The 57506-nt window shown below is 71.5% G+C and carries 44 protein-coding genes and 2 pseudogenes (1 of these 46 only partly in view); 16 read left to right on the top strand and 30 right to left on the bottom strand.

Annotation, left to right across the window (positions count from 1 at the left end; genetic code table 11):
* Nucleotides 1–128 precede the first annotated feature (128 nt).
* The gene (locus ACZ4TR_RS47735) at nucleotides 129–2888 is read right to left on the bottom strand and encodes an AfsR/SARP family transcriptional regulator (RefSeq protein WP_465295672.1); all 2760 of its coding nucleotides are present in this window, start codon (nucleotides 2886–2888) and stop codon (nucleotides 129–131) included.
* 273 nt (nucleotides 2889–3161) lie between these two features.
* Between ACZ4TR_RS47735 and ACZ4TR_RS47740 the strand changes: the two genes are divergently transcribed.
* The 3 genes from ACZ4TR_RS47740 (at nucleotide 3162) to ACZ4TR_RS47750 (ending at nucleotide 5587) form a co-directional block, all read left to right on the top strand.
* A complete protein-coding gene (locus ACZ4TR_RS47740) occupies nucleotides 3162–3863 on the top strand; it encodes a S1 family peptidase (protein ID WP_465295674.1) in 702 nt (233 codons plus the stop codon).
* A 69-nt stretch (nucleotides 3864–3932) separates the two neighbouring features.
* Nucleotides 3933–4502 (top strand): TetR/AcrR family transcriptional regulator, encoded by a 570-nt coding sequence (locus tag ACZ4TR_RS47745; RefSeq protein WP_465295676.1) that lies wholly within the window; start codon nucleotides 3933–3935, stop codon nucleotides 4500–4502.
* A 74-nt stretch (nucleotides 4503–4576) separates the two neighbouring features.
* Nucleotides 4577–5587, top strand: a complete 1011-nt coding sequence (locus ACZ4TR_RS47750; RefSeq protein ID WP_465295678.1) for a medium chain dehydrogenase/reductase family protein — start codon at nucleotides 4577–4579, stop codon at nucleotides 5585–5587.
* Between the two features lie 76 nt (nucleotides 5588–5663).
* On the opposite strand, the gene argG is transcribed toward ACZ4TR_RS47750, so the two are convergent.
* On the bottom strand, nucleotides 5664–7112 hold the full coding sequence (argG, locus tag ACZ4TR_RS47755; protein ID WP_364518988.1) for an argininosuccinate synthase: 1449 nt from the start codon (nucleotides 7110–7112) through the stop codon (nucleotides 5664–5666).
* A 91-nt stretch (nucleotides 7113–7203) separates the two neighbouring features.
* Here argG and ACZ4TR_RS47760 point away from each other — a divergent pair, with 91 nt between their 5' ends.
* Complete coding sequence (locus tag ACZ4TR_RS47760) at nucleotides 7204–8082, top strand: aminoglycoside phosphotransferase family protein (protein WP_465295680.1); 879 nt, start codon at nucleotides 7204–7206, stop codon at nucleotides 8080–8082.
* A gap of 59 nt (nucleotides 8083–8141) precedes the next feature.
* Here the strand turns inward: ACZ4TR_RS47760 and glpD are convergent, their stop codons facing one another.
* From glpD to ACZ4TR_RS47775, 3 genes are read right to left on the bottom strand one after another with little or no spacing between them, the layout of a single operon-like run.
* Nucleotides 8142–9845: a glycerol-3-phosphate dehydrogenase gene (glpD, locus tag ACZ4TR_RS47765; protein ID WP_465295682.1), complete on the bottom strand. Its 1704-nt coding sequence runs from the start codon at nucleotides 9843–9845 to the stop codon at nucleotides 8142–8144.
* 2 nt (nucleotides 9846–9847) lie between these two features.
* Complete coding sequence (gene glpK / locus ACZ4TR_RS47770) at nucleotides 9848–11365, bottom strand: glycerol kinase GlpK (protein WP_465295684.1); 1518 nt, start codon at nucleotides 11363–11365, stop codon at nucleotides 9848–9850.
* A 14-nt stretch (nucleotides 11366–11379) separates the two neighbouring features.
* Complete coding sequence (locus ACZ4TR_RS47775; RefSeq protein ID WP_465295686.1) at nucleotides 11380–12201, bottom strand: MIP/aquaporin family protein; 822 nt, start codon at nucleotides 12199–12201, stop codon at nucleotides 11380–11382.
* 153 nt (nucleotides 12202–12354) lie between these two features.
* Here ACZ4TR_RS47775 and ACZ4TR_RS47780 point away from each other — a divergent pair, with 153 nt between their 5' ends.
* Both ACZ4TR_RS47780 and glpK (ACZ4TR_RS47785) read left to right on the top strand, forming a co-directional pair.
* Nucleotides 12355–13107 (top strand): IclR family transcriptional regulator, encoded by a 753-nt coding sequence (locus ACZ4TR_RS47780; RefSeq protein WP_465295688.1) that lies wholly within the window; start codon nucleotides 12355–12357, stop codon nucleotides 13105–13107.
* 256 nt (nucleotides 13108–13363) lie between these two features.
* Nucleotides 13364–15313 (top strand): glycerol kinase GlpK, encoded by a 1950-nt coding sequence (glpK, locus tag ACZ4TR_RS47785; RefSeq protein WP_465295690.1) that lies wholly within the window; start codon nucleotides 13364–13366, stop codon nucleotides 15311–15313.
* A gap of 25 nt (nucleotides 15314–15338) precedes the next feature.
* Here the strand turns inward: glpK (ACZ4TR_RS47785) and ACZ4TR_RS47790 are convergent, their stop codons facing one another.
* Nucleotides 15339–16160 carry a substrate-binding domain-containing protein gene (locus ACZ4TR_RS47790; RefSeq protein WP_465295691.1) on the bottom strand — a complete coding sequence of 274 codons (822 nt, stop codon included), beginning with the start codon at nucleotides 16158–16160 and terminating at the stop codon, nucleotides 15339–15341.
* A gap of 252 nt (nucleotides 16161–16412) precedes the next feature.
* Here ACZ4TR_RS47790 and ACZ4TR_RS47795 point away from each other — a divergent pair, with 252 nt between their 5' ends.
* A complete protein-coding gene (locus tag ACZ4TR_RS47795; protein WP_465295693.1) occupies nucleotides 16413–17852 on the top strand; it encodes a DUF1996 domain-containing protein in 1440 nt (479 codons plus the stop codon).
* 8 nt (nucleotides 17853–17860) lie between these two features.
* On the opposite strand, the gene ACZ4TR_RS47800 is transcribed toward ACZ4TR_RS47795, so the two are convergent.
* The 18 genes and pseudogenes from ACZ4TR_RS47800 to ACZ4TR_RS47885 form a co-directional block, all read right to left on the bottom strand.
* Nucleotides 17861–18553, bottom strand: a complete 693-nt coding sequence (locus tag ACZ4TR_RS47800; RefSeq protein ID WP_364518977.1) for a glycoside hydrolase family 12 protein — start codon at nucleotides 18551–18553, stop codon at nucleotides 17861–17863.
* A 134-nt stretch (nucleotides 18554–18687) separates the two neighbouring features.
* On the bottom strand, nucleotides 18688–19908 hold the full coding sequence (gene mmsB / locus ACZ4TR_RS47805; RefSeq protein WP_364518976.1) for a multiple monosaccharide ABC transporter permease: 1221 nt from the start codon (nucleotides 19906–19908) through the stop codon (nucleotides 18688–18690).
* Nucleotides 19905–21425 carry a multiple monosaccharide ABC transporter ATP-binding protein gene (mmsA, locus tag ACZ4TR_RS47810; RefSeq protein WP_465295695.1) on the bottom strand — a complete coding sequence of 507 codons (1521 nt, stop codon included), beginning with the start codon at nucleotides 21423–21425 and terminating at the stop codon, nucleotides 19905–19907. Before mmsA ends, mmsB begins: the two co-directional genes overlap by 4 nt.
* Entirely contained in the window at nucleotides 21422–22528 is a 1107-nt protein-coding gene (gene chvE, locus ACZ4TR_RS47815) for a multiple monosaccharide ABC transporter substrate-binding protein (RefSeq protein ID WP_364518974.1), read from the bottom strand. The genes mmsA and chvE overlap by 4 nt, the downstream gene beginning before the upstream one ends.
* A gap of 52 nt (nucleotides 22529–22580) precedes the next feature.
* Entirely contained in the window at nucleotides 22581–24080 is a 1500-nt protein-coding gene (araA, locus tag ACZ4TR_RS47820) for an L-arabinose isomerase (protein ID WP_364518973.1), read from the bottom strand.
* Between the two features lie 16 nt (nucleotides 24081–24096).
* Nucleotides 24097–24777 (bottom strand): L-ribulose-5-phosphate 4-epimerase, encoded by a 681-nt coding sequence (locus ACZ4TR_RS47825; RefSeq protein ID WP_364518972.1) that lies wholly within the window; start codon nucleotides 24775–24777, stop codon nucleotides 24097–24099.
* Nucleotides 24777–26414 carry a ribulokinase gene (gene araB / locus ACZ4TR_RS47830; protein ID WP_465295697.1) on the bottom strand — a complete coding sequence of 546 codons (1638 nt, stop codon included), beginning with the start codon at nucleotides 26412–26414 and terminating at the stop codon, nucleotides 24777–24779. The genes ACZ4TR_RS47825 and araB overlap by 1 nt, the downstream gene beginning before the upstream one ends.
* Nucleotides 26415–26487: 73 nt before the next feature.
* Nucleotides 26488–30297, bottom strand: coding sequence for a LamG-like jellyroll fold domain-containing protein (locus tag ACZ4TR_RS47835; protein WP_465295699.1), 3810 nt, complete (start codon nucleotides 30295–30297; stop codon nucleotides 26488–26490).
* Between the two features lie 58 nt (nucleotides 30298–30355).
* A complete protein-coding gene (gene yjfF / locus ACZ4TR_RS47840; RefSeq protein ID WP_364518967.1) occupies nucleotides 30356–31339 on the bottom strand; it encodes a galactofuranose ABC transporter, permease protein YjfF in 984 nt (327 codons plus the stop codon).
* Entirely contained in the window at nucleotides 31336–32391 is a 1056-nt protein-coding gene (locus tag ACZ4TR_RS47845) for an ABC transporter permease (RefSeq protein WP_465295701.1), read from the bottom strand. Before ACZ4TR_RS47845 ends, yjfF begins: the two co-directional genes overlap by 4 nt.
* Nucleotides 32388–33890, bottom strand: coding sequence for a sugar ABC transporter ATP-binding protein (locus ACZ4TR_RS47850; RefSeq protein WP_465295854.1), 1503 nt, complete (start codon nucleotides 33888–33890; stop codon nucleotides 32388–32390). Before ACZ4TR_RS47850 ends, ACZ4TR_RS47845 begins: the two co-directional genes overlap by 4 nt.
* A gap of 104 nt (nucleotides 33891–33994) precedes the next feature.
* Complete coding sequence (locus tag ACZ4TR_RS47855) at nucleotides 33995–34996, bottom strand: ABC transporter substrate-binding protein (RefSeq protein ID WP_465295703.1); 1002 nt, start codon at nucleotides 34994–34996, stop codon at nucleotides 33995–33997.
* Between the two features lie 56 nt (nucleotides 34997–35052).
* Nucleotides 35053–36096, bottom strand: a complete 1044-nt coding sequence (locus ACZ4TR_RS47860) for a LacI family DNA-binding transcriptional regulator (RefSeq protein ID WP_465295705.1) — start codon at nucleotides 36094–36096, stop codon at nucleotides 35053–35055.
* A gap of 308 nt (nucleotides 36097–36404) precedes the next feature.
* Nucleotides 36405–37352, bottom strand: coding sequence for an endonuclease/exonuclease/phosphatase family protein (locus ACZ4TR_RS47865; protein ID WP_465295856.1), 948 nt, complete (start codon nucleotides 37350–37352; stop codon nucleotides 36405–36407).
* 8 nt (nucleotides 37353–37360) lie between these two features.
* A complete protein-coding gene (locus ACZ4TR_RS47870) occupies nucleotides 37361–38284 on the bottom strand; it encodes a D-alanyl-D-alanine carboxypeptidase family protein (protein ID WP_465295707.1) in 924 nt (307 codons plus the stop codon).
* Nucleotides 38285–38698: 414 nt separating this feature from the next.
* Nucleotides 38699–39538, bottom strand: a pseudogene (locus ACZ4TR_RS47875) (glycoside hydrolase family 16 protein); the annotation flags it as partial.
* Nucleotides 39539–39708: 170 nt separating this feature from the next.
* Nucleotides 39709–39909, bottom strand: coding sequence for a hypothetical protein (locus tag ACZ4TR_RS47880; RefSeq protein ID WP_465295709.1), 201 nt, complete (start codon nucleotides 39907–39909; stop codon nucleotides 39709–39711).
* 1292 nt (nucleotides 39910–41201) lie between these two features.
* Nucleotides 41202–41285, bottom strand: a pseudogene (locus tag ACZ4TR_RS47885) (oxidoreductase); the annotation flags it as partial.
* Between the two features lie 219 nt (nucleotides 41286–41504).
* On the opposite strand from ACZ4TR_RS47885, the gene ACZ4TR_RS47890 reads away from it, so the two are divergent.
* Together ACZ4TR_RS47890 and ACZ4TR_RS47895 are read left to right on the top strand one after the other, a co-directional pair.
* Nucleotides 41505–42122: a LysE/ArgO family amino acid transporter gene (locus ACZ4TR_RS47890; RefSeq protein WP_364528359.1), complete on the top strand. Its 618-nt coding sequence runs from the start codon at nucleotides 41505–41507 to the stop codon at nucleotides 42120–42122.
* A 110-nt stretch (nucleotides 42123–42232) separates the two neighbouring features.
* A complete protein-coding gene (locus ACZ4TR_RS47895; protein ID WP_465295711.1) occupies nucleotides 42233–42940 on the top strand; it encodes a DUF6008 family protein in 708 nt (235 codons plus the stop codon).
* Here ACZ4TR_RS47895 and ACZ4TR_RS47900 read toward each other — a convergent pair.
* The 3 genes from ACZ4TR_RS47900 to ACZ4TR_RS47910 form a co-directional block, all read right to left on the bottom strand.
* On the bottom strand, nucleotides 42921–47000 hold the full coding sequence (locus tag ACZ4TR_RS47900; RefSeq protein WP_465295713.1) for a beta-galactosidase: 4080 nt from the start codon (nucleotides 46998–47000) through the stop codon (nucleotides 42921–42923). The genes ACZ4TR_RS47895 and ACZ4TR_RS47900 overlap by 20 nt on opposite strands.
* 186 nt (nucleotides 47001–47186) lie before the next feature.
* The gene (locus ACZ4TR_RS47905; protein WP_465295858.1) at nucleotides 47187–48230 is read right to left on the bottom strand and encodes a LacI family DNA-binding transcriptional regulator; all 1044 of its coding nucleotides are present in this window, start codon (nucleotides 48228–48230) and stop codon (nucleotides 47187–47189) included.
* Between the two features lie 83 nt (nucleotides 48231–48313).
* Nucleotides 48314–49192: a serine hydrolase gene (locus tag ACZ4TR_RS47910; protein ID WP_465295715.1), complete on the bottom strand. Its 879-nt coding sequence runs from the start codon at nucleotides 49190–49192 to the stop codon at nucleotides 48314–48316.
* Nucleotides 49193–49308: 116 nt separating this feature from the next.
* Here ACZ4TR_RS47910 and ACZ4TR_RS47915 point away from each other — a divergent pair, with 116 nt between their 5' ends.
* The 5 genes from ACZ4TR_RS47915 to ACZ4TR_RS47935 all read left to right on the top strand — a co-directional run bounded on the left by ACZ4TR_RS47915 (nucleotide 49309) and on the right by ACZ4TR_RS47935 (nucleotide 53789).
* Nucleotides 49309–49881 (top strand): RNA polymerase sigma factor, encoded by a 573-nt coding sequence (locus tag ACZ4TR_RS47915; RefSeq protein WP_364528348.1) that lies wholly within the window; start codon nucleotides 49309–49311, stop codon nucleotides 49879–49881.
* Nucleotides 49874–50995, top strand: a complete 1122-nt coding sequence (locus ACZ4TR_RS47920) for a CU044_5270 family protein (RefSeq protein WP_465295717.1) — start codon at nucleotides 49874–49876, stop codon at nucleotides 50993–50995. The genes ACZ4TR_RS47915 and ACZ4TR_RS47920 overlap by 8 nt, the downstream gene beginning before the upstream one ends.
* 305 nt (nucleotides 50996–51300) lie before the next feature.
* Nucleotides 51301–52044, top strand: coding sequence for a FadR/GntR family transcriptional regulator (locus ACZ4TR_RS47925; protein WP_465295719.1), 744 nt, complete (start codon nucleotides 51301–51303; stop codon nucleotides 52042–52044).
* Nucleotides 52038–52766, top strand: a complete 729-nt coding sequence (locus ACZ4TR_RS47930) for a sulfite exporter TauE/SafE family protein (RefSeq protein WP_465295720.1) — start codon at nucleotides 52038–52040, stop codon at nucleotides 52764–52766. Before ACZ4TR_RS47925 ends, ACZ4TR_RS47930 begins: the two co-directional genes overlap by 7 nt.
* Before the next feature lie 12 nt (nucleotides 52767–52778).
* Nucleotides 52779–53789, top strand: a complete 1011-nt coding sequence (locus ACZ4TR_RS47935; protein WP_465295722.1) for a 1-aminocyclopropane-1-carboxylate deaminase/D-cysteine desulfhydrase — start codon at nucleotides 52779–52781, stop codon at nucleotides 53787–53789.
* A 2-nt stretch (nucleotides 53790–53791) separates the two neighbouring features.
* On the opposite strand, the gene ACZ4TR_RS47940 is transcribed toward ACZ4TR_RS47935, so the two are convergent.
* On the bottom strand, nucleotides 53792–54448 hold the full coding sequence (locus ACZ4TR_RS47940) for a helix-turn-helix transcriptional regulator (RefSeq protein WP_465295724.1): 657 nt from the start codon (nucleotides 54446–54448) through the stop codon (nucleotides 53792–53794).
* Between the two features lie 86 nt (nucleotides 54449–54534).
* Between ACZ4TR_RS47940 and folE the strand changes: the two genes are divergently transcribed.
* Both folE and ACZ4TR_RS47950 read left to right on the top strand, forming a co-directional pair.
* Complete coding sequence (gene folE / locus ACZ4TR_RS47945) at nucleotides 54535–55155, top strand: GTP cyclohydrolase I FolE (protein WP_465295726.1); 621 nt, start codon at nucleotides 54535–54537, stop codon at nucleotides 55153–55155.
* A complete protein-coding gene (locus tag ACZ4TR_RS47950; RefSeq protein WP_465295728.1) occupies nucleotides 55155–56360 on the top strand; it encodes an NAD(P)/FAD-dependent oxidoreductase in 1206 nt (401 codons plus the stop codon). The genes folE and ACZ4TR_RS47950 overlap by 1 nt, the downstream gene beginning before the upstream one ends.
* 71 nt (nucleotides 56361–56431) lie before the next feature.
* Here the strand turns inward: ACZ4TR_RS47950 and ACZ4TR_RS47955 are convergent, their stop codons facing one another.
* On the bottom strand, nucleotides 56432–56866 hold the full coding sequence (locus ACZ4TR_RS47955) for a hypothetical protein (RefSeq protein ID WP_465295730.1): 435 nt from the start codon (nucleotides 56864–56866) through the stop codon (nucleotides 56432–56434).
* A gap of 109 nt (nucleotides 56867–56975) precedes the next feature.
* Nucleotides 56976–57506: the 3' portion of a response regulator transcription factor gene (locus tag ACZ4TR_RS47960; protein WP_364524032.1), read on the bottom strand. Its footprint extends 129 nt past the window's final position; 531 of the gene's 660 nt are visible here — the last part of the coding sequence; the start codon falls outside the window, past its right edge — the gene reads right to left on this strand; it ends in the stop codon at nucleotides 56976–56978.

The following is a 57506-nucleotide window of genomic DNA, read 5'->3' on the forward strand; positions in this document are numbered from 1 at the left end:
AGGGGGAGGAGGGGGGGGGGGGGGGGGGGGGGGGGGGGGGGGGAGGGAGGGAAGGGGGGGGAGGGTGGGTGAGCGGTGGGGGGTTCCCTCCCCCCCCCCCCCCCCCCCCCCCCCCCCCCCGCGCCGGCTCACCCCCGTCCGGCGGCCGACGGGGTCCGTCGCCGCTGGACCTGCTCCAGCAACTCCAGTCCCGTCGTCTCGCCCTGCCGGTTCCCGGTTTCGCGAAACACCCGCAACGCGCGATCGCACACCCCGCGCGCCTGGACCGGCTCGCCCGCCGCCAGCAACGTCTGCCCGATGCCCAGCAGCGCGTACGCGCTGCACCGCTCGTCGGCCAGCTCCTCGAGGATGGTCAACGCCGACCGCAGGCACGTCAACGACTCCGGCAGCGCTCCCGTGTCCCGGTGCAGCGTGCCCAGCTCGGTGAGGACCTTCGCCTCGCGGTGCGGGTCGTCGATCTCCCGGGCCAGCTCACGCGCCCGGCGCAGCCACGAATCCGCCTCCGCGAACGAGCCCAGCGTCGCATACGTCGTCCCCACGGAATTCCGCACCTGCGCGACGCCGCGGTGATCGCCGGCCCGTTCCAGACCCGCGAGGGCCCGGCGGTAGAAGCCGAGCGCCTCCCGCGGCCGGTCGCTGACCCGCGCCACCGTGCCCAGCCCGGCCACCGCGAGCGCCTCCCCGCGCACGTCCCCGAGCGAGGCGAACAGCGAAGCCGAACGCTCCATGTCCCGCACCGCCGCCGCGTACTCGTCGTGGTAGAGCCGGACCTGGCCGAGGCCCCGGTACAGGACCGCCGCTCCCGCGACGTTTCCTGCCGCTTCCACCGCGGCCAGCGCCGTCAGGTGGCCGCGTCGCCAGTCGTCGTAGGCGCCGCGCAGATCGTAGAACGGGACGGCTGTCGCGGTCAGCTGCCAGGCCAGCTCGTCGAAGCCGGCGTCCGCGGCCAGCTGGACCGCGGCCGCCAGCAGCTTGCGTTCCGCGGTGAACCAGCCCAGCGGGTCGGCGCCCGGCGCGGCCGTGGCCACCGGTGTCCCGACGGCCGGCCCGGTCATCGCGCCGAACGCCGGGGGCAGCCCCGCCGCGGCGGTCTTCGCCATGGCCAGCAACGCCGTCAGCACCCGGGCGAGGGTTTCGCGCCGCGAAGACGACGGCTCCGCGGCCAGCAGTTCCGCCGCGTAGCACCGCAGGAGATCGTGCAGCCGGTAGCGGGGATGGCCGCCGGAGTCCGGCCCCGCCGTGGCGACGAGGTTCGCGTCGACGAGCACGTCGAGCACCTCGTGCGTGCCGCCGCGGTCCAGCAGCGCGTCGACCACCCAGCTCGGGAAGTCCTGCGCGCCCAGCACCGCCGCCCGGCAGAACGCCGTCCGCGCGTCCTCCGGCAGCTGCCGCAGGCTCAGCTCGAAACTCGGCCGGACGCCGAGGTCGCCGACGCGCAGTTCGCTCAGCCGGCCGGCTTCGTCGGCCAGCCGGTCGTGCAGCGTGCGCAGGCTCCACGCCTGCCGCCCGGCCAGCCGCGCGCCCGCGATGCGGATCGCCAGCGGCAGGTACCCGCAGCAGCGGACGATCGCCGCCGCCTCGGCCGGTTCGCCGACCACCCGGTCGACGCCCGCGACGCCGGCCAGCAACCGCGAAGCCTCGTGCTCGCCGAACACCGTCAGCTCGACGTGCCTCGCGCCCGCCAGCTCCGGCAGCCGCCCGCGGGTCGTCACCAGCACCGCGCACCCGGCGTCGCCGGGCAGCAGCGGGCGGACCTGCGCGGCGGTCGCGGCGTCGTCGAGCACCAGCAGCACGCGCCGGCCGGCCAGCCGAGAACGGAACAACGCGGCTCGCCGGCCGAGCCCCGCCGGGACGGCGTTCCCGGTGATGCCCCAGGCGTGCAGGAAGTCGGCGAGCACCTCGGCCGGGTCGAGCGGCGCGCCCGTGCCGGCGAGGTCGACGTACAGCTGCCCGTCGGGGAACCGGTCCGCGACGCGGTGGGCGACGTGCATGGCCAGCGCCGTCTTGCCGGTCCCGGGCGCCCCGGTCAGGACGAGCGGCGCCGGGCCCAGCGCGGTTTCCAGCTCCCGGACGTACTCCGCGCGGCCGGTGAAGTCGGGCAGGTCCGCGGGCAGCTGCCGCGGCGGGGGCGGAACCACCGGCGGCGCCGCGACCGGTTCGCCCGCGAGGATCGCGGCCTGCACCGCCCGCAGCTCCGGGCCGGGTTCGACGCCCAGGTCCGTGACCAGGCGCTCCCGGGCCGTCGAGTACGCCTGCAACGCCTCGGCCCGCCGGCCCGCACCGGTGAGCGCGAGCAGGTACTGCTGCCAAAGCCGTTCCCGGTACGGGTGTTCGGCCAGCAGCACGGTGAGTTCGGCGATCGCCTCGTCGTGCCGGCCCAGCTGCACCTGCAGCGAAAGCCGCTCTTCGACGGCGGCCAGCCGGTTCTCCGCGAGCCGCCCGAGCTCGGCGTCCCAGGCGGGTGCGGTCGGCAGGTCCGCCAGGGGATCGCCGCGCCACAGCGACTCCGCCTCGGCGAGCAGCTTCAGCGCCGTCTCCGGGGCGGGGGCCCGCGCGGCGTCGGCGACGAGCCGGGTGAACCGGTGCGCGTCGACCGCGCCGGGGTCGACGGCGAGCGAGTAGCCCGGGCCGTGCGTGCGCAGGACGGGCCCGTCCGGCAGCAGCCGGCGCAGCCGCCACACGTAGGTCTGCAGGTTGGCGGTCGCGGACGTCGGCGGGCCGCCCGGCCAGATCGTGTCGAGCAGCTGCCCGGGCGCGACCGTCCGGTTGGCGTTGAGCAGCAGGTGGGCCAGCAGCACCCGCTGCTTCGCGCCGCCGAGCGGCACCGGCCTCCCGTCGACCGTCACGACCAGCGGTCCGAGCAGGTGGAACCGCACTTCAGGACCCATCGAGCACCCCGTTCCCGCGGCCGCCCCCAGGCGGAGCCGAGCAGCGGGACTGTAGCCGGGCGAAGCCGCGGCCCGTGAGCGAATCGCGCACATTCGGGACAGGGGGCCAGAACATGGCGCCGGATGGGCCGGACGGCCCACGACGAAAGTCGCGTTTTGGATCAACCGACTATCGGCGGGTTCCGGAGATTCACCCACAGTCGTGACGGTAGGTGCGTCCTTCACCACACGTCACCGCGAGACCTCGGTCCGCGGCGGGAGGTTGATCCTAAAGTGCGAATCGCGCGAACCGGCGTAGTCGTCTCCGGTGTTTTGCTCTCGGCACTGGCGGCCGCGGCGCCGTCCCTGGCCGCCCAGCCGGCCATCATCGACGGCAGCAATGCCGACTCACTCCACTCCGCGGCCCGGATGTTCGCCGGCGGCCAGGAGATCTGCTCGGCGACGATCATCGCGCCGGACTGGATCCTCACGGCCCGCCACTGCACGCAGGGCGCGGACGGCCGGCCGATCAGCTTCCACGTCGGCGACCTGGACCAGACCAAGGGCACCACCGTCACCGCGACCTCCGTGCACGAGGCGCCGGACTCGGACCTCGCGCTGGTGCAGATCGACCAGCAGGTGCAGACCGAGTACGCGCCGCTGGGCAGCGAGGGCGACGTCGAGGTGGGCGACCAGGCCGAGGTCTACGGCTGGGGCGCGACCTGCACCGACAAGCCCGAGATCGAGTGCCAGTCACAGCTGCTGAAGGTCGCGAAGGTGAGTGTCAGCTCGATCGACTGCCCGGACGGCGCGGCCGGCGTCTCGGTGTGCGCGAACCGCGGCGACGGCATCACCGCGGGCGGCGACTCCGGCGGCCCGATGTACACAGGAGGCAAGCAGGTCGGCGTCGCCTCGACGAGCGACCGCCAGTCGTACACGGCCTACATCAACATCACGAAGTACCGCGACTGGATCTCCGCCACCGCGGGCGTCTGAGCCCTCGCAAGCAGCCCCCGGCGCCCGGGGGCTTGCTTCGCCGGAGAGAGTGAGTGTACAGTCACTCACATGACGAAACGCGGTGCCACGCTCTCCACCTCCGACGCCCGGCGGGACGCCGTCGTCGACGCCGCCATCGCCGAGTTCGCCCAGGGCGGGTACCACAGCACGCCGATCAGCGCCGTGGCCGCGCGGGCCGACATCTCCCCCGCCTACGTCTTCAAGTTGTTCCCCGGCAAGGTTTCCCTCTTCGTCGCGGCGCTCGACCGGTGTTACGAGCTCGTCGCGCACGCGCTCTCGAACGGCGCTGCCCGCGCCGACGGCGAAGACCCCGGCAAGATCCTTTACGAGATGGGCGGCGCGTACGCCGAGCTCATCGCCGACCGGGACCTGCTCATGCTGCAGGTGCACGCCCAGTCGGCCGCCGACACGCCCGAGATCGCCGACGCCGTGCGGCGCGGCCTGGCGAAAGTCACCGAACTCGCCCGCGAGCGCTCCGGCGCCGGCGGCGAGCAGGTCCAGCGCTTCATCGCCTACGGCCAGCTCTGCCACCTCATCGCCACCCTCGACCTCGACGAGCGCGCCGGCGACTGGGCCGCCGTGCTCGCCGCCGGCATCCGCCACCCCGGCAAGAACTGAACCACCCCCGAAGTGCCCTTTTTCACGCCCGTCGAGTGATTGACCAGTCACTCACCCTCGGAAGGAAGTTCACCATGCCCACCACCACCGAAATCGTCCTCCCCGGCCTCGTCGAGCCGGACGGCCTGCGCGTGGAGCACCGCGAGCTGCCGCGGCCCGGCGCCGGCGAAGCCCTCGTCCGCGTCGAGGCGAGCGGGATCTCGTTCGCCGAGCAGCAGATGCGCCTGGGGAAGTACTACGACCAGCCGCCGTTCCCCTTCGTGCCCGGGTACGACGTCGTCGGCACCGTCCTCGAAGCCGGCGACCCGGCGCTGGTCGGGCAGCGGGTGGCCGCCATGACCAAGATCGGCGGCTGGAGCAGCCACCTCGTCGTGCCGGCCGCGGACCTGGTCCCGGTGCCGGCCGGGCTGGACGCCGCCGACGCCGAGACGTTCGTGGTCAACGGCATCACGGCTTATCAGATGCTGCACCGGATCGCGCGGGTGAAGGCCGGCGGCAGGATCCTCGTCCACGGCGCGAGCGGCGGCGTCGGCACCACGCTCGTCCAGCTCGCCCACGCGGCCGGGATCGAGGTGATCGGGACCGCCTCGGCCCGCAACCTCGCCGTCGTCACCGCGCTCGGCGCCACTGCCGTCGACTACCGCGGCGACGTCCCGGCGCGGGTGCGCGAGCTGGCGCCCGGCGGGGTCGACGCCGTGTTCGACCACGTCGGCGGCCCCGGCATCGTCGACTCGTTCCGGCTGCTCGCCCCCGGCGGGACGCTGGTCGCCTACGGCAGCGCGTCCACCAAGGACACCGCGGGCAACCCGAAGCCGGCCGTGCTGAAGCTGGTCGCCCGGCTGCTGTGGTGGAAAGCGCTGCCGAACCGGCGCCGGACGCACTTCTACAACGTGTGGGGCGGCAAGCGGAACCTCACCCGGTTCCGCGCGCGCCTCGCCGAGGACCTGACGGCCGTCTTCGACCTGGCGGTGCAGGGCCGGCTCGAGGCGCAGGTGGCGGCTCGCATCCCGCTGACCGAAGCCGCGAAGGCGTTGACCCTGGCCGAATCCGGGACGGTCACCGGCAAGGTCGTGCTCATCCCCTGACCCCCCGATGCCTCTGAAGGCCACCATGAGGGCACTGGATGCCCTCATGGTGGCCTTCAGAGGCTTTGACGCGGGGTCAGTCGGTGCCGAACTCCATCGCGGCGTTGTCGAGCAGCTCGACGTCGTCGGTCTTGCCGCGCGAAGCGATCACCTCGGCGCCGCCCTCGGGCATCGCGCCGATCAGTCCGGTCGAGGCCGCCTGGGCCGCGCCGATCAGCTTCGGGTGCGAGTTGCCGCCGACCATGCCGAGGCTCGCGTACTGCTCGAGCTTGGCCCGCGAGTCCGCGATGTCGAGGTTGCGCATGGTCAGCTGGCCGATCCGGTCGACCGGGCCGAACGCCGAGTCCTCGGTCCGCTCCATCGACAGCTTGTCCGGGTGGTAGCTGAACGCCGGGCCCGTGGTGTCCAGGATGGAGTAGTCCTCGCCGCGGCGCAGCCGCAGCGTGACCTCGCCGGTGATCGCGGTGCCGACCCAGCGCTGCAGCGACTCGCGCAGCATCATCGCCTGCGGGTCCAGCCAGCGGCCTTCGTACATCAGGCGGCCGAGCTGCCGCCCGTGGTTGTGGTAGCTGGCGAGGGTGTCCTCGTTGTGGATGGCGTTGACGAGCCGCTCGTAGGCCGCGTGCAGCAGCGCCATGCCCGGGGCCTCGTAGATACCGCGGCTCTTGGCCTCGATGATCCGGTTCTCGATCTGGTCGGACATGCCCAGGCCGTGGCGGCCGCCGATGGCGTTGGCCTCCAGCACCAGGTCGACGGCGGAGGCGAACTCCTTGCCGTTGATCGTCACCGGCCGGCCCTGCTCGAAGCCGACCGTCACGTCCTCGGCCGCGATCTCGACCTCGGGGTCCCAGAACGCCACGCCCATGATGGGCTTGACGATCTCGATGCCGGTGTCCAGGTGCTCCAGCGACTTGGCCTCGTGCGTGGCGCCCCAGATGTTGGCGTCGGTCGAGTAGGCCTTCTCGGTGCTGTCGCGGTAGGGCAGGTCGTGGGCCAGCAGCCACTCCGACATTTCCTTGCGGCCACCGAGTTCGGTGACGAAGTCCGCGTCGAGCCACGGCTTGTAGACGCGCAGGGAGGGGTTGGCCAGCAGGCCGTAGCGGTAGAACCGCTCGATGTCGTTGCCCTTGTAGGTGGAGCCGTCGCCCCAGATCTGGACGTCGTCCTCGAGCATGGCGCGCACCAGCAGCGTGCCGGTGACCGCGCGGCCGAGCGGCGTGGTGTTGAAGTAGCTGCGGCCGCCGGTGCGGATGTGGAACGCGCCGCACGTCAGCGCCGCGAGCCCCTCCTCGACGAGGGCTTCCTTGCAGTCGACCAGCCGCGCGATCTCGGCGCCGTACTGCCCGGCCCGCCCGGGCACCGAGTCGATGTCGGGCTCGTCGTACTGGCCGATGTCGGCGGTGTAGGTGCAGGGGACCGCGCCTTTGTCGCGCATCCACGCGACCGCTACGGAAGTGTCGAGGCCACCGGAGAAGGCGATACCGACACGCTCGCCGACGGGCAGGGAAGTGAGCACCTTGGACATGCGAATGATTATGCACGCCCATGCATCGTCGTGCAATCCGGGGTGCCCGGGGTCACGGAAACCCCGTTGACGTGCGTGGTTCGGTGATCACATGGGCCGGATGCACGCCGACGAGCACGCCATCGACACCGACCTCGCCGGGCGGCTGGTGCGCGGGCAGTTCCCGGCGTGGGCCGGCCTGCCGGTCACTCCCCTGGCCTCCGGCGGCACGGTCAACGCCGTGTACCGCCTGGGCGACGACCTGACGGTCCGGCTGCCCCTGACCGCGGGCGGTGCCGGTGACATCGCGAAGGAAGCGCGCGTCCTCACCGTGCTCGGCGGGTTGCCGGCGGCGGTCCCGGCCGTCGTCGCCGTGGGCGAACCGGCGGAGGGGTATCCGTGGCCGTGGGCGGTGCACGGCTGGCTGGACGGCGAACCGGCGCTCGAAGGCCGGGACGCACCGGCCCGGGACCTGGCGGAGTTCGTGCGTGCGCTGCGGGCGCGCCCGGCGGACGGTCCTCCGGCTTTCCGCGGACAGCCGCTGTCCACGGTGGACACGGCCACCCGCCGGGCGATCGAGGAGCTGAGCCGCACCGACGAGCCGTTCGACGCGGCGGCGGCCCTCGCCCGCTGGGCGGAGGCGCTCGATGCTCCACAGTGGACCGGGCCGCCGTGCTGGGTGCACGCGGACCTGATGCCGAGCAATCTCCTGCTGCGCGATGGCCGCCTGTGCGGTGTCCTCGACTGGGCCACCGCCGGGGTCGGCGATCCGGCGTGCGACCTGATCCCCGCCTGGAACCTGCTGTCCGGGACCGCGCAAGAGGTGTTCCGCGACCACATCGGCGCCGACGACGCGACGTGGGCGCGCGGCCGCGGCCGCGCGCTGTCGATGGCGGTGATCCAGCTGCCGTACTACCGGCACACGAACCCGGTCATCTCGGCCAACGCCCGCTACGTGCTCACCGAACTCGGCTGCCGCCCAAAGCCGTGAATGTCGCATTGAGGGACGTAGCGTCCCTCAATGCGACATTCACGGACCTTGCCGGGACCTCAGCTGGGCAGGAGAGCGGGCGCCGCGAGGCGGGTGGCGTTCGCCGCCTCGTCGTCCGGGGCTTCCTGTGCCGAGCGCTCCGCTTCCACCCGTGCGAGGTAGTTGGCCACCTCGCGCTCGACGCGGTGGGTGTCCCAGCCCAGCAGCGGGGCGATCAGCCCGGCGACCACCGGGGCCGCCGCCACGCCGCGGTCGCGTTCCTCGATCGAGATCCGCGTCCGCCGGGTCAGGACGTCCTCGAGGTGCAGCGCGCCCTCGTGCGAAACCGCGTAGACGGCTTCCACGCGAAGGTATTCCGACGTCTCCGTGATCGGCTCACCGAGTGCGGGCTGGTCCTCGATCAGGGAAACGAGGTTCCAGATCCGCGTGCCGTACCGCTGCAGCAGGTGCTCGACCCGCGGCAGCGGCAGCCCCGTCTTCGAAGCGACCGAACCGCGGTCGGCCCACAGTTCGTGGTACCCCTCGGCGCCCACGATCGGCAGCCGGTCGGTCCACGACGGCGGCGCGGGCCGGCCGAGCTCCTCGACCACGACGTCGACGGTGTCCGAGGCCATCACCCGGTACGTCGTGTACTTGCCGCCGGCCACGATCACCAGGCCCGGCACCGGGTGCGCCACCGCGTGCTCCCGCGACAGCTTCGTCGTCGCGGCCGCCTTCGCCGCCAGCAGCGGACGCAGTCCCGCGTAGACGCCCTCGATGTCGTCGTGCGTCACCGGCATCCGGAGCACGGCGTTGAGGTGCTCCAGCACGTAGTCGACGTCCGCGCGGCTCGCCGCCGGGTGCTCGCGGTCGAGGTCCCACTCGGTGTCGGTGGTGCCGACGAGCCAGTGCTTGCCCCACGGGATGACGAACAGCACGCTCTTCTCCGTGCGCAGGATCAGCCCGGTGTCGAGGTCGATCTTCTCCCGCGGCACCACCAGGTGGATGCCCTTGGACGCGCGCACGGTGAACGGCGCGGGGATCCCGGCCGCCTCCGCCATGTCATCGCTCCAGACGCCGGTCGCCGCCACCACGGTGCGAGCGCGCACCTCGATCTCGGCGCCGCTCTCGCGGTCGACGACCTTCGCCCCGACCACGCGCTCGCCGTCGCGGAGCAGCGACGTCACGCGGGCCCGCGTCAGCACCGAAGCGCCCTGTTCGGCGGCCGTCCGCGCGATGGTCATCGTGTGGCGGGCGTCGTCGACCTGGGCGTCGTAGTACTGGATCGCGCCGATGAGCGCGTCGTCCGCCAGGCCGGGCGCCACCTTGGCGGCGCCGCGCTTGGACAGGTGCCGGTGCCGCGGCAGCGCGCGGGCGCCGCCGAGCGTGTCGTACAGCGTGACGCCGGCGCCGATGTAGCCGCGCTCCCACACCCGGTGCTTCAGCGGTACGAGGAACTTCACCGGCCGCACCAGGTGCGGGGCCAGCTTCTGCAGCAGCAGCCCGCGTTCCTTGAGCGCTTCGCGCACCAGCTTGAAGTCCAGCTGCTCCAGGTAGCGCAGGCCGCCGTGGATCAGCTTGGACGACCGGCTCGACGTGCCGGCGGCGAAGTCGCGGGCCTCGACCAGCGCGACGGACAACCCGCGCGACGCCGCGTCGAGCGCGACGCCGGCGCCGGTCACTCCCCCGCCGACCACCAGGACGTCGACCTCTTCGCGCACCAGCTTCCGCAGTGCGTCCGCGCGGTACTGCGGGGAAAGTGCTGTCACGGTGCTCCTCCTCATCATCACTCCACGTCCACCCAGTCGAGCGTCCGGCCGACGGCCTTCTGCCAGCCCGCGTAGCCCTCGGCGCGCTGCTCTTCCGTCCACGACGGCTGCCAGCGCTTGTCCTCGTTCCAGTTCTGCTCCAGCTCGTCGGTCGACTTCCAGAACCCGACGGCCAGCCCGGCCGCGTAGGCGGCGCCGAGCGCGGTGGTCTCGGCGACGACCGGCTTCGACACCGGGACGCCGAGGATGTCCGCCTGCAGCTGCATGCACAGCTCGTTGGCGGTGACGCCGCCGTCCACGCGCAGCACGTCGAGCGTGACGCCGGAGTCGTTCTGCATGGCCTCGACGACGTCGCGGGTCTGGTAGCAGATCGCCTCCAGGGTGGCCCGCGCGAGATGAGCGTTGGTCGTGGCGCGGGTGAGCCCGACGATCGCGCCACGGGCGTCCGAGCGCCAGTACGGCGCGAACAGGCCGGAGAAGGCCGGGACGAAGTAGACGCCGCCGTTGTCCTCGACCTGGCGGGCCAGGCTTTCGCTCTGCGACGCGCCGCTGATGATGCCGAGCTGGTCGCGCAGCCACTGCACGGCCGATCCGGTGACGGCGATCGACCCCTCCAGCGCGTACACCGGCTTCTCGGCGCCGAACTGGTAGCACAGCGTCGTGAGCAGGCCGTGCTTCGAGCGGACCAGCTCGTGGCCGGTGTTGAGCAGCAGGAAGTTGCCGGTGCCGTAGGTGTTCTTGGCTTCGCCGGGCCGGAAGCAGACCTGCCCGACGGTCGCCGCCTGCTGGTCACCGAGGACGCCGGTGAGCGCGACCTCGCCGCCGAGCGGGCCGTCCGCCCGGGTCGTGCCGAAGAAGCCGGGGTTCGACGACGGCCGGATCGCGGGCAGCATCCGCCGCGGGACGCCGAAGAACGACAGCAGCTCGTCGTCCCAGTCGAGGGTTTCGAGGTCCATCAGCATGGTGCGCGAGGCGTTGGTCGGGTCGGTGACGTGGACGCCGCCGTCCGGGCCGCCGGTGAGGTTCCAGATGAGCCACGAGTCGGTGGTGCCGAAGAGGGCGTCGCCCTTTTCGGCGTCCTCGCGCACGCCGTCGACGTTCTCGAGGATCCACTGCAGCTTGCCGCCGGAGAAGTACGTCGCGGGCGGGAGGCCGGCCTTGCGGCGGATGACGTCGCCTTTCCCGGAGCGCTCCAGCGCGGAGGCGATCCGGTCGGTGCGGGTGTCCTGCCAGACGATCGCGTTGTGGTACGGGCGGCCGGTGCGGCGGTTCCACACGACGGTGGTCTCGCGCTGGTTGGTGATGCCGAGCGCGGCGAGGTCGCCGGCGGTCAGGTCGGCCTTGTTCAGCGCGGTCGCGATGACCGAGCGGGTGCGTTCCCAGATCTCGGTGGCGTCGTGCTCGACCCAGCCGGGCTTGGGCAGGATCTGCTCGTGCTCGAGCTGGTGGCGGGCGATCTCGTTGCCGCCGTGGTCGAAGATCATGAAGCGGGTGCTGGTGGTGCCCTGGTCGACGGCACCGACGAAGTCCGGCATGGTCGTGCTCCTTCTCAGGCGGCGGTCTCGAGGTCCTTGGCGGGCATGGCGTCCAGCGGGTCCCCGGCGGGCAGGAACCGCTCGATCAGGTACTTGTAGATCGCGCCGCCGACGAGGGCGCCGATGATCGGGCCCACGATCGGGATCCACCAGTAGGGGAAGCCGTACTGGTCGGACCACGCCGTGTCGTAGCCGGTCAGCCAGGACGCCAGGCGCGGGCCGAAGTCGCGGGCGGGGTTGATCGCGTAGCCGGCGTTGGTGCCCCAGGCCATGCCGATGGCGACGACGAGGAAGCCGACGACGACCGGGGCCAGGTTCGCGCCCGGCGAGGTGTTGCGGAGGTCGGTGATGGCGAACAGGACGATCAGCAGGATCGCGGTGCCGATGATCTGGTCGCGGAAGGCTCCCCAGTCACCCACCGGGAGCGTCCCGTTACCCGGAAGGGTGGAGAACACGCCCTGGGTCTTGATCGTGAGGCCGGGGTCCTTGGCGTTGAGCACCTCGGTGTAGTTCCAGCGCACGAGCAGCGCGGCGAGGAACGCGCCGGCGGTCTGCGCCAGGGCATAGGGGGCGACCTTGCGCCAGTCGAAGCCCTTGAAGACCGCGAGGGCGACGGTCACGGCGGGGTTCAGGTGCGCGCCGCTGATCCGCGAAGCGACGTAGACGCCGAGCGTGACGCCGAGGCCCCAGGCCCAGGCGATGCTGTCGTGGTCCCCGATGCCCGCGGCGGCGACCTGCGCCACCACCCCGCACCCGAACAGGATGAGGATCATCGTCCCCACGAACTCGGCGGCCATCTCGCCGGCGAGTCCGTGGGCCTTGAGGTTTCGCACCATTGCTTCCTCCACAAAGGACCGTTCTTCCCCCTGGCGAGTGAAAGCTAGGTTCGGGAAAACACCCGGTCAACGCGACCGGGTCGGCATTGTCGAACGCGCGAAGACGATGTTCGACATTGTCGAATCGGAGCCGGTCGGGCTAGGGTCGCGGACGTGCCGGGTCCGATCCAGTCCATCGAGCGCGCCGCCGCCATCCTCAAGCTGCTGGCGCGCGGCTCGGGCCGGCTCGGGGTCGGCGAGATCGCCGAGTCCCTCGAACTGGCGAAGGGGACGGCGCACGGAATCCTGCGGACGCTGCAGGGCGTCGGGTTCGTCGAGCAGGACCGCGACACGGGCAAGTACCAGCTCGGGGCCACGCTGCTGCACCTGGGCACCAGCTACCTGGACGTCAACGAGCTGCGGTCCCGCGCGATCAACTGGGCCGACGCGCTGGCGTCCCGCAGCGGCGAAGCGGTCCGGATCGGCGCGCCCCTGGAGGGCCGGGTGCTGGTCGTGCACCACGTGTTCCGCCCGGACGACAGCCTGCAGACCCTGGACGTCGGCACCCTGCTGCCCCTGCACGCGACGGCGCTGGGGAAGGTCCTGCTGGCTTACGACACGACGTTGAAGGCCACGCCGGAGCCGTACACGCGCCGCACACTGGTCACCCAGACGGCGATCAAGCGCGAGTGTGCGAAGGTACGCGAGGCAGGCTGGGCGGTGGAGAACGGCGAGATGATTTCCGGAGAGGCGGGCATCGCGGCCCCGATCCGCGGCCACGGCGGCATCGTGGTCGGCGCGATCGGCGTGTCGGGAGCGGTCGAGCGCATCTGCGAGCACGACGGCGGCCCCCACCCGAAGCTGCTGGGCCACGTCCGCGACGCGGCGCGCGCGGTTTCGCGTGACCTGGGCGCGTCCCGATGGTGAAGGAGGTGCCCGGCATGGCCCCTCGCCGCTTCGGCGCCTCGCGGGCCGGCTTCGCGATCCCGGCCGGCGGCGCCCACGCCGGCGACATCAGCCGCGCTCGCCGCACCTCGCCCGCTGGCAGCGCCAAGCAAGCCGGCAGCACCGCATGCGGTGTTCCCTCGGGGTGCGCCCGCCGAGCCGGCCGCACCACGCCCACGCCCGACTGCGCCCGTCCGCGGGCTCGCGCCGGCGCGCCCGAGTCGAGGAAGGTGAGTACGTGGTCCAGCGGTACGTGATGTCCATCGACCAGGGCACCACCTCCACCCGGTGCATCCTGTTCGACGCGCGCGGCCGGCTCGTCTCGGTCGTGCAGCGGGAACACCAGCAGCACTTCCCGCGGCCCGGCTGGGTGGAGCACGACGCCGTCGAGATCTGGCGGAACGTCGCGCGGATCGTGCCGCAGGCCCTGGCCGACGCCGGCGCCACCGCGGAGCAGGTCGTCGGCCTCGGGATCGCCAACCAGCGCGAAACCACCGTCCTCTGGGACCGGCACACCGGCAACCCGATCGGGCGGGCCATCGTCTGGCAGGACACCCGCACCGACGCCATGCTCGAACAGCTGGCCCGCGAACCCGGCGCCGGCCGCGTCCGGCAGCTGTGCGGCCTCCCGCTGGCGACGTACTTCTCCGCGCCGCGCGTGCGCTGGCTGCTCGAACGCACGCCCGGCCTGCGTGAACGCGCCGAGCGCGGGGACATCCTCTTCGGCACCATCGAGAGCTGGCTGATCTGGAACCTCACCGGCGGCGCCGAAGGCGGCGTGCACATCACCGACGTCACCAACGCCTCGCGCACCATGCTGATGAACCTGCGCACCCTCAACTGGGACGACGAGCTGCTCGACTTCTTCGATGTCCCGCGCGCGATGCTGCCGGAGATCCGCTCCTCCACCGAGGTCTACGGCACCACTTCGCGCGTGGTGCCCGGCATCCGGATCGCGGCGGCGCTCGGCGACCAGCAGGCCGCGCTGTTCGGCCAGACGTGCTTCGCGCCCGGTGAGGCGAAGTGCACGTACGGCACCGGCAGCTTCCTGCTGCTCAACACCGGTTCCACGCCGGTGCTGTCCACCCACGGCATGCTCACCACGGTGGGGTTCAAGATCGGCGACGAGCCCGCGGTGTACGCCCTCGAAGGCTCGATCGCCGTCACCGGGTCGCTGGTGCAGTGGTTCCGCGACGGCCTGGAGCTGATCGGCAGCGCCCCCGAGATCGAGACGCTCGCCCGGACGGTCGAGGACAACGGCGGCTGCTACATCGTGCCCGCGTTCTCCGGGCTGTTCGCGCCGCACTGGCACAGCGAGGCCCGCGGGGTGATCGCCGGGCTGACGTCGTACATCACGAAGGGCCACCTGGCGCGGGCGGTGCTGGAGGCGACCGGCTGGCAGACCCGCGAGGTCGTCGACGCGATGAACGCCGACTCGGGCCTGGCGCTGAAGACGCTCAAGGTCGACGGCGGGATGACCGCCGACAACCTGCTCATGCAGTTCGTCGCGGACGTCCTCGACGTGCCGGTGGTCCGCCCGATGGTCGCGGAGACGGTGTCGCTCGGCGCGGCGTACGCGGCCGGCCTGTCGGTCGGGTACTGGCCGGATCTGGAGGGGCTTCGGCGCAACTGGCACCGCGCCGGGCAGTGGCTGCCCGCGATGGACCCGGCCCGCCGCGACTCCGAGTACGCGCACTGGCGCCAGGCCGTGGAGCTGACGTTCGGCTGGATGCGCCCCGGCCCGGCCGCGGTCGCGCCGGGATCCGACCTGGTCGAGGTGCTGCTGGCCGACCACCGCCGGTTCGAGCAGCTGTTCCGGGACCTGCGCAACACCGAGGCCGACCGCCCGGCCCTGGTCGCGGAGCTGGCGGCCCTGCTGGTCGCCCACGCGACGGCGACCGAGCGGATCGTCCGCCCGGACTCCGCAGGGGATCCCTTCGCCGACGACCTCTTGGCCGTCCTCGAAACCGACGACTTCGAGAAGGCGTTGCTGCGTTTGGAGAACGTGGTGGACGCGCACGTCCGCGGTGAGGAACGCGGGCTGCTGAACGAGTTGCGCCGCACGATGTCCACATCGGACCGCACCGGCCTGGGCCGTGCGTTCGTGGCGGAGCGCCGCCGCCAGCTGGACCTCGGCTGCGGCACCGCGGACCACGTCCGCGAACTCGGGAACCGCCTGACGCTCTAGCGGTACCCCGGAACGGGTTTCCCACTCACAACCGGGACGGCCGGCTGCTTTCCCGGACCACCAGCTCGGCGTCCACTGTCGTGCGCGGCAGCGGTACCACGCCGTCCATCGCGGCGGCGAGCACCACCAGCGTCTGGCGGCCGGCGGCGACGAAGTCCTGGCGGACGGTCGTCAGCGGGGGCGGGAAGTAGGCCGCCTCGGGGACGTCGTCGAAGCCGACCACGTGGGCGTCGCGCGGGACCCGCACGCCCGCTTCGGTGAACGCCGCGAGCAGCCCGAGGGCCATGTGGTCGTTGGCCGTGAACACCGCGCACATCCGGACTTCGACGGCGAGCGACTGCCCGGCCCGGTATCCGGACCGGGCCGACCAGTCGCCGCGGACCACCGGCGGCACGTCCGCGCCGTGCCGTTCCAGGGTTTCGCGCCAGCCGCGTTCGCGGGCGCGGGCGATCGGCGCGTCCTCCGGGCCGCCGACGTGCCAGACCGTCGGGTGGCCGAGTTCGAGGAGGTGCTCGGTGGCCCGCCTGGCGCCGTCGTACTGGTCGGCCGCCGCGGCTGGGACCAGCGGGACGCCGACGACCGGCGGGTGCTCGGCGAACAGGTGCGGGTCGAGCAGGATGATCCCCGCCACGCCCTGCAGCCGCAGGCCGGCCACCGCGGCCGGGACCGCCGAGCGGCCGCGGCCGGGCACGCTGAAGACGACGAGGGCGTACCCGTGTTCGCGCGCGGCCGCGCGCAGGCCGTTCAGGACCGGGCCCGACGCGGCGGTTCCCGTGGCGATCACCCCGAGCGTGCCCCGGTGCTGCCGGGCTCGCGTGCGGAGGGGACCTGCGTCGTCCACGGGCATGAGCCGATGTTAACGATCACACCCACGGACGTGAACTTCCTTCACTTTCCATAAATAACGAAACGATAACGCGAGAAGGCCCCTCTGAACCGGGCTCGCGCCGGAGCCGTTTCAGCCAGTGCCGGAACCAGTGACACCGGGCGCGGTCCCCCGACCTCCGCGGCCGCGGTGCCACTCCCCCGGGTTCCGCACGTCTCCCCCGCGGGCACGCAGCCGTACCCCGTCGTGCCCGGAAAACCGAAGAAGGTGACCATGCCCCGGAAAACCTCCCCCGCCACGGGCAGACATCGCATCACCCGCCGCACCAAGATCGCGACCGGCGGCCTAGCCCTCGCGCTCGCCGTCGGCGGCATCGTCGTCGCGACCACCGCCGGCCGTACCGGCGAAGCCAGCGCGGACTCCGCCGACGCGTCGTTCTTCCTCGACATCGCGAAGGTCCCGGCCGGTGTTAACGTGAACAAAGCGCTGCAGCAGAAGGGCGCGCGCGGCACGTTCACCGTGGACTGCGGGCGCAACGAGAACCAGCACTTCAACCCCGACAACTTCATCGCGCAGCCCGGCGTCAAGAACGGCGCCCAGCACCTGCACGACTACGTCGGCAACTTTTCGACGAACGCCGATTCGAACAACAAGAGCCTGGCCAAGGCCGGCACGACGTGCAAGAACGGCGACAAGTCCGCCTACTTCTGGCCCGTGGTCCGCATCGACACCGGCGAAGAGGACGAAAACCCGCCCGCCACGCAGCCCGACCGCACCGGCAGCGCGAAGGACAAGGCGAGCAGCCAGGTCGACTGCCCGGACGTCGCGAGCAAGCTCCCCGACGTCCCGGACCAGGCGATGGACGAGGTGGACCGCAACCTCGACCTGCTCGACAAGCAGATCGACGAAGCGAACGCCCGGATCGCCAACGGCGACCTGAAGACCCCGCAGGACGTCCAGAACGCCGTGGTCGGCCCGCTGAAGGACAAGCGCGCCGCGACGATCGACCGGATCGCCATCGCGATCGGCCGCCGGGCGGCGAAGCCGACGAACCTGGGTGGGCTCGCGGCGTGCGTGCTCAAGCAGAACGGCCAGGGCGGCCTCGACAACGGCGGCCAGAACAGCACCGGCCAGCCCGCCGAACTGCCCGGCGTCAACGAGCAGAACGAGGTCGCCGGCAACGACGGCGAGATCCAGCGCGTCCGCTCGGCGACGCTCACGTTCACCAGCGGCGGCGCGAGCAAGGTCGTCGCGATGCCGCAGTTCCTGCGCATCCTCTACGGCGACGCCAAGCAGAGCACCAACGGCCCGGCCAACGCCCGGCCCAGCTGGACCTGCACCGGCTTCGAGGACCGGCTCACCGACCACTACCCGATCTGCCCGGCGAACAGCAAGGTCGAGCGCATCCACGCCTTCCCGAACTGCTGGGACGGCAAGAACATCGACAGCGCGAACCACCGTACGCACATCGTGTTCGCCGACCAGCAGGGCAAGTGCCCGCAGGGGTTCAAGAACGTGCCGCAGCTGGTCATCAAGCTGGTCTACGACATCCCGCACGACATCCAGGTCAAGGGCCAGTACAAAGTGGACGCCTTCCCGCAGGAGAGCCACAACCCGCGCTCGGACCACGACGACTTCGCCAACGTCATGGGCCAGCGGCTGATGAACCAGGTCGTCAAGTGCATCAACACCGGCCAGCGCTGCAAGCAGTAGGAAAGCCGTCAGGAACTGGTGACCGAATAGCTGTTCGCGGCGAAGTCCAGCCCACCGGCGGACGAGGTGATCTCGAAGCCGAACTGGACTTCGCCGAGCGTCACGTCGCCGAACCACCCGCGGGCACGGATCCAGTTCAGCACCGCCAGGACGTCGACCGTGCCCGCGTTCGTGTTCGACGTCCGGACGAACGAGAACACCGCGTTCGAGCCGTTCGATCCCTTGTAGACGTCCCAGGTGTGGCCGCCGACGGTCGCGGTGGCCTGCTTGCTGCCGAGCGGGCCCACCGCGCCCTGCTTGTTCATCCACAGCATGGTTTCGTAGGCGTTGTTGTCGGCCCAGATGTCGTAAGCGGTCTCGTAAGCGCCGCTACCCGGGCGCGTCACGGAGAAACTGCTGGAGACGCGGCTCAGCGCGCTGAGCTTCTTGCCGACGTTCTTCGCCGAATGCGGGTACGTCTTCACGCCGCCGGTGTTCGGCTGGTCGGACCAGACCCCGAAGTTCGAATACGAATTCGCCCAGATGGTCTGCGGGCCGGCACCACTGCCCCAGACGTCGTTGCGGACGGTGTAGCCACCGTTGGACCAGGTCGCCCATTTATCCGAGGACGACCACGTCGCCGCCGTGGCGACACCGGCCGAGGTGACCACGGAAGCGGCCACAGTCAAGGAAACCACAAGGGAACGCACGGCTTTGTGCATGGGAATGTCCTCCACTGGTGAGGGAATCACCAGCACTATGACCGTCCCGTTACCACCCGGTCAAGCAATTCGAGAACTTCGAAAAAGAAAGGGGCTTTCCCGTCGACCGGGAAAGCCCCTTTCGACGCCGTCGACTAGGAAGCCGCGCGGCGTTTCGTCCAGATGTCGTACGCGACCGCTGCCAGCAGCACGACGCCCTTCACCAGCATCACCCGCTCGCTCGGCGCGCCGATCAGGGACATCCCGTTGTTGATCACGGCCATGATCAGGCCGCCGGTGATCGCCCCGACGACCTTGCCCACGCCGCCCTGGACCGCCGCGCCGCCGATGAACGCCGCCGCGATCGCGTCCAGCTCGAAGTTCACGCCGGCTGTCGGGCCCGCCTGGTTGAGCCGGCCCGCGAAGATGATCCCCGCCAGGGCCGCCAGCACGCCCATGTTGACGAAGATCCAGAACGTCACCGACTTGACCTTGACCCCGGACAGGGTCGCGGCCTGCAGGTTGCCGCCGACGGCGTAGATGTGCCTGCCGAACACCGACTTGCCCGCCACCAGCGAGTAGCCGAGCACGAGCACCGCCAGCAGGATCAGCACCCACGGCAGGTTCTTGAACCGCGCCAGCTGCACCACCAGGGCGAGCACCAGCACCGCGATCCCGGCGATCTTCAGCACGAAGATGCCGAGCGGGTCGACGTCCTGGCCGTAGCCCAGGCGCGCCGAGCGCTTGCGCCACTGGGTGAACGCGATCCCGGCCACCGCGACGACACCGGCGAGCAGCGACACCAGGTCGGCGCCGCCGAGCGGGCCGAGGCCGATGTTGCCCAGGTAGCCGTCGGTGAAGCCGTTGGACAGCGTGCGGATCGCGTCCGGGAACGGGCCGATGCCCTGGTTGCCCAGCACCGTCAGGGTCAGCGCCCGGAACGCCAGCATCCCGGCCAGCGTCACGATGAACGCCGGGATCCCGAAGTAGGCGACCCAGTAGCCCTGCCACGCGCCGATCACCGCGCCGACGACGAGGGTGATCAGCACCGCCCAGAACCACGGCAGCTGCCAGTTCACCATCAGCACCGCCGACACCGCGCCGGTCATCGCGACGACCGACCCGGCGGACAGGTCGATGTGCCCGGAGATGATCACCAGGATCATCCCGATCGCGAGGATCAGCACGTAGGAGTTCTGCACGATGATGTTGGAGATGTTCTGCGGTTCCAGCAGCGCACCGCCGGTGAGCACCTCGAACAACACGACGATCAGCGCGAACGCGACGTAGATGCCGCTCTGGCGCGGGTTGATCGAGATCCGCCGGGCGGAGCGCTCGGCCGGGGGCGCGTCGGGACGCGCTTCGGTCGTGGTCATTGCCGTTCCTTGGTCATGTACTGCATGAGCAGTTCCTGGGTCGCTTGTTCGCGGGTCGCTTCACCGGTGATCCGTCCCGCCGACAGCGCGTAGATCCGGTCGCAGAGCCCGAGCAGTTCCGGCAGCTCGGAGGAGATGACCAGCACGGCCTTCCCCTGCGCGGCCAGCTCGTTGATGATCGTGTAGATCTCGAACTTCGCGCCGACGTCGATGCCGCGGGTCGGCTCGTCGAGGATCAGCACGTCCGGGTCGGTGAAGATCCACTTGGCCAGCACGACCTTCTGCTGGTTGCCGCCGGAGAGCTTTCCGGTCACGCTGCGCACGGTCGGTGCCTTGATCCGCAGGTCCCGGCGGAACCCGACGGCCGTGTCGTGCTCGGCGTGCTCGTTGACCCAGCCGCGCTTGGCCAGCTTGCCGAGCCCCGCCGCGGACACGTTGCGCTGGATGTCCTCGATCAGGTTGAGCCCGTAGCGCTTCCGGTCCTCGGTGGCGTAGGCGATGCCGTGGCGGACGGCGTCGCGCACCGTCCGGACGTCGATCTCCTCGCCGTGCTTGAGGATCCGCCCGGAGATGTCCTTGCCCCACGACCGGCCGAACACGCTCATCGCGAGTTCGGTGCGGCCGGCGCCCATCAACCCGGCGAGGCCGACGATCTCCCCGCGCCGCAGCGAAAGCGACGCGTGGTCGACGACGACCCGGCCGGCCTGGGTGGGGCTGTGCACCGTCCAGTCCTCGATCCGCAGCACCTCTTCGCCGATATCCGGCTCCCGGGGCGGGAACCGGTGCTCGAGGTCGCGCCCGACCATCCCGGTGATGATGCGCTCTTCCGTCAGCCCCGCCGCGTCGAGCGTCTCGATCGTCCTGCCGTCACGCAGGATCGTGACGGTGTCGGCGATCGCCGTCACCTCGCCGAGCTTGTGCGAGATGATCACGCACGTCACGCCCTCGTCCCGCAGCCCGCGCAGCAGGTCGAGCAGGTGGGCCGAGTCGTCGTCGTTGAGCGCCGCGGTGGGCTCGTCGAGGATCAGCAGCTTGACCTCTTTGGACAGTGCCTTGGCGATCTCGACGAGCTGCTGCTTGCCGACACCGAGTTCCTGCACCGCCCTCGTGGGGTTTTCGGCGAGGCCGACGCGCTTGAGCAGCGCGCCGGCCTCGTGGTTGGTGCGGTTCCAGTCGATCCAGCCCCGCTTGCCGCGTTCGTTGCCGAGGAAGATGTTCTCGGCTATCGAGAGCTGCCCGCACAGCGCGAGCTCCTGGTGGATGATCACGATTCCGCGCCGCTCGCTGTCGCGCACCGAACCGAACTCACACCGCTGCCCGTCGAAGTGGATCTCACCGTCGTACGTCCCGTGCGGGTAGACGCCGGAAAGCACCTTCATCAAGGTGGACTTCCCGGCGCCGTTCTCCCCGCAGATCGCGTGGATCTCGCCGCTGTTCACGGAAAGGGTGACGTCCGACAGCGCCTTGACCCCGGGGAAGGTCTTGGTGATCCCGCGCATGCCGAGCAGTTCGGTCATTTCAGCTGACCTGCCGTGTAGTAGCCCGAGTCGACGAGTTCCTTCTGGTAGTTGGCCTTGTCGACGGTCACCGGCTGCAGCAGGAACGACGGGACGACCTTCTTGCCGTTCTCGTAGTCGGTCGTGTTGTTGACCTCGGGCTTGCCGCCCTTGAGCACCGCGTCGGCCATCTTCACCGTGGTGTCGGCGAGGATGCGGGTGTCCTTGAAGACCGTCGAGTACTGCTCACCGGCGATGATGGACTTGACCGAGGCGACCTCGGCGTCCTGCCCGGTGACGATCGGGTACGGCTGGCCGGCGGTGCCGTAGCCGTTGCTCTTCAGCGCCGAGAGGATGCCGATCGACAGGCCGTCGTACGGCGAAAGGACGCCGGCGACCTTGGCACCACCGGTGTAGGTCTTGGTGAGCAGGTCCTCCATGCGGCGCTGCGCGGTGGCCGGGTCCCAGCGCAGGATGGCCGCGCGGGCGAAGTCGGTCTGCCCGCTCTTGACCACCAGCTTGCCGCTGTCCATCAGCGGCTTGAGGACGGACATCGCGCCGTTGAAGAAGAACGTCGCGTTGTTGTCGTCCGGCGAACCGGCGAACAGCTCGACGTTGAACGGCCCCGGGCCGTTGCCCAGCCCCTTGACCAGCGAGTTCGCCTGCTCGACGCCGACCTTGAAGTTGTCGAAGGTGGCGTAGTAGTCGACGTTGGGCGAGTTGCGGATCAGCCGGTCGTAGGCGATGACCGGGATCTTGCGGTCGGCCGCCTCCTGCAGCTGCGTGGTGATGGCGGTGCCGTCGATCGAGGCGATGACCAGGAGCTTCGCGCCCTTGGTGATCTGGTTCTCGATCTGGTTGACCTGCGTCGGGATGTCGTTCTCGGCGTACTGCAGGTCGACCTTGTACCCGAGCTTCTCCAGCGCCGACTTGATGTTGTCGCCGTCGTGGATCCAGCGCTCCGACGACTTCGTCGGCATGGTGACGCCGACCAGGGCACCCGCCGCGCTCGTGGCGCCCGGTGCCGCCGCCTGGTCGGCGGTCTTCTGGCTCGAACCGCACGCCGAGAGCGTGAGCACGAGCCCCGCGGCGGCGATCCCCGCCATTGTTCTGGTGAACTTCATCGTTCTTTCTTCCTTTCTCAACGACCCGGCACTTTCACGTGAAAGTGCCGCGTCAGAACCCTTGGGCGAGGCGGTGGTAGGCCTGGTTCCAGCGGATGCGGTCGGCGAAGCCGTGCGGCGTGGTGTCCTTGTCGATCACCAGCAGCTCGACCCCGAGCAGGTTCGCGAAGTCGCGAAGGGTTTCGGTGCTCACCGCCTGGGTCAGCACGGTGTGGTGCGGGCCGCCGGCCGTGATCCACGATTCGGCGGACGTCGACAGCGACGGCGCCGGCTCCCACACCGCCCGCGCCACGGGCAGGTTGGGCAGCGGCTCGTCGGGCGCGACGACCTCGATCTCGTTGGCCACCAGGCGGAACCGGTCGCCGAGGTCGACCAGGCCGAGGGTGACACCGGGGCCGGGCGCGGCGTCGAACACCAGCCGGACGGGGTCCTCGCGGCCGCCGATGCCGAGGGCGTGGATCTCGCACGACGGCTTCGCGGCCGCGATGCTGGGGCAGACCTCCAGCATGTGCGCGCCGAGGATCTTCGGCGTGCCCGGCCCGAAGTGGTAGGTGTAGTCCTCCATGAACGACGTGCCGCGCTCGGCGCCCACGCCCATCGCCTTGACCGCGGCCAGCAGCGCCGAGGTCTTCCAGTCGCCCTCGCCGCCGAAGCCGTAGCCGTCGGCCATCAGCCGCTGCACCGCGAGGCCGGGCAGCTGGCGCAGGCCGCCGAGGTCCTCGAAGTTCGTGGTGAACGCCCCGAACCCGCCGTCGGTGAGGAACTTGCGCAGGCCCGCTTCGATCCTGGCCGCGTACCGGAGCGACTCGTGCCGCGCTCCCCCGGCCGCCAGCTCCGGGACGACGTCGTAGTCCTCGGCGTACTGGGCGACGAGCGAGTCCACATCGGCAACTTGATCGACCAGTTCCACCAGGTCGTTCACGCCGTAGGTGTTGACCGAGACGCCGAACCGCAGCTCGGCCTCGACCTTGTCCCCCTCGGTGACGGCGACGTCGCGCATGTTGTCGCCGAACCGCGCCAGCCGCAGGTTGCGCAGGTGGTCGGCGCCGATCGCGGCGCGGGCCCAGGCGTCGATCCGCGCGACGACGGCCGGGTCGGAGACGTGCCCGGCGACGGTCTTCCGCGGCACTCCGAGGCGCGTCTGGATGAACCCGAACTCGCGGTCGCCGTGCGCGGCCTGGTTGAGGTTCATGAAGTCCATGTCGATGGTGGACCACGGCAGGGCTTCGTTGAGCTGGGTGTGCAGGTGCAGCAGCGGCTTGCGCAGCGCGTCCAGCCCGGTGATCCACATCTTCGCGGGCGAGAAGGTGTGCATCCACGCGATGACGCCGACGCAGGCGGCGTCGGCGTTGGCTTCCTGCAGCACCCGCCGGATCGACGAAGCTTCGGTCAGCACCGGCTTGCCGACGATCTCGGCCGGCAGCCCACCGGCGGCCGCCAGGAGCTGCTGGATCCGCAGGGACTGGCCGGCGACCTGCTCGAGGGTCTCTTCGCCGTAGAGGGCCTGGCTCCCGGTGAGGAACCAGAGCTGGGGTTTCGACGCGCGGGTCATCGTTCTCCTCGGAAGTTCAGTGCTGGCCGTAGACGTTCTGGTACCGGGCGTAGAGCCGGTCGACGTCCTCGGGCGGCAGGGGTTCGGGCGTGCCGAGCTCGAAGGCCTTGTGCACGGTGCGGGCGACGTCCTCGACCATCACCGCGGCCTTGACGGCGTCGCGGGCGGTGCGGCCGACGGTGAACGGGCCGTGGTTGCGCATCAGCACGGCCTTGGAGCGGCTCGTGCGCAGCGTTTCGACGATGCCGCGGCCGATGGAGTCGTCCCCGATCAGGGCGAACGGCCCGACCGGGATCTCCCCGCCGAACTCGTCGGCGATCATCGTGAGCACGCACGGGATCGGCTCGCCGCGCGCGGCCCACGCGGTGGCGTACGTCGAGTGCGTGTGGACGACCCCGCCGATCTCCGGCATGTGCCGGTAGACGTAGGCGTGCGCGGCGGTGTCCGACGACGGCGCGAGGTCGCCGTGGACGAGTTCGCCGTGCAGGTCGGTGACGACCATGGTGTCGGCCGACAGGTCGTCGTAGGACACGCCCGACGGCTTGATCACCATCAGCTCACGGCCGGGCACCCGGGCCGAGACGTTGCCCGCGGTCCAGATGACCAGCGCGTTGCGGGTCAGCTCGCCGTGCAGGTTCGCCACGGTTTCCCGCAGCTCGGCGACGGTGTCGAGGACTTCTCCGGTCAGGGAGGACATCAGGATCGTCCTTTCGCGACGGCGCGACGGCGGGCCGCCAAGCGGTGCATGACATCGTTGGCGCCGCGGCCGAAGTAGTCGTGCAACGCCGTGTATTCGGCGTACAGCTCGTCGTAGGCGACGACGTGCGCGGGCACCGGCCGGTACACCGCGCGTTCGACCGAACCCATCGCCGCGGCGGCCGCGCGGATGTCCGGGTGGGCTCCGGCCGCGACGGCCGCGTGGATGGCCGAACCGAGCGCGGGCCCCTGGTCGGAGCCGATGACCGACAGCGGCAGGTTCGTGACGTCGGCGTAGATCTGCATCAGCAGCGCGTTCTTGACCAGGCCGCCGGCGATGATCAGCTCGGTGACCGGAACCCCGGCCTCGCCGAAGGTCTCGATGATCTTCCGGGTACCGAAGGCGGTGGCCTCCAGCAACGCCCGGTAGGTGTCCTCGGCACGGGTGGCCAGCGTCTGGCCGACGATGACGCCGGACAGCTCGTGGTCGACCAGGACCGACCGGTTGCCGAGGTGCCAGTCGAGCGCGACCAGGCCGTGTTCGCCGATCTCCTGCCGGGCGGCGAGCCGGGTGAGGTGCTCGTGGCCCTCGTAGGACGCCGGGACGCCGTGCTCGACGAACCACCCGAAGATGTCGCCGACGCCGCTCTGCCCGGCTTCGTACCCCCACAGCCCGGGGACGATGCCGCCGTCGACGACCCCGCACATGCCGGGGACCTCGTGCAGCTCGGCGCCGTTCATCACGTGGCACGTCGAGGTGCCCATGATCGCCACCATCTGCCCGGGCTCGACGGCCTGGGCGGCGGGCGCGGTGACGTGCGCGTCGACGTTGCCGACCGCGACCGCGATGCCTTCGGGCAGCCCGGTCCAGGCGGCGGCTTCGGCGGACAGGGAACCGGCACGGGAACCCAGCTGACCCAGCGGGTGGTCGAGCTTGTCGGCCACGAAGGACTCGAAGCCGGGCGCGAGCTCGTGGAGGAAGTCGCGGCTCGGGTACTGGCCGTCCTGCAGGATGCCCTTGTAGCCGGCCGTGCACGCGTTGCGGACGTAGGAGCCGGTCAGCTGCCAGACGATCCAGTCGGCCGCCTCGACCCAGTGCCGCATCGCCGCGTAGACGTCCGGGGCCTCTTCGAACACCTCGAGTCCCTTGGCGAACTCCCACTCCGACGAGATCAGCCCGCCGTAGCGCGGCAGCCACTTCTCGCCGCGGGTGCGGGCCAGCTCGTTGATCCGGACGGCCTGCGGCTGGGCCGAGTGGTGCTTCCACAGCTTGACGTAGGCGTGGGGGTTGCCCTCGAACTCGGGCAGCTCGCACAGCGGCGTGCCGTCGGCGGTCGTGGGGACCATGGTGCACGCGGTGAAGTCGGTGCCGATGCCGACGACGTCGGCCGGGTCGGCGCCCGCGTCCCGCAACGCCGCCGGTACGGCGTGGCGAAGGACTCCGACGTAGTCCGCGGGCACCTGCAGTGCCCAGTCCGGCGGCAGTGCGCGGCCGGTCGCGGGCAGCGTCTCGTCGAGCACCCCGTGCGGGTACTCGAACACGGCGGAGCCGAGTTCCGCTCCGTCACGGACCCGCACGACCACCGCGCGGCCCGACAGCGTGCCGAAGTCGACGCCGACGGTGAGTGGTTCAGCCACGGTGTCCTCTCCCTCCTGGTGTGGTGACCGGGACGCGGCGCGGGCGGCGGTGGACGCGCCGCGCCCCGGGGGTCTAGCGGCCGGTGATGACGAGCGTCGTCACCGAATTGGCGGGCAAAGTCAGCTTCGAGGTCGCCGCCAGCCCGGTGATCTCCCTGGTCTGCGGCACGATGGCGGTCGGCGCGGCGAGACTGTTGCGTCCCGCCGGGTCGCCGGTGAGCGTGGTGAGCGTCCCGGTGCCGTCGACCGCCGTGACGCCGGTGAGCGCCAGCCGCGCGGTCTGCACCTGCCCGGTCGGGTTGACGAGCTTGACCGTGAACGTCTTCCGGCCGTTCTTGGTGGTCACGTTGACCACCTGCCGCAGCGGGCTGCCCTGGTTGAGGCGGCTGGTCACGATCTGCTTGCCGAGCGTGCTGGAGAACATCTGCTGCACCCAGTACGACGGCGAGCCGTAGCTGCTCCCGGCGTCGAGGCCGATCAGGTTGACCGGCCAGTTGGACTGGTTCTCGTGCACCAGCACCGGCGCGTACATCGAGCCGATGACGATGTCGCTGTTGCGTTCCAGCCCGGTCAGGAACGCGGCTTCGCCGATCGCGGCGGCCAGGGTGCCGGTGGGCCGGCCGTCCTGGGCACCGTACTCGCCGACGAGGATCTCCGGGCCGCTGCGATCAGCCGTGTCGTAGCGGGTCGAGTTGTCGGTGAACCACTGCGGCGACTGGTAGTAGTGGTCGTCCACGGCGTCCGGGCGCACGCCGGTCGGCGTGCTCGACGCCGCCCCGCCCTGCAGGCCGCCGGTCGTGGCGATGACCGTCAGCTGCGGGTACTTCGCCTTGATGGCGGTGTACATGTCGGTGAAGCGCCAGGCGTAGCTGCCCGAGGTGTCGAACCAGTCCTCGTTGCCGACCTCGACGTAGCGCAGGTCGAACGGCGCCGGGTGCCCGTCGGCCACCCGCTTGGCGCCCCACGTCGTCGAAGCGTCGCCGATGGCGTACTCGATCTCGTCGAGGGCTTCCTGGACGTACTGCGGGTAGTCGGCCTGGTCGACGTGCTGGCCGTTGAGGGTGTAGCCGGCGAACAGCCCGAGCAGCGGCTGGGCGCCGATGTCCTCGGCCAGCTTGAGGTAGTCGAGGATGCCGAAGCCGTCGGTGGACCAGTAGCCCCACGCGGTGTTCTGGTGGCCGGGCCGCTGTTCCAGGGGGCCGATGGTGTTCTTCCACGCGAACCGCGTGTCGAGGGTGTTGCCCTCGAGGTAGTTGCCGCCCGGGACACGGAAGAGGCCGAGCTTCATCGCGGCGAGCTTCTGGCCGAGGTCCAGGCGGACGCCGTGGTTCTTGAAGGTCGGCGGGAAGAGCGACACCTGCTGGAACCAGGCGTCCCCGGCGAGTGCCTTCTTCCCCTTGTTCACCAGCGAGACGACGATCCGGTTGTCGGTGGACGCGGTGATCGTCGACGGCGTGGTGAAGGTGAACGTCTGCTGCGCCCAATCCGCGCCGGCCGGCTGGACGTCCTTGCTCGCCAGCACGGTGCCGTCCGGCTTCTCCAGGCTGACCCGGACCGCGCCGGTCCACGTGCCCTTGGCGAAGAAGCTGCCGGTGTACTTGGTGGACGGCTTCGCGGCGACGCCGTAGTAGCCGACGTTGGCGGCCGCGACCCGGCCACCGGCCGGAACGGCGTCGGCGTGCAGCTTCAGGGACCGGTCGAGCGCGGTGTTCAGGGGGGTCGCGGTGTCGATGGCGTAGGTGCCGGTGGCGCCCGCCGAGGTGAGCAGGGACCAGTACGGGACCGGCGTGTTGCCCGCGCCGCTGCCGGGCTGGTAGCCCTCCTTGAAGGTGCGGTTGCGGACGAGTTCGGCGTAGAGCCCGCCTTCGACGGAGTGGCTGATGTCCTCGAGGATCGAGCCGTACGTCGTCGGCCGGGTGTTGGCGCGGACGACGTTGGCGTCGACCGCCAGCTGATTGGCGCCGGCGAGGGCGCCGATCTGGGCCGCGGTCAAGGGGAAGCGACGCAGTTCGACCTCGTCGATCGCGCCGGTGAACCCGGCCCCCACGGTGAACGGCGCCGCGGCGGTGCCCGAGGCCGGGCAGGCGGAGACGTCGAGCGTGGTCCCCGACGGCGTGCCGCAGGTGCTGGTGACCGCGGCCGCGTCGCCGTCGGCGTAGACGGTGAACCGCTGCGACGCGCGGTCCAGCACGACGGCGGCGTGGTGCCAGTTGCCGTCGGCGAGGCCGCCGCCGGTGGCGGTCACCTGGATGGTGCCGACGCGGGCGGTGAGCTTGCCGCTGGCCACGCCGAGCGCGTAGCCGTCGCCGTGGCCGACCAGGGTGCCGTCGCCGGTGGTGCGGAACCACGCGGCCAGGGAGAGCGAGCCGGTGCCGGTGTCGAACGCGGGCGAGGTGCCCATGTCCACAGTGGACTTCCCGTCGAGCTGCACGGCCTTGCCCGAGGCGCCCGCGGTCCAGGTCGCTCCGCGCAGGGTGCCGTCGGCGGCGTTCGCGCTCGAGTCGCGGGTGATCGTGCCGGCGCCCTCGTCGAAGTGCCACGTCCCGCTCGCGGCCAGGGCGGCAACGGCGGACGCGGTCAGCGGCGTCGGGTACGCGCGGACGTCGTCCACTCCCCCGGCGAACCAGTCGGCCGGGCTGCCGGCCCACTTGCCGCGGCCGATGACGAGGTGCCCGCCCGCGGTCCACGGCGTGGTGAACGGGACGCTCTGCTGCAGGGTTCCGTTGACGTACAGGGAAAGCGTGCCGGCCGCGCGGTTGTAGACGCCCACCACGTGCTGCCACTGGTCGGCCTGCGCGGGCAACGTGGAGACGGCCGAGGACGACGCCGAGTCGCCGTCGGAAGCGCGGCGGGTGAAGGCGAAACGGCCGTCGGCGGCGCGCTGGAGGTAGAAGCCGCTGATCGCGTCGCCGTCGACGCTGACCGCGGTCCGGAAGCCGGTGGCCGCGGTCGGCTTGACCCATGCGGAGACGGAGAAGCTCTGCGCGGTGTCGACGACCGGCGCCGGGACGTCGACCGCGGCGTCGGTGCCGTCGAGCGTGACGCCGTGCGGGCCGACGACGCCGTCGCCCCAGGTGGCGCCCCCGGTGAGGGTGGCGGTGCGCGCGTCGAGGGAGTCGTCGGCCGCGGTGGTGCCGGTCCCCTCGTCGAGACCCCAGTGGCCGGCGATCGCCAGCCGGGCGGCGTCGGCCGCGCTCAGCGCGCCGGAGTAGGCGCGGACGTCGTCGATCGACCCGTCGACGTAGTCCACCGGGTTGCCGCCGTACTTGCCGCGGCCGATCACCAGGTGGCCGGTACCGGCCCAGCCGGCCGGCGCGGACACCGTCGCCTGGCGGGTGCCGTCCACGTAGAGGGCCAGGGTCGACGCGGCCGCGTCGAACACGCCGGTGAGCTGGTACCACTGGCCGGCGACGGGATCGAAGTTCGCCGAAGCGACGACGCCGTCGGCCGGCGCGTCCCCGGCGAGCCGGGTGAAGGCGAAGCGGCGGGAGTCGTCGCGGAACTGCAGGAAGAAGTTGCTGACCTGGGTGCCGTCGACGCTGACGAACGTCTGGAAGCCGGTCGTCTTGTCGAGCTTGACCCAGCTGCTGACGGAGAAGCTCTTCGTGGTGTCCAGCACCGGCGCGCCGGCATCGGCGAACCCCCTGGACCCGTCGGTCGTCAGGGCTCCCCCGCGGATCCCCGGCCCCCAGCCCGCGCCGCCGTTCACCGTGGCGGGGTGTTCACCGGCGCTGTCGGCGGCCGTCGTCCCGCTGCCCTCGTCGAACGTCCAGTGCCCGGCGAGCGCCGAAGCGGGATCGGCCGTGGCGGCCGTCACCGGGACGGCGCAGCACAGCGCCAGGGCGGCGAGCACGGCCATGGGCCGCCGCAGTCTGCGGAGCATGACTCTCCCTCGAGTGGGTGCGGAAGCCGCACTTTCACGTGAAAGTGCGGCTTCCGCGCTAGCGGGTCCGTCGGGTGACGAGGCGTTGCAGGACGATGAAGACGAACAGGAGGGCCCCGGTGATGATCGAGGTCCACCAGGAGTTGAGGGTGCCGTCGAAGGTGATCAGCGTCTGGATGATGCCCAGCACCATGATCCCGAGCACGGTGCCCAGCACGTAGCCGGAGCCGCCGGTGAGGATGGTGCCGCCGATGACGACCGCGGCGATCGCGGTCAGCTCCAGGCCGACGCCGTTGAGCGGGTCGCCGGACGACTTGTACAGCACCAGCAGCAGGCCGCCGAGGGCCGAGCAGAATCCGCTGATCGTGTACACCGCGATCTTGGTGCGGCCGGTCTTGAGGCCCATCAGCATCGCCGACTGCGCGTTGCCGCCGATCGAGTACACCGTGCGCCCGAACCGCGTGAAGGCCAGCACGTAGGCGGCCACGGCGACGACGATCAGCGCGGCGACCACGCTGATCGAAATGTGCAGCTCCCCGCCGAGCGGGATCTGCGTCTGGGCGAGCGTCGCGATCGTCGCGTTGTCGATCGAGTAGGCCTCCGTGCTGATCGTGTAGCAGAGCCCGCGCGCGAAGAACATCCCGATCAGCGTGGCGATGAACGGCTGGATCTCGAAGAAGTGGATGAGCGCGCCCATCCCGGCGCCGAGCAGCGCGCCGACCACCAGCACCACCGCGATCGCCGCGTACGCGGGCCAGCCGTGCTTCTGCAGCAGGTCGCCGGAGATCACCGTGGACAGGGCGACGACCGAGCCGACGGACAGGTCGATGCCGCCGGTGAGGATCACGAACGTCATCCCGACCGCGACCACGAGCAGGAAGGCGTTGTTGATGAACAGGTCGAGCACGACCTGCCCGGACCCGAACGCCTCGTAGCTCGACGCGCCGAAGATGTAGGCCCCGATCAGCAGCGCCATCGTCGCGAGGATCGGCAGGTGCCGCTGCTGCGGCCGGTAGCCCTTGATGCGGGTGAGCGTGGTCATGCGCCGACCTCGACCTTCTCCGGGGCCGGTGCCGGCTCCGGGCTGACCGGATGGGCCCGCTGCCGCCCGCGGAACTTGCGGCGGAACGCGGGCGACTGCAGGAGGCACACCGCCAGCACGACCACGGCCTTGAACAGCATGATCGCCTCGGGCGGGATGCCGAGGGCGTAGACGGTGGTGGTCAGCGTCTGGATGAGCAGCGCGCCGATCACCGCCCCGCCGAGGGAGAACCGGCCGCCGGTCAGCTGCGTGCCGCCGACGACGACGGCGAGGATCGCGTCGAGCTCGATGAACAGCCCGGCGTGGTTCGCGTCGGCGCTGTGCACGTTCGCGCTGATCATCAGCCCGGCGATGCCCGCGCACAGTGCGCAGAAGACGTAGACGAGCCAGGTCAGGCGCGCCGAGCGGAGCCCGGCCAGCCGGCTGGCCTCCGGGTTGCCGCCGACGGCCTCGACGAGCAGGCCGAGCGCGGAGCGGCGGACCAGCAGCGAAGCGAGCACGAACACCGCCAGCGCGATGAGGATGGCGCCGGGCAGCGTGAACAGGAACCCGCTGCCGATCCACTCGAAGGAGTGGGAGTTGACCGTGATGATCTGCCCGCCGGAGATCAGCTGCGCGATCCCCCGCCCGGCGACCATGAGGATCAGCGTGGCGATGATCGGCTGGATGCCCAGCACCGCGACGAGCCAGCCGTTCCACACCCCCAGCAGGAGCGAGAGGCCGAGCGCCAGCCCGAACGCCACCAGCGTGGTGCCGACGCCGTCCGGGTTGTCGCTGACCCAGAGACAGGCGAGCGCGCCGCTGATCGCCACGACCGAACCGACCGAGAGGTCGATGCCCCGGGTGGCGATGACGAGCGTCATGCCGATCGCGATGAGGATCAGCGGGGCGCCGTTCTTCAGGATGTCGACGAGGTTCCCGTACAGGTGACCGTCGCGCAGTTCGATCGAGAAGAACGCCGGGCTCGCGATGAGGTCGCCCACCAGCAGCGCCAGCAAGGCCACCACGGGCCAGAAGAGCCGGTGTTTCGTCAATCCCGTCAGAGCTGTCATGCCTGCACCCCCTCGGCCATCGTGGCCATGACGTCGTCCGCGGTGAGTCCCTGGTTTTCCCGTTGCGCCACCACTTTCCGGTCGCGCAGCACCACGACCCGGTGGCTCAGCCGGAGCACCTCCTCCAGCTCGGCGGAGATGTACACGACGGCCATGCCGTCGGCCGAGAGCTGGGTGACCAGCCGCTGGATCTCCGTCTTGGCGCCGATGTCGATGCCGCGGGTCGGCTCGTCGAGGATGAGCAGCCGTGGCTCGGTGATGAGCCAGCGCGCGAGCAGCACCTTCTGCTGGTTGCCGCCGGAGAGGTTGCCGACCAGGGCCTCGGGGTCGGCGGGGCGGATGTCGAGGGTCTCGATGTACTTCCGCGCGATTTCGTCCTGGCGCCGGCGGGACAGCGGCCGCGCCCAGCCGCGGGAGGCCTGCAGCGCCAGGACGATGTTCTCGCGGACGGTCAGTTCCTCGACCAGCCCCTCGGACTTGCGGTTTTCCGAGAGGAACGCGATGCGGTGGTCGAGCCCGGCGCGCGGGGTGCGCAGGTTCGTGGCTTCGCCGTCGATCGTCACCGAGCCGCTGTCGGCGTGGTCGGCGCCGAAGAGCAGCCGGGCGAGCTCGGTGCGCCCGGACCCGAGCAGCCCGGCCAGCCCGACGACCTCGCCGGCGTGGACGTCGAGGCTGAACGGCTCGACACCGCCCTTGCGGCCGAGGTCTTCGGCGGACAGGAGCACCGGAGCGCCGGCGACCTCGGCCCGGCTGGGCCCGGAGTCCTCGAGCGTCTCCAGGACCCGCAGCTCCTTGCCGATCATCTTGGTGACGAGCTCGACGGGCGTGATGTCCGCCGTGCGGTACTCGCCGATCAGCTTTCCGTTGCGCAGCACGGTCATCCGGTCGGCGACGGCGAAGACCTGGTCGATGAAGTGGGAGACGAACAGGATCGCCAGCCCCTGGTCGCGCAGCGACCGGACGACCTCGAGCAGCTGCTCGACCTCGCCGGTGTCCAAACTGGACGTCGGCTCGTCGAGCACCAGGACCCGCGCGTCGACGTCGAGGGCGCGGGCGATGGCGACGAGCTGCTGCACCGCGATCGAGCAGGTGGACAGCTCGGCCGAGACGTCCACGTGGACGTCCAGCCGGGCGAGGAGCTCCTCGGCCCGCCGCCGCATCGGGCCCCACTGGATGCGGCCGAAGCGGCGGGGTTCCCGGCCGAGGCAGACGTTCTCCGCCACGGACAGGTTCGGGCAGAGGTTGACTTCCTGGTAGACCGTGCTGACGCCGGCCTGCTGGGCCTCCCCGGGCCCGCTGAAGGCGACGGCGCCGCCGTTCAGCTCGATCGTGCCCGCGTCCACCCCGTACACCCCGGTGAGCACCTTGATGAGGGTGGACTTGCCGGCGCCGTTCTCTCCCATCAGGGCGTGGACCTCGCCGGGGAACATCCGGAACGCGACGTCGTCCAGGGCGAGGACGCCGGGGAACTCCTTGCGGATACCGCTCATCCGCACCATGGGCTGCGGTTCAGGCATTTGGTGTGCTCCGGGGTGGACGCGGGGGTCGTGAGTGGGAAACAGGGTCGGAACGCTGCTTCTCACTCACGACCCGCGGGCTGCGGTCAGTACTGGCGCTGCGGCAGCGCGGCCTTGGCCGACGCCTGGTCGAACTCGGTCTCCTGGGTCTCGATGCGGGCGGGCACCTGCTCGCCGGCGGAAACCTTCTTCACCAGGTCCATCAGCTGCGGGCCGAGCAGCGGGTTGCACTCGACGACGTGGTTGATCTTGCCGTCGGCCAGTGCCTGCAGCGCGTCCTTCACGCCGTCGACCGAGACGATCTTGATGTCCTTGCCCGGGACCTTGCCCGCCGCCTCGATCGCCTCGATGGCGCCGAGCGCCATGTCGTCGTTGTGGGCGTAGAGGACGTCGATCTTGGGCTGCGACTTCAGGAAGGCCTCCATGACCTCCTTGCCCTTGGCGCGGGTGAACTCACCGGTCTGCGACGCGACGATCTTGTACTTCGGGTCCGCCGCGATGACGTCCGCGAAGCCCTTCTTGCGGTCGTTGGCCGGCGCCGAACCCGTGGTGCCCTGCAGTTCGACGATGTTGACCTGGCCGGTGGCGCTGCCGTACTCCTTGGTCAGCCACTCCCCCGCCTTCTTGCCCTCGGCGATGAAGTCGGAGCCGAGGAAGGTCTTGTAGAGCGACTTGTCCGGCGAGTCGATCGCCCGGTCGGTGAGGATGACCGGGATGTTGGCCGTCTTGGCCTCCTTGAGCACGGTGTCCCAGCCGGACTCCACGACCGGCGAGAAGGCGATGACCTTGACCTTCTGCTGGATGTAGGAGCGGATCGCCGAGATCTGGTTCTCCTGCTTCTGCTGCGCGTCGGAGAACTTCAGCTCGATGCCCGCGGTCTTCGCCGACTCCTGGATCGACTTGGTGTTGGCCGTTCGCCACCCGCTCTCGGCGCCCACCTGGGCGAAGCCGAGCGTGATCGCCCCGCCGGAGCCACCGGAGGAACCACCACTCCCGCAGGCGGTGAGCAGCACGAGTCCGGCCGCCGCGGCCGCCGCGGCGGCCCATCGCTTCTTCAGCACGTTCACTCCTCGATCGACGGTGATCATTTTTGTTAGCGTTAACATCCGGAGCTGGTCTTCTTCTGTTCGGCGCGCGTGCGGCGCTAACGCGGCCCGGTGCTTTCGCGGACGATCAGCTCGGGCACGACCAAGGCGCGCGCGTGCCGGTCGCCCCCGCCCATCCGCTGGGTGAGCAGGCCGAACGTACGCCGGCCGACTTCGATGAAGTCCTGGCGCACCGTGGTCAGCGGCGGCGTGAAGTACGCCGCCTCGGGCACGTCGTCGAAGCCCGCGACGCGCACGTCCCGCGGCACCGAAACGCCGGCCTCGGCGAACGCGCGGAGCAGGCCGAGCGCCATCTGGTCGTTGCCGGCGAAGACGGCGTCGAGGTCGCCTTGCTTGGCGAGGGATCGCCCCGCCTCGTAGCCGGAGCGCGAGCTCCAGTCGCCCCGGATCACCTCGGGCACGTCCACGCCGTGGCGTTCCAGGGTTTCCCGCCAGCCGAGCTCGCGGTCGCGGGCCTCCAGCCAGTCCTCCGGCCCGGCGACGTGCCAGACCGTGCGGTGCCCCAGGGCGAGGAGGTGCTCGGTGGCGCGGCGGGCACCGTCGCGCTGGTCGACGGAGATCACCGGGACCGGCGCGGCCTCGCCGCCGCCGACGGCGACGACCGGGAAGTCCGCGGGCGCGGCTTCCAGGGCGCGGCCCGCGGTGACGTGCGGGGCGATGACGATGATGCCCTCGACGGCTTGGCGGCGGAGGTTCTCCACCGCGTCGGCGATCGACGACCGCCCGGGCCGGCTGACACTGGAGATCGTGATCGCGTACCCGGCTTCGCGGGCGGCGTTCTCGATGCCGTAGAGCGTGCTGGCCGGACCGTACAGATTGGACTCGAGTGCGACGACACCGAGCGTGCCGGTGCGTCCGGTGACGAGCGCGCGGGCCGCCGAGTTCGGGCGGTAGCCCAGTTCTTCGATGGCGGCGAGCACCCGGGCGCGGGTTTCGGGGCGCACCGGGCCGGTCCCGTTGATGACCCGGGAGACGGTCATGTGCGACACGCCCGCCACGCCCGCGACATCGGTCAGGCTGGGCTGCCGCGTACCGGCGGCGTTCACCCTGACAGGGCCGCCGGAGCGGGGTCGTTCGGCCACCGGCGTCCCCTTTCGTCCGCTTCGACGTGGTCGCCGTCACCCATCCGGGTGGCGGCGAGGAGTCAGTGTTAGCGATAACACCAGCGGGGTCAAGACCGGGGTGCGTAACGGTCTAGTCACGTGCGCCGGAGGGCCCGGTGTTCGTGGCTTCGCGGCCCGACCTGCGGGAAGGGTCGTGGGAAATTCACCGGGCGCGGGAGACGGCGGTGTTCAGGGGGCATGTTCGGCCCCCGCGCCGGACGCAGTGAATGACTCATTCCTGGCGTCCGGCGCCTGGAATGAGTCATTCACTGCACCGCCCTCCAGCGTCAGAGCGCCAGGGTGGCCGCGACCGGGAGGTGGTCGCTGCCCGTCGCGGGCAACGTCCACGACGACACCGGCCGCACCCCCGTCACGAAGACCTGGTCGATCCGCGCCAGCGGCAGCCCGGCGGGCCAGCTGAACCCGAACCCGTCGCCCGCGTCGTCCTGCGCGGACCGCATCCGCGCGGTGATGGGCGCGAGAGCCCGGTCGTCGGCCGTGCCGTTGAAGTCGCCGACCAGGATCGTGCGCGGCGTCGGCTCCCCCGCCACCGCGTCGGCGAGCAGGCCGATCGCTTCGTCGCGCCCGGTGGCCGTGAAGCCCGCATCGAGCCGGACGCGGACCGACGGCAGGTGCGCGACGAAGACCGCCACCGGGCCCTTCGGAGTGTCCACTGTGGTCCGGAGCGCGCGGGTCCACGGCATGATCGCCACCGGTCGTGTGTCGCTCAGCGGGAACGTGCTCCAGATCCCGACCGTCCCCTGCACCGAATGGTGCGGGTAGCCGACCGCGAGCGCGTCTTCGTACTTCGGGATCTCGGACTTCTTCAGCTCCTCCAACGCGATCACCTGCGCACCCGAGGCGGCCAGGGCGCGTGCGGTGCCGGCCGGGTCCGGGTTCTCGTCGTTGACGTTGTGGGAGACGATCGTCAGGTCGCCGCCGGCTCCCGTCTTGTCGAACAGCCTGCCGCCGAAGGAGCCGCCCCAGACCAACGCCGGCAGCAGCAGCGACACGAGCGCGAGCGCGGAACGCCGGACGAGCGCCGCCACGAGCAGCGGCAGCACGAGCAGGCCCGTCCACGGCAGGAACGTCTCCAGGAGGCTGCCGGCGTTGCCCACCCAGTTGGGTACCAGCGAGTGCGCCGGCAGGAGCACCGCCGTCAGGACGGAGAACACCGCGATGACCCGGCCACGGCGCCAGGTTCCGCGGTCCGGCGCGGTCGTTTCCGGTTCCAGGGTCGCCGTCACCGGGTCGCCGCCGGCAGTTCCCGCTGGATCGCCGAGATGAGCGTCTCGCTGGTTTCCAGCGCGGCCCGCAGCCCGGCCGCCGGGCTGCCGCCCGGGTTCTGGTGCAGGACGACACCGAGGATCAGCGCGCCGCCGCCGGTCCGCGCCGCCCACATCAGGGCGCCGCCGGCCGCGGTCGACGAGCCTGTCTTCAGCCCGATCACGCCGTGGCGGCCGAGGAGGGTGTTGGTGTTGACGACGTCACCGGGCACGCCGTCGACGCGCAGGCTCGCGGTGCCGACGATCGCGCGGATCACGTCGTTCTTCATGACTTCGCGTGCCAGCCGCAGCTGGTCGGTGGCGGTGCTCGTCGTCGAGTCTTCGACCCCGCTGGCGCCGGTGTAGGTGGTGCTGGTCATGCCGAGCGCGGCGGCCTCGCGGTTCATCTTCGCGACGAACGCTTCCTGACTGCCGGCGTCCCACCGGGCGAGCAGGCGGGCGACGTTGTTGCCGGACGGGACGAGCATGAGCGACAGGAGGTCCCGTTCGCTGATCTCGCGCCCGGCGCGGACCGGGGCGGTCGACTCCTCGGACGACGTCGACTCGGCTTCGGCCTGCTGGTCGACGGTGATCCGCGGGCCCGCCTCACCCCCGGCGAGCGGATGGTCCTTCAGCACGACGTAGGCGGTCATGACCTTGGTGACGCTCGCGATCGGCACCGGCTGCCGATCCCCGCGGCTGCCCAGCGAACCCAGGCCCTGCACCTCGACGCTGGCCTGCCCCTCGGCCGGCCACGGCAGCGGGAGGTCGACAGCGGGCCGTGCGGCACTCGCGCGGCCGTCGACGGTGGGCGGGAAGAGCACCCAGCAGGCCACGGCGAGGGCCACCGCCACGGCGGCGGCGAGCCCGCCGGCGACGGGTGGGATGCGGGTACGGGACATGGGTTCCTCCGGGTGCCGGGGCGCTTCTCGAGCGCACACCGTCACTTTGTCCGGAGAAGATCGCCGGGCCGTCGGGGTTGTTCGACAGGTCTGAACCAGAAATGTCCCGGTTCTGTACCAGAGGCGGGCTCCGACGCCGTGAACGACCCGTTCGCGTTCATGGCACCCGACGGCAGGGCCCCGGCAAAGTCGCCTGCCGGGCCCGCGCCGGGTCGCTTTCACTGCAGTGAATGACTCATTCCTGGCGTCCGGCGCCAGGAATGAGTCATTCACTGCGTCGAGTTCGGGCCGGCATGACCGGCCCCGGCTCCGGAGCGGGCCACCGCCGAGCCGGGCCGGGGCGGAAATGGCGCGGGACCGGCCCCCCTCCGCCGCGCACGGAGAGAAGCCGGTCCCGCTGGTCCGGACCCCTCAGCTCACGTGGACGTAGTCGACCACGAGCTGCTGCGGGAACTGGGTGCTGCCGTCGGGGTCGCCGGGCCAGTAGCCGCCGACCGCCAGGTTCAGGATCACGAAGAAGTCGTGGTTGAACACCCACTGGTTGCCGCCGACGTCGGCCGGTGTGCGGGTCTGGTAGGCGTTGCCGTCGACCGACCAGACGATGCGATCGGCGGACCAGTCGATCGCGTACGTGTGGAAGTCGTCGGAGAAGTTCGGGCCGTTGTAGGCCGCGCCGATGCCGCCCGAACCCGAGTAGCCCGGGCCGTGGATGGTGCCGTGCACGGTGTTCGGCTCGAATCCGACGTTCTCCATGATGTCGATCTCGCCGCACTGCGGCCAGCCGACGTTGCCGATGTCCGAACCCAGCATCCAGAACGCGGGCCACATGCCCTGCCCGCGCGGCAGCTTCATCCGGGCCTCGATGTGCCCGGAGGAGGCGGTGAACTTGCCGGAGGTGTTGAGCCGCGCCGACGTGTACTCGCAGGCGCCGTACCAGCAGTTGTTCCCGCTGTTCTCCTTCTTCGCGGTGATCACGAGGTGGCCCTGGCCGTCGAGCGCCGCGTTGGCGGTGCCGTCGGTGTACCACTGCCGCTCGTGGTTGTTCACGTTGTCGCCGGTTTCGTGAACCCACTTCCCGCCGTCGACCCCGCTGCCCGCCGGGCCGTCGAAGTCGTCTGAGAAGGAAGCCTGCACCGACGCCGGTGCGGCCTGGACCTGCGGTGCGGCCACCAAGGCGCCTGCCATGAGCAGGGCCGCGGGTGCCACCAGCAGGCGGGTCGTCCGCCGCCATCGGGCGGAGTTCCTGGTCGACATCGTCGTCGCCCCTTCCGTTCCGCGGGCGACGGCTGGCGGCTCACCGGCACCCTATTTGTTGTGGATGGCAACAAAGTATGAACGGGCGGGTGGCGAAGAACAAGGTTAACCGGTCGGACATTTTCCGACGAGTACCCGATGGTCCGGACCACCGGGTACTTTCGGGCAACTCAGGCGGCCGAGCGCTGGAGGCAGTCGAGGCCGATGCCCAGCGGAGTCGCCAGGTACTGGCAGATGTGCGTCGAGTGCGCCTCGTCGGCCTGTGCGCAGGCCACCGGCACGCCGGCCAGGTCGACCACGCAGTAGGCGTAGAACTGGTTCCGGTTGCCCGGGACGGGGTCGGCCGAAGCCGGAGCCGCCACGGCGACCACCGCGGAAACCGTGAGCCGCGGCCGTCAGCCGGAGGCGATGCGGGTCTTCATCGTGCTCTCCTTCCGCACTTTCCCTGTGCGCCAGGGGTTTGTGCTGGAGAAGATTCCCCATCGGACGCGCGTTCACCTGCGGGTCACCGGAAAGTGTCACCCCGGCCAGCCGTTCACATCCATGACCATCGTTCAGCTCATTGACGCAGGTCACAGGCCTGACCTATAAAGAGAAAGTCCGGGTGTACGCCGCAACACCTCCGCTGTTCCCGTTCCCGGAGGTTCTTGGTGTCCCCACGAAGCCGTGCCGTTCTCCTCGGTGCCGCCACGATCTCGGCCGCGCTCACACTGACCGGCGCGCAGGCCGCGGCGGCGAACCCGTCCGCCACCGGCCGGGCCGGCGTCTCGACGGCCGCCCAGCTGCAGGCCGCTCTCGCCAACGCCGTCCCGGGCCAGGTGATCGAACTGGCGGCCGGGACCTACCGCGGCTCGTTCGTCACGACGAAGGCCGGCACCGCCACGAAGCCCATCACGCTGTCGGGCCCGGCGAACGCCGTCCTGATCAACGACGGCCCGTCGGGCGAAGCCCCCGGCTGCCCCGCGCCGACCGCGGGCTGGGACTCGGGCTACGGACTGTGGCTCTCCGGCGCGCCGTACTGGAACCTGACCGGCTTCACCGTGCAGGAGTCCAAGAAGGGCATCGTCGTCGACGATTCGCCGCACACGACGATCGACGGCGTGACCGTCCACCACGTCGACGAGGAGGCGGTCCACTTCCGCCGCTCGTCGGCCGACAGCGTGCTGAAGAATTCGACGATCACCTACACCGGACTGGTGCAGCCCGGCTACGGCGAAGGCGTCTACCTCGGCTCGGCCCACTCGAACTGGGCCTGCCACGGCAACTCCGGCGGCGTCGACCGCGGCGACCGGATCCAGGTGCTGGACAACCACATCGGCCCGTTCGTCGCGGCGGAACCCATCGACGTCAAGGAAGGCACCACGGGCGGCCTGATCCGCGGCAACACCTTCGACGGCCGCGGCATCTCCGGCGAGAACTCGGCGGACTCCTGGATCGACGTCAAGGGCATCGGCTACACGATCGAGAACAACACGGGCACCTTCTCCGCGCCCGGCACGTTCGCCAACGGCTACGAGAACCACAACACGAGCACCTCGCCGTCGTTCCCCAACGGCTGCGGGAACGTGTGGCGCGGCAACAAGTCCGATCTCGGCGGTGCCGGCGCCTACGCGATCAAGATCAGCTCGGTGTCGAAGTGCGCGGCGAACCCGAACGTGGTGTACGCGAGTCCGGCCGCGATCGCCGAGCCGATGCCCTGGGTGGACCCGGTGACCAGCGCCGTCTTCCCGCTCAGGTCGACCCGCATCTGAAAACCCTTCCTCGCGTCGGCCTCTTCTCCGGCGCCGATTCAAGCACAGCTGCCCGGGGCGCACCGGCTGGAAAACCGGTTGCCGCACCGGGCCCGTCGCCGCCACCCTCGGCGCATGACCTCGAACCGCACCTCGCTCCCGCCGACCGTCGCCGCGACCCCCGCGCCGGTCCGGCAGCAGCCGGGGCGCCCGCGGAGGTCGAGCACTCCGGCACCGTGACCGGCGCGCTGGTCGCCGGCCTGCTGGCCGGCTACGGCATCGCGATCCCGGTCGGCGCCGTCGCGACCTACCTCGTCGCGCTCACCGCTCGCACGTCGCTGCGCACCGGCCTGGCAGCGGCCCTCGGCGTCGCCACGGCCGACGGCGTGTACGCGCTGGTGGCGGTGCTCGGCGGCGCCGCGGTCGCGGGACTCGTCGCCCCGATCGCCGGGCCGTTGCGGCTGGCGTCGGCCGGGATCCTGCTCGTGCTGGCGATCCGCGGCGCCGTCCTGGCGCTGCGGTCCCACCGCGGCGCGACCGCCCGGCCCGTGACGCCGCTCGCGCCCGGCCGCGCCTACGTCAGCCTGCTCGGCATCACGCTGGTGAACCCGACGACCGTCGTCTACTTCACCGCCCTGGTCGTCGGCGACCGCGCCGGCACCGCGGTGTCGGTGCCCGAGCAGGTCGTGTTCGTGCTCGCCGCGTTCGCCGCCTCGGCGAGCTGGCAGGCCCTCCTGGCCGGCGGCGGGGCCCTGCTCGGCCGGGTCCTCACCGGACCGCGCGGCCGGTTGGTGACGGCGCTGGTGTCGAGCGCGGTGATCGCCGCCCTGGCCGTCCGGCTTGTCCTCACCTGAGGGGGAAACCGTTGCGGTGTAACGGATTGTCCCGTTTCCGGCCGCACGGCGGAAGACGTTCGGCACCCGGTTCCGCGGCTAGCCTGGGCGGGACGCGGACGGAGGCGGCCATGACGATGCCGATGGGGACGATGTCCGGCTGGGACGTCGCGGGAGCGACCCTGCTGGTGCTTTGGGCGCTTGCGATGGGGGCGGCGGTCGGTGTCCTGGCGTACGCGAACCGGGGGCCGGTGCGCCCGTGGGTGTACCGCGGCTCGGCCGCGGTGATCGGCGTCGGCGTGCTCGGGCAGCTCGGCCACGTCCAGGAGCACATCGCCCAGGTCGGCTACTGGCTCGGGCACCCGAACTCGCCCGCGTGGATGACACCGTGGGGCACCGGGCTCGCGAACGGCCTGCAGACGCTTCTGCCGGACCGCAAGACGTTCGGGATGGAGCTGCTGCACCTCACCGGCAACTGCATCTTCCTCGCCGGGCTCGCCGGGGTCATGGTGATCACGCGGCGGGCCCTGGGCACCCGCGCCCGCCGCTGGGCGAAGATGGGCGTGTGGATGCAGGGCCTGCACGGGCTCGAGCACCTGGCCCTCACGCTCTCGATCGGCTTCGGCGCGCCCCGCGCGATCGGACTGTCGACGTTCTTCGGCCTCGTCGACCCGGGCGTCGGGCTGACGACCTACCGCGTGTGGTGGCACTTCGTCGCCAACGTGATCGGCTCGGTCATCTTCGGCCTGGCGCTGTACCACCTGTGGCGCGAACGTCGCGAAGTCCGCGCCACCTTCTTCCTCCGGCCGGTCCCGGAGGTCACCCGGCAGGCGGCGTAGCGCAGGTCAGCGTCGGCAGCGCCCAGTCCGCGTGGTCGTTGCCGTTGCCGTCCCCGCCGTCGCTCACCAGCAGGTCCAGGACCTGGGCGCCGGTGACGTCGACGTCGAGCGGGACCGCCGCCTGCCCGCCGCGCACCACCGGCGTCGTCACCCGGGTCACGCCGTCCACCGAGACGCTGAAACTCACGCTGCCGCCGGTGCCCGTCTCGCCGTCGACGCCGGCCGAAGCGGTCAGCCGGGTGCAGGTACCGGCCAGGTAGAGCTGGACGTCACTCGCCGCGTGCACGCCCAAGCCCTTCGCGTACGCGACCCCGCCGACGGTCATCGGCTTGCCGTCGCCCGCGCTCGCCTCGCCGTTGCTGGTGTCACGCTCGACCGGGCCCCAGCCGTTCGTCGCCGTCAGGAACGGCAGCGAGCTCACCGCCACCTCGCCCGCGGGTGGCGCCGGAGGCACCGCACCGACGATCCGCTCACCGGACACGGAATCGGGCCGTCCGGCCTGCCGGTAGGCCACCGCCACCTTCAGCGCGGCCGTGTCCACTGTGGAGGGGACAGTGACGCGCCACGAGACCGTCGCCGAGCCGCCGCCGTCGATTCGCGCGACCGAAGGCGGGGACGCGGGCCCGACCGTCCACCCGGCCGGCGCGGTCAGCACCGGCTTCACGTCGAACGCCGGCGGCGCGCCCGCGGGCACCCGCACCGTCGCCGAAGCGGTGAACGACTGCCCGCCCGACACGGTGTCCGGCGCGGTCAGGGACACCCCCGCGGTCGGCGCCGCCGGCATCGCGTACCGCCCGGGGTCGAAGCCGGGCGAGGCGTTCTGCTTCACCGTCAACGGCGAGCGGTAGCTGCCGTAGTTCGTCCAGGTGATCTTGCCGAGACCGCCCGTGCTGCCGTCGAGGTTCCACACCGCCACGGCGATGGTGTTGCGGCCGTTCGGGTTAAGGATCCCGTTCGGGATCGGGAAGCTGTGCTGCGGCCCGAGGTAGTTGACGTACTGGCCGAGCTGCCAGCCGTTGACGAAGATCAGCGCCCGGTACTGCCGCGCGGGATCGTCGGTGATCGTCAGGCCGAGCGAGGTGTCCTGGCCGCGCGGCAGATCCAGGTCGGCGGTGGTCCGGTACCAGGACACGCCCGGCGTCGAGTCCTTCGCCGGCAACGAAGCCGACGTCCAGCGCCCGTCGGGGAAGCCGGGCAGTGACCAGCCCGCGCGCTCGCCGTACAACCCGCCGGTGTTGAGCGGACCCCGGACCGGGTCGAGCCCCGTCTCGCCGCCGCGGACACCCTGCAGCCGCCAGGTCACCGACGTCAGCGGCGCCCCGGTCAGCCGGGCGGAGATGAGCCCGCGCGCGGCCTTGTTGCCGTTGTTCGCGCCGTAGTCCTCCTCGTGGCCCATGTTCACGGTGAGCACGGAGAGCTCGTTCTCCCCCGCGCGCAGCGCGCCCGCCGGGAAGGGGAAAGTGTGCTGGGGATCCTTCGAGCTGCCGAGGAAGACACCGTTGAGCCACACCGAGAACGCGCCGGCCGGCCCGCCGCTCTGGCTCGACAGCGTGATCCCGGTCTGCTTCCCGTCGCCGGTGAACCGGCCGCGGTACCAGGTGTTGCCGGTGTGGAAACCGTAGTCGTCGGCGAAGAGCACCGGTTTCGTGCCGACCGCGGTCGAACTGTCGGAGGTGTCCTTGTCGGCCACCGGCCAGGCCGAGTCGTCGAAGCCGGGCCGGCTCTCCGGCGACTCCTGCTGGTGCTTCCAGCCGCTCAACGCCGGGAGCGTCACGGCCTTCGCCGTCGGCGCGGTGGCGTCGAGACTGCCGCTCGACGTCGGCCGGGTCGCGACCCGGGATCCGTTCCACGACAACGACTTCTCGCTGCTGAAGACCTCGAACGAGCCGTCGGTGCCGGTGTCGCCGGTCAACGCGAGGGTGCCGTGGTCGTCGGCCGCGGTCCGCACCAGGTGCGTGCCGCGGACCAGCACCGGGCCCGCCGCGGTGTCCTGGCGCCAGAACGTCGCCGCCGTCGCCTTGTCGGCGAGCAGCAGGAGCAACGGGCGCTGCCCGGGGGCGGTGACGAGCACGCGGGCCAGGCCGTCGTGGGTGTAGTTCAGCCGCAGGTCGCCGCGGGCCGCGTCCCAAGTGGACGTCGCGGTGCCGCCGAGGACCTGCACGGACGGCTGCTGCGCGAACCGCAGCACGGTTTCGCCCGGGCCGCCCTTGTCCCCGTAGAGGACCGCGACGTCCCGGTCGCCGATGGCCGCGCTCGTCATGATCTCCGACGTCGAATACTGCATCCGCGTCCGCCCGAGGTCGTACCCGGCGACGACGATCTTCGACTGCCGGCCGTTCAGCGTGAGGCCGGTGCCGGGCTGCTGCGGCACGACCGGGTAGTAGTCGGCGCTGCCCGACAGCAGGTCGACGGCGTCGACCACGACGAACGGCCCGGTCGCGTTCGCGTTCTTCTGCCCGGTGACGACGATCTTCAGCGTGTGCGCCCCGGCGGGCAGGCCGCGCACCTCGTAGCCGGTGACCTGGTTCTGCTTGCTCGCCGCGTAGAGGTCGACGGTGCTGACTTTCGCGTCGTCGAGGTAGACGTCGGCGATGCCGTGACTCGGGTCCTTCGACGTCACCCAGCGGATCCCGGTGCCGGTGAAGGGGATGCTCACGCTGTCACCGGTGACCTCCGAGAACGACTCGGTGTGCTGGTAGTCGCCGCCGGTGTAGTTCACCTCCGGCCCGACGTGGCTCCAGGTGCCGGTGTAGCCGACCTCGCCCGCGCGGTCGTCGTAGGTGTAGCCGGCGTGGGCGGCGAGGTCGAGCGCGAGGCTCGTGGTGTTCGAGGCGGTGGACGTCGAATCGGTGTGGCGCAGGGTGTGGAACTGCGTGCGGGTGTCCGGGTTGATCCGGGCGGTGTCGGTGAGGGCCGGGTCGGTGAGCGGCGCGCCGGCCAGCCCGTCGGTCTTGGTCAGCGGGGCGACGGACTGGGTGAAGTAGCCGATCAGCTTGTCTTCGTTGTACTTCGGGTCGAACTGCCGCGCCTCGGTGATCGCGGCGCCGTAGTCGTAGGACGTGTAGTTCTGCGGGATCGCGCTCCAGCCCCACGACGTCCCGCCGTGCAGCATGTAGAAGCTCTGGCCGGTCGCGCCGACCGCGATGTTCTGCTTGTAGAAGACGTTGGCGAACTGGTCGTCGATCAGCTGCGCGCACTTCTCGTAGCCCGGGCCGCCCCACGGGTCGAAGGCGCCGCCCTGGAACTCGGCGGTGATCAGCGGCTTGCCGGGCACGTGGTCGTAGCTGATGTCCGGGACGCCGTTCCAGCGCGTCGGGTCGGAGCAGTCGAAACCCTGCGGGTAGGAGTCGGCGGCGTCGACGTCGAGCGCGGCCTCGCCGGCGTTGAAGGTGCCGTTGTTGTTGCCCACCAGGGGAACGGTGATGCCGTCGGCGCGGGCCTTGTCTTCGAGGTGCTTCATGTACGCGCGGCCGTCGGCGTTGCCGTTGTAGTACTCGTTCTCGACCTGGTAGGCGAGCACACTGCCGGTGCCGTTCGTCAACTGATGGCGCGCGATGATCCGGTCGATCTGCGTCTGCCACTCGTCGGAGTACTTCAGGTAGCCGGGGTCGGCGCTGCGGGTGTGGCCGGGGGTGGTGGACAGCCAGGTCGGGAATCCGCCGCCGTCGACCTCCGCGTTGATGTAAGGCCCGGGCCGCGCGATGACGTAGAGCCCGGCCTGCTGCGCCACGTCGAGGAGCTTGTCGAGGTCGCGGACGCCGGTGAAGTCGTAGACGCCCTGGCGCGGCGAGTGGTAGCCCCAGTCGAAGTACAGCGACGTCGAGTTGAAGCCGGCCGCCTTCATCTTCTGGAAGATGTCGAGCCAGAGGTCGGGGCTCGGGAGGCGGTAGGAGTGGAACTCCCCCGACCAGAGGTAGGTGCGGTTGCCGTCGACCAGGAAGGAGTAGCCGTCGTAGGTGACGGTGTGCCCGGCCTTCGGCGGCGCGGCCGTGGCCGGCGGGACGGTCACCCCGACCAGGGCGAGCACGGCGACGAGCAGAGTCCGGACGACGGCACGCATGCGAAGACCTCCGGGCGGCGGGGACCAGAACCGAACACGATGCTTCGCCGATCACACAGAAGCGGTCAAGATACAACACCGGGATGGATCAGTACCCAGGTCGTGTTAGCGCTAACAAAACTCCGCGAATGTCGTGAATGAGTCATTCAGGTCGTCGGAAGTCCTGAATGACTCATTCAAGACGTTTCAGCGGGGGCCGGTGCTTTCCCGAACGATCAGCTCGGCCGGCACGAGGTGCCGCGCCCGGACGTCGCCGCCCGCCATGCGGTCTTCCAGGAGCCCGAACGTCTTCCGGCCGACCTCGATGAAGTCCTGGCGGACCGTCGTCAGCGGCGGGTTGAAGTACGCCGCCTCCGGGACATCGTCGAAGCCGGCGACGTGGACGTCCTCCGGCACGCGGATCCCGGCCTCGGTGAACGCGCGCAGCACACCCAGCGCCATCTGGTCGTTGGCCGAGAACACCGCCTTCAGCCCACGCTTGCCGACCAGCGCCCGGCCCGCCTCGTAGCCCGACCGCGGGCTCCAGTCGCCGCGCACGACCGCCGGCACCCGCAGGCCGCGTCGTTCCAGGGTTTCGCGCCAGCCGCGTTCGCGGTCGCGGGCCTCCAGCCAGTCCTCCGGCCCGGCGACGTGCCAGACCGTGCGGTGGCCGAGGGCGAGCAGGTGCTCGGTGGCACGGCGGGCGCCGTCGTACTGGTCGACCGAGATCACCGGCACGGGCGCCGACTTGCCACCGCCGACCGCCACCACCGGGATGTCGCCCGGCACCGCGGCCAGCGCCCGCCCGGCCGTGACGTGCGGGGCGATGACGACGATCCCTTCGACCGCCTGGCGCCGCAGGCTCTCCACCGCGTCGCCGATCGACGTCCGGCCCGGGCGGGTGACGCTGCAGATAGCGACGCCGTACCCGGCTTCGCGGGCCGCGTTTTCGATGCCGTACAGGGTGCTCGCCGGCCCGTAGAGGTTCGACTCCAGCGCGACCACGCCGAGCGTGCCCGACCGGCCGGTGACCAGCGTCCGCGCGGCGGTGTTGGGCCGGTACCCGAGCTTCTGCACGGCGGCGAGGACGCGCTCGCGGGTCTCCGGGCGCACCGGCCCGCTCTCGTTGACCACGCGCGAGACGGTCATGTGCGACACCCCGGCCATGCCGGCGACGTCGGCCAGGCTGGGCTGCCGCGGCCCCGGGGCCGACGTCCTGGCCTGCGCCCCCGGCTTCGCCCGGTCCACCACCCTGGCCCCCTCCACTTCGTGCTGTGCCACCACCCACGAGACCGTACCGCCGAAGGGGCCGGCACCGGCGGACGCCGGGCGCGTCAGGACCAGCCGAGCGGGACGGAGAGCGCTTTCACGACCGCCGTGACGTTCTGGGACGCCTTCGACCAGGAAGTGGCGGCCGGCTGGGCGCTCAGCACGACGACGATGTAGCGGCGCCCGCCGACGAGCCCGCTGGTGTGCAGGTTGCGGCCCGGGTCGCAGCAGGACCAGCCCTGCTTCACCGCCCAGTCGGTGGCGGTGACCGCACCCGGGATGCCGAAGAACTGGTCGAAGCCGTCCGCGCCGTGTTCCGTGGCGCCGTCGAGCGCGCGCAGGACGACCTGCCGGGTGCCCGCCGGGGCGTCGTCCATGAGGTACCGGTAGGTGCGGACGAGGTCGGCGGCGGTGACGAGGGTGCTGCCCCAGTGCCCGGCGTCGGCGGGCGGGGTCGTCGCCCGCAGCCCGATCCGTGCCGCCCACGACGTGACGATCTTCGCCTCGCCGAGCTTCGTCCAGAGCCGGCTCGCGATGTCGTCGTCGCTGCGGGACAGCATTTCGGCGACCTCGCCGGCGGGCTCGCCCCGCCGCAGGGCTTCGAAGGCGATGAACAGCTTGACCAGCGACGCGGAGGTGTAGGTCGCGTCCGGGCGGTACGAGACGACGTCACGGCCGTTCTTGCGGTCGTGGACGAGCACGCTGAGCTTCCCCGGCACGAGCTTCGCCAGCGAGGCGCCCTCCGACACCGGCGTCGCCGACGTCGCCGGCGGTGCCGAAGTCGCCGTCGTCGCGACGCTCGTCGTCAACGACGGCGCGGTCGTGAGCGGCGAGCCGGCCGCGGCGACGGGTGCCGGCGGCCGGACCGCCGCGGCCACGACGAGCATCGCCGCCACCGCGCCGGCGCACGTCCCGGCCAGCAGCATCGCATTTCCCCTGTGCATACCGGCTCTTGTCCCCACGCCGCGGAAGTGTTCGGCCGGAAGAACCCGAATGTGGCCTGCGTCTCATCCGGCCGGGCGATCGGGGACGCGGGCGACGGGTCGCGACAACCAGTAGCGTGACCAGAATCGTGGAACGGCTCGACCGGCCCGACCTCGCCGCGAAGGATCCGAAAGAGGTCTTCTCGCGGCTCTTCGACGAGTACGCCCATCCCCTGCGCGGCTACCTCGCGGGCCGGGTGGGCGTGCACGCCGCCGACGACCTCGTGGCGGAGACGTTCGTCGTCGCGCTGCGCAGACGGACCAGCTACGACCCCGAGAAGGCGCCGATCCGCGGCTGGCTCTACGGGATCGCGACCAACCTGCTGCGCAACCACGTGCGCCAGGAGGTCCGCGGGTTCCAGCTGACGGCGAAGGCCGGCGCCGAAGAGCGTCCGGAAGAAAACCACGACGCCGCGGTGGCCGGCCGGGTCGACGCGGCCGCACGCCTGCGCGTCCTGGCCGGCGAGCTCGCCGCGCTGTCCGAACAGGACCGTGACGTCCTGCTGCTCACGTCCTGGGCCGGGCTGGAACCGGCCGAAGTCGCCGAGGCGCTCGGCGTGCCCGCCAGCACGGTCCGCTCGCGCCTGCACCGCGTCCGCCACCGCCTCCAGGCCCTGCTCGTCCCCACCGAGGAGAACCCCCATGCATGAGCTCGACGAAACCCTCGAGCTGCTCCACCGCGACGCCCGCAAGGCACCCGCGGACCTGTCCGCGGCCCGCGCGAAGCTGATGGCGGAGCTGGACGCCGGCTCGACCGTCGTCCCGCTGCGGCCGAGGCGCGCCCGCCGGTTCGCCCTGCCGGTCGCCGCCGCCGTGGCCGGGGTGGTCGCGGTGACGGTCGTCGTCGTCCAGACGGGTTCGTCCGGGCCCACCGCCGGACCGGCGCCCGCGCCCCCGGTGCCGAGCACGAACCCGGGCGCGAACCCGACCGCGAACTGGCCCGACATCAAGCTGATGTCGGCGACGCAGGTGCTGGACCGGGCGGCCGACCTCAGCGTCGGCGCGGTCGACCAGCCCGTCGGCCCCGGGCAGTTCCGGTACGTCGGCGAGCACACGTGGGTCGGACGCGGCGTCCAGACCGGCGACGCGACCGGCTACACGTACCTGTGGGAGCAGCAGGTCGACCTCTGGATCCCGGCCGACGCCCACGACGTCTGGCAGCAGAACCGCAAGATCCTCGACACCGGCAAGTTCCTGGGCGGTTCGCAACCGCAGTCCCAGTCGCCCGAGCCGGAGATCACCGACACCGACCAGGGCCAGTGGCAGGGCCGGTGCGGCGACTTCTTCCCGAAGTCGAAGCCGGCGAAGAAGTGCGACGACCCCACGGACTGGGACAGCCCGGCGTTCTACGCGAAGCTGCCGCACGACCCGGCCGCGCTGTACGCGAAGCTGCAGAGCCTGACGAAGGGCCGCGGCTCGACGCCGTCCGCGATGTTCCACTTCGGCATCGAGATCCTGCGGGCCGGGGTGATGCCCGCCGAGCTGCGCGCGCAGTGGTACCGGGCGCTGGCGAAGATCCCGGGCATGACGGTGCTGGCGGCGGAGACGAACCTCGACGGCCGCACGGGCGTCGCGCTCGGCCTCGACGACCGGCACGAGATCCGGCAGCTGATCATCGACCCGGTGACGGGCCGGTTCATCGGCGAGCGGTCGATCGCGGGCGCGGAGCCGGACCAGCCGTGGATCAAGCCGGGCACGGAACTCGGCGCGAGCGCGATCACGACCGCGGTCACCGGCAGCCTCGGCGAGGTCCCGGCCAAGTAGCGCACTGCCGTGAAGGGCACCTTCACGGACTGGAGGTCCCTGAAGGTGCCCTTCACGACCTGTGGGTTCGCGTCTTGGGTCCCGCCCGCCGGGTTCCGCCTGCCGGGTTCCGCTTGTTGGCCGCCGGCCAGCGCCCCAATGTGGCATTGGGTGCGTCTCACGCACCGAAGGCCACATTGGGTGCGCCTGACGCACCCAATGTGGCATTGGGGCGCTGGCAACCGGCCAACAGCACGGCACCAGCACAGCGACAAGCCGGACACCGCGAGCTGATATGCCTGACATATCGTGCTACCGTCGGCGGCATGGAGACCACCGCCGGACTCCGGATCGCCGTCGAGATGCGAGCCCGCGTCGACGACGGGCGCTGGCCCGTCGGCACCATCCTGCCCACCGAACTGGAGCTCGCCCGCGAGTTCGAGGTCAGCCGGCCTTCAGTGCGCGAAGCCCTCAGCGCGCTCCAGTTCGCCGGCTACGTCGAAGCGCGGCGCCGGCGCGGCACCGTCGTGCTCGGGAGGTCCCCGGTCCCCGGGTCCGCCCGGCACGTCCGCGCCGCGCGGACCTTCGAAGAGGTCGTCGACCTCCTCGAGGCCCGGCTGATCCTCGAACCGGCCGTGCTGACCCTCGCCGCGGCCGATCCGGATCCCGCCGCGCTCGACCTGGCGCACGAGGCCGTCGCCGGGATGGCCCTGGTCACCGGCGGCGACGCGATCCCCGCCGACACCGACCACCGGCTGCACGCCGCGATCGCCGGGGTCTGCCGGAATCCGGACCTGCGCGAGCAGGTTTTCACCCTGCTCGAACGGGCCTCCGGGCCGGTCTGGCGGGAAACGCAGGCGACGGCGTGGGTATCGGACACCAAGAGCCGCTGGACCGACGACCACCGCGAGATCGTCGCCGCGCTCGCCCGGGGCGACGGCCCGGCCGCGGCCGCCGTCTCACGACGGCACCTGCTGTCCGCTGTGGACAATGCCGCCGGCTGCGCCGCCCTTCCCCCGTCGCAGCTTCGGCGGCTGCACCGGCTTCGCGAGCACTTCGGCTCGTGTTAGCCGTCCTGCTGGTGGCGGTGCCGGTCGGCGTCTTCATCGGGGCGATCGGCATCGGCGGCGTCCTCCTGCCACCCGCGCTGACCTGGCTCGCCGGGCTCGACATCCACGCGGCGGCGGGCACCAGCAGCTGGTGCTTCCTGTTCACCGGCATCGTCGGCACCGTCGCCTACGCGCGCCACCAGGCGATGCCGTGGCGCTTCGGGGGTTGGCTCACCCTCGGCGCGGCACCGGCCGCGGCGGCCGGCGCGCTGGTGAACGGCGTCATCCCGGCGACCGTCCTCTGGCTGTTCCTGGCCACCGTGACCGCCGGCTCCGGCGCCTTCAACCTCTGGGCACGCCCACGTGAAGCGCGCGAGCTGCCCGCGCCCGCCGCCGTCGCGGTGGGGGCGGCCGTCGGGTTCGGCTCGGCGCTGACCGGCACGGGCGGGCCGGTGCTGCTCGTCCCCGTGCTGCTGGCCCTCGGCGTCCCGGCGTTGACGACGATCGCGGCCGGGCAGCTGATCCAGCTCCCCCTCGTCGGCTTCGCGACGCTGGGCTACGCGGCGCAGGGCTCCGTCCACTTCGGACTCGGCAGCGTCCTGGGCGTGCTGGCCGGCGCCGGCACCCTGCTCGGCACGCGGCTGGCCCGGAAACTGCGCGGGCGCCACCTCCACCGCGTCGCCTCGGGCGCCCTCGTCGGTTTCGGCGCCTTCCTCTTCGTCCTCCCGTTCCTCCCGCGCTAGAAGGGAAAGACCATGGACCTGGCCACCCGGCTCGAGCGGTTCCCCCGCGAAGACCTCGCCCTCACCCCGACGCCGCTCGACGTCCTCGCCCGGCTCGGCGAGCGGCTCGGCCCCCGCGTCCTCCTCAAGCGCGACGACCTCACCGGCCTCGCCCTCGGCGGCGACAAACCCCGCAAGCTCGAGTACGAACTGGCGCGGGCCCGCCACGCGGACGCGGACGTCGTCGTCACGTGCGGGTCGATGCAGAGCAACCACGCCCGCCTCACCACCGCGGCCGCGCGCCGGCTCGGGATGGACTGCACGGTCGTGCTCAGCCGGGACGCCTACGACGAGTTCCAGGGCAACCTGCTCACCGTGCGGCTGCTCGGCGCCGACGTCCGGGTGGTCGACGTCGAGGACCACTGGGCCCTCGACGAGCACGTCCGCGCGGTGTGCGACGAGCTGCGCGCGGCGGGGCGACGGCCGCACGCCGTGCCGATCAGCGGCACCACGCCGCACAGCTGCCTCGGCTACGTGCGGGCCGGGCTGGAGCTCGCCGCGCAGCTGCGGGGATCCGGCGACCGCCCCGACGCCGTCTACCTGCCGTTCGGCACCGGCGGGATCTTCACCGCCCTGACGCTCGCCCTGCGGGACCAGGGGTTCGGCTGCCCGATCATCGGCATCAGCGTCAACGAGGACCGCGCCGGCTGCCAGGCCGGGTACCGCCACTGGTGGGCCGAGCTGACCCGGCTGCTCGGGCTCGGCGGCGAGCCGCCGGAGGTCGAGCTCCACGACGAGTTCGTCGGGCGCGAGTACGGCGACCCGACCGAGGAGTGCCTCGACGCGATCCTGCTGCTGGCCCGCACCGAGGGCGTCCTGCTCGACCCGGTCTACAGCGGGAAGACCTTCGCCGGGTTCCTTTCCCACCACGCGGCCGGGCGCTGGACCGCCGGGCACCGCGTGGTGGTGCTGCACAGTGGCGGCGTCCCCGCGCTGTTCGCCTACCACGACGCGCTGGCCGCGCACCTGGCCCGGCGCGGCTGAGCTCAAGCGGGGGCGAGGCGCACGCAGCAGAATCCGGGTTGCGGGTCCAGCCGGGCGCGCAGGCGGCCCTCGCCCACGCCGTCGACCAGCCCTTCGACCAGCCCGAGGTTCATTTCGCAGACCAGCCGGGTGTGCGTGCGGGCCAGCCGCTGGAACGGGCAGTTGCCGAACAGTACCCCGTCGCCCTCGACGCGCGGTTCGAACCCGTGCTCCTCGAGCGCGGCGACGATGTCCGGCGCACCGGCGGCCACCTCGGCCCCGTGGTCGCGGGCGCGGCGGCCCAGGATCTCGCGCGCCGAACCGCCGGTCTCGTCGGCTTCCTCGATCGCCGACGCGAGAAGCCCGCCGGCCAGCTCGTAGTGGCGCTCGGGCACCGAGACGCTCACCTGCCGGTCGGACCGGCGGTAGAGCTTGGCCGGGCGGCCCGCGCCCGGCCCGGTGCGGCCGCTGCGGCGCTCGTACTCGACCACCAGGAGCTGCTCCTCCACCAGGCGGTCCAGGTGGAAGGCGACGGTCGCGCGGGGCACGCCGAGGGCCGAGGCGACGTCGTCGCGGCTCACCGGCGCCGGGCGCCGGACGACGTACTCGTACAGCCGCCGGCGCGTCGGCTCGTCGAGGGCCGCGACCGCGGCCAGCGCACCGGCCTGGGACTTGTGCATCTCCGCACTCTAAAACAAATAATCGTTGACGAAAACCCGCGCGGGCTTCTAACGTCGGCTCGACTTGGTTTTAGAAGGAGGCCTCCGTGACCGTCGATCCCGTCCGCGAACCGGTGCCGCTGCGGCACCTGGGTGTCGTCCACGACCGCGACACCATGGACCTGCGCGCGGCGGAGCGCGCGGTCGCCGACCTGCTGCGTGCCCTGGGCAAGGACCCGTCGTCCGAGCACCTGGGCGACACGCCGCGGCGGGTCGCCAACGCCTACGCGGAAATGCTGCGCCCGCGCGACTTCAAGCTGACGACGTTCCCGAACGACGAGGGCTACGACGAGCTCGTGCTGGCGAAGAGCATCCCGGTGCAGTCGCTGTGCGAGCACCACCTGCTCCCCTTCCGCGGTGTCGCGCACGTCGGCTACCTCCCCGGCGAGCGGATCCTCGGCCTGTCGAAGCTCGCCCGCGTCGTCGAGCTGTTCGCGCGCGACCTGCAGGTGCAGGAACGGCTGACCAAGCAGGTCGCGGACTGGCTGCAGGAGCACCTGGCGCCGAAGGGCGTCGGCGTCGTCATCGAAGCCGAGCACCTGTGCATGTCGCTGCGCGGGGTGCGGGCGACCGGCGCGCTCACCGTGACGTCGGCTCTGCACGGGGTGCTGCGCGAGGAACCCAAGTCGCGGCAGGAGTTCTTCGCGCTGACCGGCGTGATTTCCTGATGGACACCCACGTCATCGTCGGCGGCGGGCTCACCGGCGCGAAGGCCGCGGAAACGCTGCGCGCGGAAGGGTTCGCCGGCCGCGTCGTCCTCGTCGGCGCGGAGCCGGACCTGCCGTACGAACGGCCGCCGCTGTCGAAGGGCTACCTGCTCGGCCAGGACGACCGGGCGTCGGTCTTCGTCCACGACGAGAAGTGGTACGCCGAGCAGGACATCGAGGTGCTGACCGGCCGGCGCGTCACGGCGCTGGACCGCACCGCCCACGAAATCGAGCTGGCCGGCGGCGAACGCCTCGGCTACACGAAGCTGCTGCTGGCGACCGGGGCGTCGCCGCGGCGGCTGCGGGTGCCCGGCAACGACCTGAAGGGCGTCCACTACCTGCGCCGGCTCGCGCACGCCGACCGGCTGCGCGAGGCGCTGGCTTCGGGCGGCCGGGTCGTCGTGGCGGGCGCGGGCTGGATCGGCCTGGAAACCGCGGCGGCGGCGCGGACCTACGGCTGCGAGGTGACGATCGTCGAGCCCGCTCCCTCCCCGCTGCACGCGACGCTCGGGCCGGAGCTGGGCGAGTACTTCGCGAGCCTGCACCGCCGGCACGGCGTCGACCTGCGGCTCGGCACCGGTGTCACGGGCTTCGCCGGCGACACCGCGGTCACGGCGGTGACGACGGACGCGGGCGACATCCCGGCCGACGTGGTCGTCGTCGGGATCGGCGCCCGGCCGGAGACCCAGCTGGCGTCGGACGCGGGACTGGCCGTCGACGACGGCGTCTGCGTGGACGCGGCCCTGCGCACGGAGGACCCGGACGTGTTCGCGGCGGGCGACGTCGCGAGCGCGTGGCACCCGGGCTACGACCGCCGCATCCGCGTCGAGCACTGGGCGGCGGCGGCGAACGGCGGCCCGGCGGCGGCGCGGTCGATGCTCGGCCACGAGGTGGTCCACGACGAGCTGCCGTACTTCTTCTCGGACCAGTACGACATGGGCATGGAGTTCACGGGCTGGTTCCCGCCCGGCGGCTACGACCGCGTGGTGAAGCGCGGCGACGACGAGGCGTTCCACGCGTTCTGGCTGGCGGGCGGCCGGGTGGTCGCCGGGCTGCACGTCAACCGGTGGGACGAAGGCCTCGACGCGGTCCGCGAGCTGATCCGCGGTGGACGGACGGTGGACCCGGACGCGCTGGCGGACCCCGCGCGTCCCCTCACGAGCTAGCCGCGCCGGCTATCCGGTCGTGGGTGGTGCGCCGGTCGGAACCCGGCTCACCACCCACGGCACCGGAACCGTCAGTTGTCCCGGCGGTGCCGTCCGCCGCGTGACCCGGCGATCGCGCGCACCCGCAGCGCCAAGTCGCCCCGGCGGGCGCGGCGCGCGTACTCCAGCAGCGCCTCCACCTGCTCCTGCGGCAGCCACCCCTGGTCCGCCCCGGCTTCCAGCCGCAGCAGGTGGGTCACCAGTTCCCGCGAGTCCTCGTCGTGCTCGCCGGCCAGTTCCGCGAACCGGCAGGCCGCGTCCGCCTCGCCGTCGCACCACGCCGTCATCGCCAGGAGCGTCGCCGTCGCCGTCAGGATGTCGCCGCGGTGGATGCCCCCTTCCGCCGCCAGGTGCTCGGCCAGCTGGAAGCTGCGCGTGCCGAGGCCGCCGGCACCTTCCCTGCGCACGGCTCTGGCCAGCGCCTTGATCTGCTGCGTGACGTAGTCCCCGCTCGACAACCCCGACATGCTGTCCCCTCTGCCGCGCACGACAGCTCGTGCGTCACCCGACAGGTGTATCGCATGGGGGACCAGATACGTCGGATGCCGCACGGGTTTCCGCCGAGTGGGCGCGTGATCAGGTCGAACGGCCGCCGTCGGCGCGTCGCTGCGACACGTACACCGCCGCCGAGGTGCGCCGCTCGACCCCGAGCTTGTGCAGCACCGACGACACGTAGTTCTTCACCGTCTTCTCCGCCAGGAACAACCGCTCCGCGATCTGCCGGTTGGTCAGGCCTTCGGCGACGAGGTCCAGCACCCGCCGCTCCTGCGGGCTGAGCTGCTCGTACCGCGGGTCCGGGGCCGCGACGTCCTCGCCGCGCAGCTTGTTCATCACCGACGCGGTCAGCGTGGCGTCCAGCAGCGAGCCGCCGACGGCGACCGTGCGGACGGCGTCGACCAGCGACCGGCCGGACACCTGCTTGAGCATGTACCCGGCCGCGCCCGCCATGATCGCGCCGAAGAGCGCGTCGTCGTCCGAATAGGACGTGAGCATCAGGCACGCCGGCGCCGGCTCGACGGTCGAGCGGATCTCGCGGCACACCTCGACGCCCTGGCCGTCCGGCAGCCGGACGTCGAGGATCGCGACGTCCGGGCGGGCCTGCGGGAT

It is taken from the genome of Amycolatopsis sp. NPDC028719 (assembly GCF_055565395.1).

Excerpts from the sequence above, each read along its gene's own strand:
- ACZ4TR_RS47735 (WP_465295672.1), bottom strand. The coding sequence starts at position 2,888 with ATGGGTCCTGAAGTGCGGTTCCACCTGCTCGGACCGCTGGTCGTGACG.
- ACZ4TR_RS47745 (WP_465295676.1), top strand. The coding sequence starts at position 3,933 with ATGACGAAACGCGGTGCCACGCTCTCCACCTCCGACGCCCGGCGGGAC.
- ACZ4TR_RS47750 (WP_465295678.1), top strand. The coding sequence starts at position 4,577 with ATGCCCACCACCACCGAAATCGTCCTCCCCGGCCTCGTCGAGCCGGAC.
- argG (WP_364518988.1), bottom strand. The coding sequence starts at position 7,112 with ATGTCCAAGGTGCTCACTTCCCTGCCCGTCGGCGAGCGTGTCGGTATC.
- ACZ4TR_RS47760 (WP_465295680.1), top strand. The coding sequence starts at position 7,204 with ATGGGCCGGATGCACGCCGACGAGCACGCCATCGACACCGACCTCGCC.
- glpD (WP_465295682.1), bottom strand. The coding sequence starts at position 9,845 with ATGAGGAGGAGCACCGTGACAGCACTTTCCCCGCAGTACCGCGCGGAC.
- glpK (WP_465295684.1), bottom strand. The coding sequence starts at position 11,365 with ATGCCGGACTTCGTCGGTGCCGTCGACCAGGGCACCACCAGCACCCGC.
- ACZ4TR_RS47775 (WP_465295686.1), bottom strand. The coding sequence starts at position 12,201 with ATGGTGCGAAACCTCAAGGCCCACGGACTCGCCGGCGAGATGGCCGCC.
- ACZ4TR_RS47790 (WP_465295691.1), bottom strand. The coding sequence starts at position 16,160 with ATGCCCGTGGACGACGCAGGTCCCCTCCGCACGCGAGCCCGGCAGCAC.
- ACZ4TR_RS47795 (WP_465295693.1), top strand. The coding sequence starts at position 16,413 with ATGCCCCGGAAAACCTCCCCCGCCACGGGCAGACATCGCATCACCCGC.
- ACZ4TR_RS47800 (WP_364518977.1), bottom strand. The coding sequence starts at position 18,553 with ATGCACAAAGCCGTGCGTTCCCTTGTGGTTTCCTTGACTGTGGCCGCT.
- mmsB (WP_364518976.1), bottom strand. The coding sequence starts at position 19,908 with ATGACCACGACCGAAGCGCGTCCCGACGCGCCCCCGGCCGAGCGCTCC.
- mmsA (WP_465295695.1), bottom strand. The coding sequence starts at position 21,425 with ATGACCGAACTGCTCGGCATGCGCGGGATCACCAAGACCTTCCCCGGG.
- chvE (WP_364518974.1), bottom strand. The coding sequence starts at position 22,528 with ATGAAGTTCACCAGAACAATGGCGGGGATCGCCGCCGCGGGGCTCGTG.
- araA (WP_364518973.1), bottom strand. The coding sequence starts at position 24,080 with ATGACCCGCGCGTCGAAACCCCAGCTCTGGTTCCTCACCGGGAGCCAG.
- ACZ4TR_RS47825 (WP_364518972.1), bottom strand. The coding sequence starts at position 24,777 with ATGTCCTCCCTGACCGGAGAAGTCCTCGACACCGTCGCCGAGCTGCGG.
- ACZ4TR_RS47835 (WP_465295699.1), bottom strand. The coding sequence starts at position 30,297 with ATGCTCCGCAGACTGCGGCGGCCCATGGCCGTGCTCGCCGCCCTGGCG.
- yjfF (WP_364518967.1), bottom strand. The coding sequence starts at position 31,339 with ATGACCACGCTCACCCGCATCAAGGGCTACCGGCCGCAGCAGCGGCAC.
- ACZ4TR_RS47845 (WP_465295701.1), bottom strand. The coding sequence starts at position 32,391 with ATGACAGCTCTGACGGGATTGACGAAACACCGGCTCTTCTGGCCCGTG.
- ACZ4TR_RS47850 (WP_465295854.1), bottom strand. The coding sequence starts at position 33,890 with ATGGTGCGGATGAGCGGTATCCGCAAGGAGTTCCCCGGCGTCCTCGCC.
- ACZ4TR_RS47855 (WP_465295703.1), bottom strand. The coding sequence starts at position 34,996 with ATGATCACCGTCGATCGAGGAGTGAACGTGCTGAAGAAGCGATGGGCC.
- ACZ4TR_RS47870 (WP_465295707.1), bottom strand. The coding sequence starts at position 38,284 with ATGTCCCGTACCCGCATCCCACCCGTCGCCGGCGGGCTCGCCGCCGCC.
- ACZ4TR_RS47895 (WP_465295711.1), top strand. The coding sequence starts at position 42,233 with ATGACGATGCCGATGGGGACGATGTCCGGCTGGGACGTCGCGGGAGCG.
- ACZ4TR_RS47900 (WP_465295713.1), bottom strand. The coding sequence starts at position 47,000 with ATGCGTGCCGTCGTCCGGACTCTGCTCGTCGCCGTGCTCGCCCTGGTC.
- ACZ4TR_RS47910 (WP_465295715.1), bottom strand. The coding sequence starts at position 49,192 with ATGCACAGGGGAAATGCGATGCTGCTGGCCGGGACGTGCGCCGGCGCG.
- ACZ4TR_RS47920 (WP_465295717.1), top strand. The coding sequence starts at position 49,874 with ATGCATGAGCTCGACGAAACCCTCGAGCTGCTCCACCGCGACGCCCGC.
- ACZ4TR_RS47925 (WP_465295719.1), top strand. The coding sequence starts at position 51,301 with ATGGAGACCACCGCCGGACTCCGGATCGCCGTCGAGATGCGAGCCCGC.
- ACZ4TR_RS47935 (WP_465295722.1), top strand. The coding sequence starts at position 52,779 with ATGGACCTGGCCACCCGGCTCGAGCGGTTCCCCCGCGAAGACCTCGCC.
- ACZ4TR_RS47940 (WP_465295724.1), bottom strand. The coding sequence starts at position 54,448 with ATGCACAAGTCCCAGGCCGGTGCGCTGGCCGCGGTCGCGGCCCTCGAC.
- ACZ4TR_RS47950 (WP_465295728.1), top strand. The coding sequence starts at position 55,155 with ATGGACACCCACGTCATCGTCGGCGGCGGGCTCACCGGCGCGAAGGCC.
- ACZ4TR_RS47955 (WP_465295730.1), bottom strand. The coding sequence starts at position 56,866 with ATGTCGGGGTTGTCGAGCGGGGACTACGTCACGCAGCAGATCAAGGCG.